This window comes from Streptococcus mitis (genome assembly GCF_009496155.1).
In the GTDB taxonomy this organism is placed as follows: Bacteria; Bacillota; Bacilli; order Lactobacillales; family Streptococcaceae; genus Streptococcus; species Streptococcus mitis_BQ.
On the sequence record NZ_WIJP01000009.1, the window covers coordinates 1 to 57,671 of the forward strand.

Sequence of the window (57,671 nt, forward strand, 5' to 3'; positions counted from 1 at the left end):
GCTACAAAAGCGATGAAATCAAGCATTAGTAAAACCAGTGGAACTTACCCTGAAACGGATTTCCACTGGTTTTTACGATTTTTATCAGACTAACTTCCACTTCTACTAGCGGTGGAACTTAGTTTGGAAATTTACCATAGGAAAGGTACTTGCTTGCTTCCTTGATACTAAGGTCAGCCATTTCTCCAATATCATTTTTGCATATCTGTTAAAACTCCTCCTGCCCTACCAAATGATGCTGAAAGGCATAGACTGCAGCCTGGGTACGATCGCTGACTTCAAGTTTGGCAAGGATATTGGACACATGGGTCTTGACCGTCTTGAGAGAGATAAAAAGTTCATCAGCGATGCGCTGATTTTCGTAACCCTTGGCAATCAGTTGGAGTACATCTCGCTCACGCGCAGTCAAATCCTCATGTAGTTCTATGTGATTGCGGTGGTATTCGACCTTCTTGCTGACCTCCTGCTCAATGGCCAACTCCCCAGCAGCCACCTTACGGACGGCATGGAGTAGTTCGTCTGCACTAGAAGTCTTGAGCATATAGCCCCGAGCACCAGCATTTAAGACAGGCATGATTTTTTCATTGTCCAAGTAAGAAGTCACAATCAAAATCTTAGCTTCAGGCCATTCTTTGAGGATAGCCAAGGTCGCATCAATTCCATTCATCTCAGGCATGACGATATCCATGACAATAACATCTGGACGCAATTCCAATGCCAAGTCAATGCCTTGAGACCCGTTGGACGCTTCCCCTACAACTTCTACATCGTCTTGGAGATTAAAGTAGCTTTTCAAGCCCAATCGAACCATTTCATGATCATCTACTAGTAAAATTCTCATCTTTACTCCTTTATCATTCCTTATCTAGCAAGGGAATACGAATATCAACTGCTAATCCTTGCTTGGGAGCTGTCAATAACTGAACCGTCCCTGCCATATCTTCAACCCGCTCCTTGATATTGCGGAGTCCATAACTCAGGTCATCTAAACTCCCCAACTGGAAACCAATCCCATTGTCCACCACCTTCAGCTGCAATTCAAAATCCGTCTGATAGAGATAGACATCCAAACAGGAGGCTTGGGCATGGCGGAGGGTATTGCTAATCAATTCTTGCAGAATACGGAAGATATGCTCCTCGATTTTCTTAGGCAATTTCGTCACATTTTGCTTGAAACTAACCTTGAGATCACTCTTGTCCTCAAGCTCTTTTAAGAGGATTTGGATTCCCTCAACCAGACTCTTTTGCTCCAGTTCAACTGGTCGCAAATGCAAGAGCAAAACCCGCAAATCCTTCTGGGCGGTTTCTAAAATAGCTGTGACACTCTGCAACTGAATTTGCATCTTTTCTCTATCCAATTTCAAAGCCTGCTGGCTGACACCTGACAAAATCATGTGGGCCGCAAACAACTCCTGACTGACCGTATCGTGCAAATCCCTAGCAAGCCGCTTCCGTTCCTTCTCGATGATTTCCTCTTCCTGATCAAGACTGTGATTTTCAGCTTTTTGAAGAGCTTCTATCAAAAGGTTAAGTTTACCTGATAAGGACTTGAAACTGGCATCCAAGTCTGGATCTGCAAGCTGAACCACTTCTTGCCCCGCCAATAAACGCTTGAGATTAGCCTGCATTTTTCTGAGAGAAAGCTCTTCGACACCTCGCCAAAACAGGGCCAAGAGACAGGTCATGGACATGCTGAATACCAACAACAAAAAGACAAATTTTTCTGTTTTTTCGACATCGTGCAAGAAAATAGACCAGTCAAAGTCAAGAATTTCCAGCAAGCTGTGGGAGAAAAATAAGACAAACAAGATAGAGGTGAGAGTAATGATTACATAAGCTTGTTTTTTCATCCTCTGACCACCTCCACATCCCCAATCATAGTGGTCAAGAAAATCTTGACACTCTTGTTACTCTTGAGATAGTCTTTAGTTTCTTGATGATAGTGTTCATTACGGAGGGCTCGCTTGGGCTGACTGAAAAAAGTCAAATCCCCATATAGACAATTAACGCTGAGACTGACTTCCACATCTACAGGTACAATAATTTTGGTCGTTCCTACCATCTTTCTGAGAATAATGACATTGTCATGATTGGTTAGGATGACCCTCTCCAGATGAATAGTGTCCTTACCCATGAGGCGAAAGAGATTGATAGCATCAAACTGGCAAGTCTGGTAGCTTGAAAAATGATGGAGATTTCCAAACCAACGATTTTTCTCCTTCTTAACCGTCACCACCTCTTCAAAAACCAAATTTGTCTGCTCTTTTTCCTGATTCATCATCGGATAAAGAAGAAAGAGGCTGTAGATGACCGCAACAAAAATAGCTATAATCACAAAAGGATTAAGCATGACGATGAAAAAGAAGAGAATGCTTGCCACGACTAAAAGAAGGTTATTGCCCTCCTTACCAGTGTAATAGCGAATCAAAAGCAAAAAGAGGAATAGAATCAGCAGAAAACGTGAAAAATGCTCTGATACCATCAAAATCAGAGCTCCTGTCAAAAGACAGGCTTCGATAAATAAAAAGATTTTAAATTTTCTCATAGGTTCATCCTCTCTCTTCTATTTTATCACAATTCAAAAAAGTCGCCTCAGTCTGAGGATGGAAAAAAAGGCGGTGGTTACGCCTTTTTCATCTGATCTTTTGCTTCTTTTAATTTTCCATAAAGAAGATAGTCTACTTTTTGCAGATCTGCTATGGTTGCACAATTAAGGGCACACATGATCAAGCGTAGATCTGCTTTCCAGCCTTGGATAATGCCGATCACTTCTTCAATCGTATAGCTTTCAACCAATTCCAGAACTGTTCGAGACAGTCCCACGGCTTTGGCACCAAAGACCAGGCACTTAATCATATCCAGCGGATTGCGAACGCCTCCACTGACCAAGAGTTGGACCTTGTCTTTCCAGTCTTGGGCATTGATAAGGGCTTGCATAGTGGATTGCCCCCATTGATTGAGGTAATCACGCTGGCCACTGCGACGGTTTTCGATATAGGCAAAGCTGGTACCACCACGACCCGATAGGTCAAAGGTTCGAACGCCCAATTCATAGGCTCTCTCAATGGTCTTGGCATCCATTCCAAAGCCGACTTCCTTTAAAACGATTGGAACGGGGATTTGCTTGCTATAGTCTGCCAGATGCGATTGCCAGCTTCTGAACATTCTTTCTCCCTCAGGCATGAGTAATTCCTGCATGACATTGACATGCACCTGTAGAAGAAGAGGATTCATCTCTTCTACAGTCTGAAGACCGAACTCAACAGGCTTGTCCAATCCAATATTGGTTCCAAGGAGGAGATTTGGATGGCTAGACTTGACAGAAAACGAGGCATCTGTTGGATCCTTGAGGGCTGCACTATATGAACCCGTTACAAACAAAATTCCACAGGTTTCCGCCACCTGAGCCAGCTTTTGATTGATTTCTCTTCCCTTATCGCTTCCACCCGTCATAGCATTGATATAAAAAGGAAAGTCCCACTTTCGACCAGCAAATTCTGTAGACAAATCAATCTCATCCAGATCGTAAAGAGGCAAGGAAGAATGAATCAACTCCACCTCATCAAAGCTATTATAGGAACTTTTCTGCTCAAGAGCATAGCGGATGTGCTCATCCTTACGATTTGTCGTCATGTCCTATCCTTTCTTGGTATAAGAGCTCAATCCCCAGATCGGCCCAACGATTTTTTAAGGTTTCAGTTGATTGTACATCAAAACTCAAGGCAATGCCACAGTCACCACCACCCGCACCGCTACTCTTGGCAACGGCCTGCAAATCTTGACTGGCTTCTTTCAGCTGTCTGAGCGAAGGCGTGTAAATATCTGAGCTCAAGCCTTCTAAGAGATTGCTTGCCACTTCTACTTGCTCGATAACTTTTTCGGCTTTCCCCTGCTCCAAAGAAGCTACCAAAGAAGCTACCGTTTCTTTTGAGGAATTTAAAAAACTCTGATTGATATTTTGCTTGATTTGTTGAACCATGTAACTCGATACAGCCACTTCCTTGGTCCATCCCACTAGAAAATCACATTCTAGGGCTGGTTTCACTTGTGAGATAGAAAAGCCCCAATCACGCTCCAAAACTGTTGCCAAGTTTTCTTCTTCCAACCAAGCAGCCACCTTCTGGCGATCAAAAGACTGGTAGACAACCAAATCCTCTGCCACAATACAGGCAAGGTCCCCCATAGAACCATTGTCTCCTCGTTTGAGCAAGACAGCGCTGGCTAACTTGAATAAGAGTTCCTGATCAACCGCAAGATCATAGAGAGCCAGCAGAGCCTTGACAACCAAGACAACGACGCTACCGCTAGAGCCTAGACCAAACTTTTTCCCTTCTCTTTCCATTTTTCCTCGGATTTCCAAAGAAAAAGGTCGCAAGGTCTGCCCACGATAAACGAGAAAATCTTCCACTAAAGCAATCGTTTCTTGAATCAAACTATAGTCAGGATTTGGCGTTAAATCCACTTCGAAATCAAACATATCCGAATAAATAAGGTAACTATCAGAAAAAGCAATCTCAGCCCTCATATAGATGGGAATAGCCTTTATCAAGGCTAACTGCCCTGACTCTAAAATAGCATACTCACCTGCCCAATAGAGTTTTCCGCAAGTTTTAACAGCAATCATCTTGGCTCAAATCCTTTGTTTTTGACACAATCAAACGATAACGTTGACCGAAGATTTCTGATAAATGCTCCAAGTCTTTCTCCTGACAGAGGACCTTGACATTGGGACCAGCATCCATGGTAAAGTAGCAGGCTTCCCCTTGTTCACGAAGCTGGCGGACAAAGTCCATGGCTTCATAAGTCGCATTGGTCAGATAAGAAAAGGCTGGTGATGCTGTTTTGGTCGTAGCGTGCATAGCCAGGGCATTTTTCTCAGTCAATTCCCCAACTTTGGTAAAATCATTTTCCTTGAGATAAACCAGCATATCCTGATAGTCTTTCTCAGACTGACGCACCCAGTCGTCAAAAGTAGTCGAAGTTTCCACACAAAGTTTCATCCCATCACGGCTAGAGATTGGTTTTTTCTTGTCTTCTAGCACCAACATCATCATAGCTAATTTCAAGTCTGTCTCTACAGGGTAAATTTCTCCACTATCCTTATCCCAAGCACCTAGTGGTCCATAAAAACTCCGAGAGGAAGAACCTGAGGCAAACTTAGCCTCCTGTGCTAACTGACTTCTATCCAATCCAAGCTTGAAATAGGCATTGCAAGCCTTAACCAAGGCGGACAAACCACTAGAACTTGAGGACAGGCCCGCTGCAGTCGGCATGTTGTTTTGAGTATCGATACGGACAAAACCCTCACCTTCTGGACGGTAGCGGTCAATAATCTTGCTCATCTTGGCATGCTCCGCCTCATTCTGGAGCTGACCATTGATATAAAAGGCATCAGCTGTCGCATGGTCTGGCAAAGGTGACAAGGTCGTCTCCGTGTACATATTTTCCAAAGTCAGAGAGATGCTGCTAGTTGCAGGTACCATCTCTTTTTCTTGTTTCTTTCCCCAATATTTGATAATAGCAATATTTGCGTAAGAACGTACTGTTACAGGCTCTCTATCCATGTCTGAACAGCTCCTTTCTCTTCTAATCTTTCTGCTAGTTCTTGTGCGTGTGTTAAATTGTCTGCCAAGGCTATGATACAACCTCCTAGCCCACCACCGCTCATCTTGGCACCTAAAGCACCATGGCTAAGAGCCGTTTCAACCAAAGAGTCTGCCTCAGGGCTACTGACACCAATTTCTTTTAAATGTAAATGCGCTTGACTGAGGATTTGTCCCAGTCCTTCAACATCTTTTTGTGAAATCGCATCTTCTGCCCTCTGGGTCAATTCTCCTAAGGCATGCAAAAACGGTAGGGCATCCTTGCCCTTATTTTGAACCACTTGGATGGCTTCACGAGTATGACCATAAACGCCCGTATCCGCAATCACCAAATAGACGGATAAGTCCATCTCAAGCTCTGTAAATCCTACATTTTTAATAAAGCGAATAGGCTGGTCACTAAGACAGGTCTTGGCATCCAAACCACTAGGATTCATATGGGCAATCATCTCAGACCTATTGACCAAGATTTCTAGTACATCATGAGGCAGATCAGCCTCATAGTAGTCAAAAACCGCACGAATAGCCGCTATGCTGATAGCCGCTGACGAACCCATTCCCCGTTTTTCAGGGATAGCCGAGTCAATCTCACAGCGAATGCAAGCTTCTTTGATCTCCAAATACTCCAGTGAAGCATAAACTGCCATGGACAAGGTATCTTCCTCATAGAGGCGCCAAGGACTCTCTGCAGGAACTACCTTACAAATCACCTCCACCTCCAAAAGAGGCAGAGAAATGGCAGGATAACCGTAAACGACCGCATGCTCTCCTATTAAAATAATCTTACTATGTGCCTGACCGACACCAATTTTTTTTGTCATTTTTTCCTTTTACTAGACGAAAAAACCGTCTCATCTTTTCATACAAGTATTTATTCTCTCCTATCTATTTTATTATATTTTCACAAAAAAAGCGATTGTTTCCATTCACAATCGCCTCTTTCATTATTGAACCCATTCACCATTATAGTTGACGTAGTAGCCATCTACAGTGGTATTCACTGCCAAAGCACCTGAGCTGTAAGCATAGTACCATTTGCCATTGACCTGGAACCAGCCTGTCGTCATATCACCATTTTTATTATCTAAGTAATACCATGTTGATCCATCTTGATACCAACCAGTTGTCATAGCTCCTGATGAACGGAGATAGTACCACTTGTTACCAAGGTATTGCCAACCCGTTTTCATATCACCATTTTTATTATCTAAGTAATACCAAGTTGAACCATCTTGATACCAACCAGTTGCCATGGCACCTGATGAACGGAGGTAGTACCAGTTATTACCTAGATATTGCCAGCCTGTTTTCATATCACCATTTTTATTATCTAAGTAATACCAAGTTGAACCATCTTGATACCAACCTGTTGCCATAGCTCCTGATGAACGGAGATAGTACCATTTATTGCCAAGTTGTTTCCAACCAGTTTGCATGATACCAGTTGTTGGATCTAGATAGTACCATGCTGAACCATCATTTATCCAACCTGTACGTATTTCACCACCAATATAGTCTTCTCCAATAATTTCTGTTTTAGCTAGGTAATACCAGTTAGACTGGTCATAAAGCCAACCTGTCTTTAAAGAATGATCTTGATTAAAGTAATAGTTCGTGTAAAAACTCTTCTCTTCTTTATCTTCCGGATTTGTACGTTTTTCCCCATACTTTCTTCCAACGTTGTCTTTAGTTTTAACCTCTAATGCTTCCCAACCAACAAACTCTTGTAGCACTCCATTTTTGTCAAAGTAGTACCATTCTGGCATTGGGGAACCTTCTAATCTTATACCATTAGGGTAAGGACCAATTGTATATCCTTTAACTGGCATTGGAATGTACTGCCAACCAACAACCATTTCGCCATTATAATCAAAATAATAGGTCTTGCCATCAATCACTCGCCAGTCCGTCTCTTTGATGTCACCCTTCTTGTAGTAGGTTCTACCATTTTCTTGGACAAACTGCCATCCTTCAGAATCATCTGCAAATACTACATTTGTAGCTAGAAAACCAAAGAATATTGCTGCTAATCCAACTTGAATAGTTTTTTTCAAAAGTTTCATGTATATACCCTCCAATATTAAATCCACTCACCAGATGAGGCGAAATTATAAACTTTACCATCGATAGTTTGGCTACCTGTAACCATTGCTCCAGAGGAATTAAGATAATACCAGTTTTCTCCTACTTTTATCCAACCTGTTTTCATGTCTCCATTAGTAGGATCTAGATAGTACCATGTTGAACCATCTTTATACCATCCAGTCTTCATATCACCATTTTTATTATCTAAGTAATACCATCTGCCTCGAACATATTTCCAACCTGTTGCCATCAAACCAGAAGATTCAAGGTAATACCATCTTCCGTTTACTTTTTGCCAATCTGTAAGCATCTTACCTGAAACATCTAGATAATACCAAGTATCATTTATTTTCTGCCAACCTGTAAGCATCTTACCTGAAGCATCTAAATAGTACCAAGTATCATTTATTTTCTGCCAACCTGTTTGTTTCGTACTGTTCTTATAATAATACCAAGTACCACTAATCAATTTCCAACCATCAATAGAATGTCCCTCAAGGATGGAATAGATAAAGGATAGGTTTTGTTCATTTAATTTTACTGCACTATTAACTTGATTATCTTCATCCCCCAAAGTATGCACTCCGACTACACGGTGTCTGGCATCATAAACTGCAGATCCACTTGACCCCTCCAAAGTATCAACTTGATAATCCAAAAAAGTACCATCATCACTTAAAACTTGTTTTTTATCTGTATACATTTGATGAATTTTAAAAGCATATGATGGATAACCAGTAATTGTTACAGGTGTTCCCGCCAAATTTTTCTGACTATTTGGAAGCCCCAGTGTTCCCAATTTTGCGCCAACAGGCTCTTCTAGAATTAATAGAGCCAAGTCATATTTCGATGCATCTCTAGAATTTAAAGTTCTAAATTCTTTCAAATAACGAACTTCCTTAACCTTGATCTTTCCAAATGGTTCCTGATCTGGACTAGCTGCTGGAAGTACATAAATAGCATCCGCTTCTTTTCCATATTTATGACTGTAGAAGTTATGAGCTGCTGTAATTAAAACATTATCTTTAATAAAATTCGCGCTTCCTCTTCCTTCTATATTCCTTCCATTAGATACACCATGGTACTCAGACAAAACCATAGCTGAAGTTGAATACGGATATTGTAGAGTATTATCAATTTTAACCAAATCATCATTACCGATAATTACTTCTGATTGTTTTTGGTAGTATGAACCATAAGTCGGTGAAACATCGGGAAGTGAAAAATTATTAGTTCCTGGACTCTCTTGTAATGTTTCACTTACCTCATACTCCTCGCCTGTACTTGAAATAACAGTCAAAGCAGATACTGTCGGTAGCTGACTAGCTAACAAAGTACTAGCAACAATTGAAATAACCAATTTTTTATAAAAGGTTTCTTTCATTATTTTATCCTCCTAAAAAACTTATAACACATTTATTCGTTCCTGTCAATACAAAAAAAACATCCCTTTCTCCATTTGAAAAAAGCAGTTACAAAACTGCAACTGCTTTTCTATTCTTGCATGGTGTAACCGACACCACGAACGGTTTTAATGTAGCTTTTCTGACCTTTTACATCAAGCTTGCTACGTAGATAACGGATATAGACATCCACGATATTGGTCTCTGTCGCACTTTCATACTTCCAGACACTTTCCAACAACTGCTCACGAGTCAGAACTTTCTTGCTTCCCATAAGAGTAGCCAAAAGGTCATACTCACGACGCGTCAGAGCAATCATCTCCTCGCCACGATAAACGGTATGATGTTCTACATCCATACGCAGATTGCGGTAAGACGTTGGAACCTTCATCTGACTACAGTGTTGATCGATAAAGTCCCGACCTCGGAAAATCGCTGAAATACGAGCCACCAGATTCTCAATAATAACTGGCTTATAGATGTAAGAAACGGCAAAGCGTTGGATTGTCTCAATCTGATCTTGCAATTCTTCACGATGATCCAAGACCATGATGACTGAGGCTGGCTTAGTCCGACTCAGCTTATCTGCAAAATCCTGGGCTGTCATATCCCCCAGATGAGCATTCAATAAAATCAAGTCATAGTCTGTTTGAAGAGCCATGGAGAGGGCTTTTTGCCCCTCCTCAACCTGATCAACTCGGTATTGCTCTTTTTGGAGTTCCAAACTTAAAAAATGAGCTAGATTTCGTTCTTTCTCAAGTAATAAAATCCGTTTCCCCATGGCAGACCTACTTATTTTTCGTCATACCAAGAGTAGTGGAATGTTCCTTCTTTGTCTTTACGTTGGTAAGTGTGGGCACCAAAGTAGTCACGTTGCGCTTGGATCAAGTTAGCTGGAAGGTCAGCTGAACGGTAGCTATCAAAGTAAGTAATAGCTGCTGAGAAAGTTGGCACTGGCACACCAGCTTGAACAGCAAGAGCTACGATATCACGCACTGCTTGTTGGTACTTAGCAGTAACATCCAAGAAGTATTCATCCAAAAGAAGGTTGGCAAGATCTGCATCACGGTTGTAAGCATCTGTAATCTTTTGCAAGAAACGAGAACGGATGATACAGCCATCACGCCAGATAGATGCGATGTCTGCAAATGGCAAGTTCCAGTTGTTTTCTTTAGAAGCTACACGCAATTGAGCAAAACCTTGTGCGTATGAAATGATTTTTGAGAAGTAAAGGGCTTGACGAATCTTTTCAATCAACTCAGCCTTGTCTCCCTCAAATTTGAAGGCAGCTGGTTTTGGAAGAACCTTGCTAGCATGCACACGTTCTTCTTTGTAAGTAGAGATGTAACGTGCAAATACTGACTCAGTAATCAGTGACAATGGCACACCAAGGTCAAGTGATGATTGGCTAGTCCATTTACCAGTTCCCTTGTTACCTGCAGCATCAAGAATGTAGTCTACGATTGGTCCATCTTGACCTTCATCGTCTTTACGGCTCAAAATATCAGCTGTGATTTCAATCAAGTAGCTGTCCAATTCACCCTTGTTCCACTCAGTAAAGATTTCAGCCATATCTTCTGCAGAAAGACCTAGCAAGTGTTGCATCAAGTCATAGCTTTCTGCAATCAATTGCATATCCCCATACTCGATACCGTTGTGAACCATTTTCACATAGTGACCAGCTCCATCAGGACCGATGTAAGTCACACATGGCTTGCCATCTTCTGGTGCTTTAGCTGAGATTTCTTCAAGAACATCCGCAACTAATTCGTAGGCTTCTTTTTGTCCACCAGGCATGATAGAAGGACCTTCTAGGGCACCTTTTTCACCACCAGAAACCCCAGTACCGATAAAGTTGATACCTGAGTTTGCCAATTCTTCATTACGACGGATTGTATCTTTGTAGAAAGTATTTCCGCCGTCAATCAAGATATCACCTTTGTCAAGGTGTGGAAGAAGGGCTTGGATAGTAGCATCTGTACCAGGTCCAGCTTGAACCATCAGCATGATACGACGAGGTTTTTCGATTGAGTTTACAAAACTTTCAACGTCATAGCTTGGTACAAAGTTCTTTTCAGGATGGCAAGCAATCACATCTTCCGTTTTTTCTTTACTACGGTTGTAGATAGCAACTGTGTAACCACGAGATTCAATATTAAGGGCAAGGTTACGACCCATTACGGCCATACCTACGACACCAAAGTTAGCTTTTGTCATTTGACACTCCTCTTGTTTGATTTGTTTTATTTTATCATTTTTACTTTTGAAAAGAAAGAATTTTGTAACGACTACTTAGTAGTCCAAGTCATCCGCATGTCCAGAACCATTTCCAACAAAGTATCCTGTCTTACAGTTAAGGGTAAAGAGATAGGTTCCATCTGGCTTATAGAGGTTGTAATAACCATTACCATTAACGATATTGACACGTTCAAGGATGTATTGGTTGCCAGTGATATAACCACGTGAACGTGAAGTCGCTAGAATTTGTTCTAAGACACCATCAGCGAAATCCCAGGCAGAGTTGTTACTATCATCAATAGCTGATTGGTTGTAAGAAACACGACTGGCACTTCTTTGAACAGCAACTCCTGCACTTGATACACCCATATTGACTTCACCACGAGAACTTCTAGTCTCATTTGAAGTCGCATTTGAACTACTTGAGCCTGTCTCACTAGTAGTATTTGAGCTGGCTTGACTTGAGTTTGAACTGCTATTTTGACTTGAACTTGAAGCACTTGTTTGCTGGCTCTTTCCTAGACTGATAGCCTTATCTAGCACTTTATCAAGCTCCGTATTGCCAGTTTTAATATCTGTAAATTTAGCATCAGATTTGGCTTTGGCATTGGTATCCAGAACACCATCAACAATAGCTGGTTTCTCAAATTGAGCATTTACATCTTGAATAGCCTTGATTTGCGTTGCTAGGTTATCATACTTAGATTTGGCAAGAGTATGTTCACGACTACCTTCCAGCTTATCAAGCAGGGTCTTCAGTTGGCTCAGTTTATCAAACTGGCTATTTTTCAAAGCCGTTTTATTGCTATCTGTATAGAAGGCATCATATAAAGTATTAAATTCTTCCACTTCTGCCTGTGAGTTTGTGGTTGATTGAGAAGTCTGAATTTCCTTAGTCGAACGAGCCACTTGACGATAGACATAATAAGCAGTTCCAAGGATAAGAACCGATACGGCTGCTAGAATCCCATAAACCAACCATTTCTTCTTGCTTTTACCATCTTCACTATCCGTAACTCGAGAAAATGTTGGAACTTCTTCCTCTCCAAATAATTGTACTTCTTCTGTCTCAACTTCTTCGACAAGCGGAGCTTCTGGTTCGCGTGTGAATTCTACATCATCAAACTGACTCAATTCATCTTCAGGAGCTGGAGAAGTTACTCCTGTTTCCTCACGAAGCTCTTGAAGTAAATTATCCAGAGTCTGAGTCTCCCCTACCTCTTCTTTTTCAACTAATTCATCTTTGCTAAACTGACGCGTTTCAAACTTATCTGCCTCAATTTCATCTTTATGTTGCTTCACATACTTGTCTAAGATAGAATCTCCAGGCAATACACCTGCTTCCACCTCTTCATTTTTTCGCATAGCTTGTCCAACCGTTAGCTCTTTGGCATCATCAAAATCAAATTGCGGTTCTTGATCTTCATTTTTATGACGATTCCGTCTTTCCTTAGTCATGAGTTTACCTTTCTACTTTACTTCTTGGCGTTTGACACGCTGCCCAAAATATTGATACAGATCCACTTTCAAGGTTCCGTTGTATAACTTACGCTTCTTGTCTGCTTGACTACCGTACTTGGTCTCAAAGGATTCATCACTAGTTAGGATAAACTTGCTCCAAGTTTTCAACGGTGCAAATACTTGCCCCATTTCAGCATAAAGCTTGGCAACCCCTGCATCATCTGACAAACGTTCTCCATAAGGCGGATTAGAGATGATCACTCCATTGATTTTATCGGAACGCAAATCCTGCACGCGCATCTGCTTAAAGGTAATATCTCCTGCAACCCCTGCCAGCTGGGCATTTGCCTTAGCAATTTCCACCATACGTGCATCGATATCACAGCCCATGATATCCAGTTCCAGTTCACGATCCACTTTCTTAGCTGCTTCTGTACGCACTTCTTGAATCAGTCGATCGCTGATCCAGTTCCATTCCTCAAAGGCAAAGGAGCGACGAAGACCAGGAGCCATCTTTCTAGCAATCATAACTGCCTCGATACAGAAGGTTCCTGAACCACAGGTCGGATCAATCAAAGGCTTGTCTGGATACCAATTAGAAAGTTGCAAAATGGCTGCCGCCATGTTTTCCTTGATCGGAGCCCCACCTTTTTCCGTACGATAGCCACGTTTAAAAAGGCTAGACCCTGTCGTATCAATCATGACAGTTGCCGCATCTTTGAGAATAGAGACCTCAATTTTAAACTCTGGCCCATTCTCCATCAGAGGAACACCTTCTGGACGGGCATAGTGTTTCTGCAACTTCTTAACAACAGCCTTCTTTGAAATAGCCTGTACACTGGGCTCATTGTGAAGTTTAGATTTAACACATTTGGCTTTTGAAATCGGGAATCGAGCTCCAAGTGGTAAATAATTTTCCCAATCTAGGGCAAATACTCCCTGAAACAGCTCCTCAAAAGTCTTAGCAGGAAATGTTCCTACAATAATCTTGATACGGTCTGCTGCCCGAAGCCAGAGGTTAGTTTCGATGATAGCTCTTGCATCTCCTTGAAAACAAACACGACCGTTTTCAACCTGACAATCATAGCCCAACTCTCTCACTTCTCGTCCCACAACAGCTTCAAGACCCGCTGCAACAGTAGCGATTAAATTAAATTCTTTTTTCATTTTCAGTCTTATAAGACCTTTCTATATGTCCACTTTAAAAAATGAGGTTGAGAAAGTTTTCTCAGCCCCAACCTATATGCAATTTTCTATAAGCCATGTTTTGTTCCAGAAGTGACTAGGACCACTTCCTTCGATAATCATCTGTCTACCACTAACAGCATAGAGCTGATAGCAGTCAGAGTACTACGTTCGTTTCCGTGCACTCCATGCCCCGACCAAAATTTGGGTTGCTAGCTTGAGGGGTTTACCGCGTTCCACTCTCTCCGTTTCCAGAAAGACTTCGTCACTGTGGCACTTTCAAGCCTACTCTGACCTATCCAAAGACTTAGCCATTTCAACTGCCGTAACGATTTCTCGTCCCTAGGCTTATGGTTTCGCCTAGCACAAACACTACAGGCATCACAGCCTGTGCTAGCATGGACTTTCCTCATGAAAAGAAATTCTCTTCATGCGATTATCCAAAAATTGCATTTTTCAAATAAGCTCTTATAAATCAGAGTTATCCAAAATTTGTTTACCAAATACTTCTTTTTCGAGACGATTCAAGCGTTTCAAAATATCAAAATTCGTCATAGAACTTGTAGTCGCCACTTCAATAGGCTCTGATTGAACTGGTGAGGATTTCGGTTTACGAGCTAATTCTTCTTTCAACTCAGCAATTTCTTGGCGGAGAGACTTGACTAGGGCAGCATAAGTTTCATAGTCCTTGATGACATCGTCCAAAAATTCATCAACTTCAACCTTACTATACCCACGAACTTCACGTCCAAACTCTTGCTCAAAAATATCTTTTGCTGAAAAAATAATACCTGCCATCTCTCTCTCCATTCTCAATTTCTAATAGTATTATTATATAAAAAAAGGCAAACAAAAATCAAGGTCAAAGGCTTACTTTTCAGAAAAATTTTCTACCAGCTCATTTAAGTCTTCAAAGGTTAGCCTTTTTATACGATAGCCTTCCTGATTTGTCATCAGCTTGTCCATAAATTTTAATTTGGTCTCATTTTCTGGGTCATAGAAAAAATAGGCTAAATCAGTATTTTCCAGTAAAAATCGTTGGTAATCACGTAGTTGCCCCTTGTTTTCATACTTGGGATAGGCATATTTAACAAAATCTACTTGCTTGAATTGGCTAAGTTTAAGCTGATTCGCTTCATTCCAATTTTCCCCGTGCGTTTCAAAATCAAAAATAGTCGCTAGGCTGAAATCATACTCATCTTTCATTTCATTTGCGACATCAAGAACCCAGGATTCAAATCCCAAGCTCCCAGTAAAGACCAGCCATTTAAGCCCCTCTTCTGCTAAGTTTTCTAAATCCCTTCGAATCGCTTTCTTTATAACTTTTAATCTGATATCCTTTTCGTTAAACAAACCCAAGTCGAAGTTAGAATAGCCCATAATTAAAGCTGTAGTCATTTTTGCACCTTTCTTTATACTTTTATGGTATAATAGAGTGATGTTATTGTACCAATAAGGAGAAATATGGTCAACTATCCTCATAAAATTTCATCAAAAAAAAGCCAAACATCTATTTCTCAACCAAAAAATTTCGCAAATCGAGGAATGACTTTTGAAAAGATGATTAACGCTACTAACGACTATTATCTAATGCATGGCATGGCCGTTATCCATAAAAAGCCAACGCCTGTTCAGATTGTTCGAGTAGATTATCCTCAACGGAGTCGAGCCAAAATTGTAGAAGCCTATTTTAGACAAGCTTCCACAACGGATTACTCTGGCGTGTATAGAGGACATTACATTGACTTTGAAGCCAAGGAAACACGACAAAAGAATGCTATCCCAATGAAGAACTTTCATCTTCACCAGATTCAACATATGGAACAAGTTCTAGAACAGCAGGGTATTTGCTTCGTACTGCTTCATTTTTCTTCTCAACAAGAAACTTATTTGTTGCCGGCACTTGATTTGATTCGCTTTTATCATCAAGATAAGGGTCAAAAATCAATGCCACTTGGATATATTCGGGAAAACGGATATTTAGTGAAGCCAGGTGCTCTCCCTCAAATTCCCTATCTCGATATTATCAAAGAACATTTACTAGGTGGTAAAACAAGATGAACAAACAAACTATCCTGCGAATAGCTAAGTATGTAAGTATCGGCTTCTTAACTATAGTCATCGCAGCTATTGTCCTAGGCGGAGGGCTTTTTCTCTACTATGTTAGCAAAGCTCCAGCCTTATCTGAAAGTAAATTGGTTACGACAACTTCCAGCAAGATTTATGACAATAAGAACGAACTGATTGCTGACCTTGGATCTGAACGTCGCGTAAATGCTCAAGCCAATGAAATTCCCACTGATTTGGTTAAAGCTATCGTCTCAATCGAAGATCACCGCTTCTTTGATCATAGAGGTGTTGATACTATTCGTATCATGGGAGCTGCATTGAGAAACCTCCAAGGACAGGGGGGACTCCAAGGGGCTTCAACCTTGACCCAGCAATTGATTAAATTAACTTACTTTTCTACTTCAACTGCTGACCAAACCTTGTCACGTAAAGCTCAAGAAGCTTGGCTAGCCATTCAATTAGAACAAAAAGCAACCAAGCAAGAAATCCTGACCTACTACATCAACAAAGTCTACATGTCTAACGGTAACTATGGAATGCAAACCGCAGCCGAAAATTACTATGGAAAAGACTTGAAGGATTTAAGCCTGCCACAGTTAGCACTCCTAGCTGGAATGCCTCAGGCACCAAACCAATACGATCCATATTCCCACCCAGAAGCTGCTCTAGAGCGTCGTAACTTGGTACTTTCAGAAATGAAGGAACAGAAATATATCAGTGCAGAACAGTATGAAAAAGCAATTAATACTCCTATCACTAACGGTCTTCAAAGCTTGAAGTCAGCCAATAGTTACCCAGCCTATATGGACAACTACCTCAAAGAAGTAATCGACCAAGTCGAACAAGAAACGGGCTACAACCTTCTTACCACAGGTATGGAAGTCTATACTAATGTCGACAAAAATGTTCAACATAGACTTTGGGATGTTTATAATACAGATGAGTACGTTGCTTATCCAGATGATGAACTTCAAGTAGCATCCACTATAGTGGATGTAACAAATGGTAAAGTCATTGCTCAATTAGGTGCTCGTCACCAATCAAGTAATGTATCTTTCGGCATCAACCAAGCTGTTGAAACCAACCGTGACTGGGGTTCTACTATGAAACCAATTACTGACTATGCTCCCGCGTTAGAGTATGGAGTTTATGACTCTACTGCAACTATTGTACATGACGTTCCTTATAATTATCCTGGTACTGATATTCCCGTCTACAACTGGGACCATGGCTACTTTGGAAATATTACAATTCAGTATGCACTTCAACAGTCACGTAATGTCACAGCGGTTGAAACTCTTAATAAGGTTGGTTTAGACAGAGCAAAAACCTTCCTCAATGGATTAGGTATTGACTATCCAAGCATACACTATGCCAATGCCATTTCAAGTAATACACCTGAATCCAACAAAAAATATGGTGCAAGTAGTGAAAAAATGGCTGCTGCTTATGCCGCCTTTGCTAATGGTGGTATTTATCACAAACCAATGTATATCAATAAAATCGTCTTTAGTGATGGTAGTGAAAAAGAATTTTCTGATGCTGGTACACGAGCTATGAAAGAAACCACTGCCTATATGATGACCGAAATGATGAAAACAGTCTTGGTCTACGGAACAGGACGTGGAGCCTACCTACCATGGCTTCCACAAGCAGGTAAGACAGGTACTTCTAACTATACTGACAACGAAATTGAAAAGTATATCAAGAACACTGGCTACGTAGCTCCAGATGAAATGTTTGTAGGTTATACTCGCAAGTATTCTATGGCTGTATGGACTGGTTACTCAAATCGTTTAACTCCAATCATTGGAGATGGTTTCCTAGTTGCAGCTAAGGTTTATCGCTCAATGATAAGCTATCTATCAGAAGATGACCACCCTGGAGATTGGACAATGCCAGAGGGCTTATATAGAAGTGGAGAATTTGTCTTCCAAAATGGAGCAAGAAATAGTTGGAATACTCCAGCAACACAACAAACGCAAACAGTAGAGAATTCCTCTACAACAACTGAAAGTTCTACTACACAGACAAGTACGACAGTTGGTCAACAACCCAATAATGCTCCAGCAACTAATCCTAATCAAGGACAAGCTGGGCAGAGTGTCCAACCAGTACAACCAACACCACAAAATCCACAAGTTCAACAGCAACCACAACAGTAAGATGAAGAAAATCCTGAGAGTAGAAACTCAGGATTTTTTCTACAAAAATTAGCTTCATTATCTCTGAAAGTGAAGATAGCCATCAATTCATTTTCGAGAAACCAAAAGAAGTTAGCCAAAACTAACTTCTTATTTGATCTATTTCACATGTTTTGCAAGTTCTTCTTGCGCTTTTTTATTGGATTCTGCTTTTTCTTTCATCCATTTTTCTTGCGCTTTTTGGTATTCATCTGCAGTGACTGCCTTGTCTTGAATTTCAAGGTATTTATACAAGAGTGGCTCACTTGTACCTTTATTTCCTGACAATGCAAATGGTATTGTAAATGGTACCATCTTAGACAAGATTGGACGCCCTGTACGAGATGTAGTTGGAATAATCAAGGCACTGTCTGTCAACCAAGCTTGGGCTGCAGCGTATTTATCATATCGTTTAGCAACATCTGTAGCCTCATCACCAGCTTCAGTAACCAATTTTTCGTAGTCATATAGACCTACTTTTTTAGCGGCTACATTATCTTTCCCTGAGTCAAACCCTAAATATGTTTTAGTACTTTCTCCTACAGAAGGTTTGATAATATCAAGGTAGGTTGATGGATCGGCAAAGTCTGGACCCCAACCGACATTATCTGATAAATCCCAGTCCTCGCCAGCAGCATTTTCAGCAAAATATGTAATATTATTTACTTCGTCTTTTTGCAATTGTTGGATATCAATAATGACATTATCAGTTCCTAAAGTTGCTTCCAAGGATTGTTTCATAGATTGGACACGTTGAACTTTTGTAGTTGCTGTCTGGTCAACTGGCATATCCAAATGAATTGGGAAAGTCACGCCTTCTGCTTGTAAAGCTGATTTAGCTTTGGCAAATTCAGCCTTGGCTTTTTCTGGATTGTAGAGACCATCTTGGGCATCAGCAAGGTTCACATCCTTCCATTCATTACCATAAGTCACCAATTTTTCTTTGACCATATCGCCAAAGTTTTTCCCATCTGCTTGAACAAATGTTGGTGGAACAAAAATATTACGTAAGATTTTGCTTGCTCCAGTTTGTCCATTCAGCTGAGAAGCATAAGCTGTACGGTCAAAGCCAAAGGCAATAGCCTGACGGAAATCCTTGTTCAATAATGCTTTTTTAGTAGAAGTCTTTTGTTCTTCGCTAGTCTTGGATGTGTATTTATAAGATTGACGATCAATATTTGTTCCCACTAGATACGTAGTAGAGTCTTGTTGCGTATAGACAATATTGTCCTTCATCTCTTTCTCAAGTTCTGCGAAACTTGCACTTGTTGGATAGAGACGAGCTGCTGTAAGGCTACCATCTTTAAAGTTTTCTGCAGGTTTACTAGTATCTTGACCATCCCAGAATGACAATTTAACTTTGTCAATATGTACATTGTCTTTATCCCAGTAGTTAGGATTTTTCGCAAATTCGACAGAGGATTTGGTCACAATAGATTTCAACAAATAAGGGCCATTATACAATAGGCTACCTGGATCCGTAGCTTTAGCAAAATCATCCCCTTTTGAATTCAAAAACTCTTCATTGACTGGCGCAAGTACACCCATAGTTGTTTTAGAATTCCAAAAACTTTCAGGTTTGTTCAAGGTGTATTGGACTGTTTGATCGTCAAGCGCTTTAATCCCGACTTGAGCAAAGTCTGTGATTTCACCTTTTGCATATGCATCCAGACCTTTGATTGAATCCTGTACCAAGTAAAGGGCTTCTGCTTTCTTATCTGTTGCATATTTAAGACCCGTAACAAAGTCCTGAGCCTTAACAGGAGCATACTCTTCTCCCTCAGATGTATACCACTTGGCATCCTGACGAATCTTATAAGTATAGGTCAAGCCATCCTTAGAAACTGACCAGTCCTCTGCCATTGAGGGAATAAGGTTCCCATATTTATCATTTTCAAGCAATCCATCAATCACATTACTAGTAATGTCAGCAGTCGCTGCCTTACCAGTTGTCAAATAGTTGAGATTATCTGGGTGTGTCTCGTAGGTAAATGCAAAGGTCTGCTCACCTTTAGCGCCTGAGCCCCCTGAACAAGCAGCTAAGACACCTGCTGCTAATAAAGTTACTCCCGCAAGAGCCAATACTTTTCTTGTTTTCATAGTACTCTCCTTTGTTTTTCTATTCATTATAGACCCTTTTTCAAACCTTGTCAACAGAATTTTCAGAATTTTTGAAAATTATTTTTTAAACAATTTATTTAAAAAATATGAATAATATCAAAAATCCCTCAACTACATTACATAGTCAAGGAATTATTGATCATATTTGTAAATAGCATCTGAGAAACAGTTTTAATTCTTTAATCTAACTCATTTCTTACACACTGTAACGCTGCTCCAATTACTTGGTGCATATCGTAATAACGATAGTGTCCTAAACGACCACCAAAGATAACATTCCCTTGCTCATCAGCCAATTTTTTATACGATTTATACAAATGATTATTACGATCATTATTAACTGGATAATACGGTTCATCACCTTTTTCCCATGTTTTAGAATGTTCTTTAGTAATGATTGTCTTTGCTTGATTTCCAAACTCAAAATGTTTGTGTTCAATAATGCGAGTATATGGAGTTTCAGCATCAGTATAGTTGACAACTGCATTTCCTTGGTAATTCTCCATATCTAAGGTCTCGCTTTCAAAACGAAGACTACGGTACTCTAGTTCACCTAACTTATAGTCAAAGAATTCATCAATCATACCAGTAAAGACAATCTTAGGGTAGTCCTTCATATATTGTTCTTTATTCTCAAAGAAGTCAACATTTGTTTCTACATCAATGTTTTCATGATCCAACATTTTTTCAACTATTTGAGTGTATCCACCAATTGGAATTCCTTGATAGGTATCATTAAAATAGTTATTATCATAGGTCAGGCGTACTGGCAAACGGCGAATGATAAAGGCTGGAAGTTCCGTAGTTGGTTTGCCCCACTGTTTCTCAGTATAATCTTTAATTAATTTTTCGTAGATGTCTGTACCTACAAGAGAAATCGCCTGTTCTTCCAAATTTTCAGGAGTTTTGCCATTTAAAACAGCACGTTGCTCATCAATCTTAGCTTGTGCTTCTGCTGGCGTTACAACTCCCCAGAGTTTATTGAAGGTATTCATATTAAAAGGAAGGTTATAAATCTCTCCCTTATAATTTGCAACAGGAGAATTTGTATAGCGGTTAAACTCTGCAAACTGATTTACATAATCCCAAATCTCCTTGTCAGAAGTATGGAAAATATGGGCACCATACTGATGAACTTGAATTCCTTCCTCTTCACGGGTATAAATATTTCCCGCGATATGATTTCGTTTTTCAATGACTTTTACTTTTTTTCCTTTTAAGGCTGCTTCATGGGCAAAGACTGCACCAAAAAGACCAGCACCAACGATAAGATAATCATACATACGATACTCCTTCAATTCAAAACATACTAAATTTCAATCAAGTTATTCCTAAAATAAAATAATACTAAGTAAAAACCAGCTAGCAAACTAAAGTGATCTCTACAGTCAGCTCAAAAAATACTTTGAACTTCTATACAAAACTAATAAAGTTAATAATAGACTTACAATGACAAGACAATATTTACATAGTTTTTAATAGATTTTCAAACAATATCAGCAAACCTAGAAATACTAATCAATTCTAGCATAAAGCAATGATTTTTTCAGCTACCAATATAATGAATAAGTCAAATCAAAAAGACAAGCATCAAAAAATGATGATTGTCTTCATAGAATAATTTTCTTTTCGGAAAAACTAGTTTATCTTATTTAACATGATTTTCTGCTTCTTTTTGGGCTTTTTCGATTGCTTTTTTGCTTTCTTGCTCCCATTTTGCCTTAGCTTCTTCATACTGTTTGGTTGTAACAGTATCTTTTTGCAGCTTCATGTACTTGTAGTTATAACCATCCCCCTTGATACCGACTAATGAGTATCCTCTTGTAAATGGTGTCACTTTTGTCACAGAAGCAGTTCCACCTCCTGACATAGCAGACATAATAAGAGAGTTATCAATCATCCAAGCCTGCGCTTCAGCATATTTCTCGTAACGTTTAGCTACATCTTTATTTTCGCTATCTGCATCTTTAAGCATCTTAGTATAGGTATCAAGACCCAAGCTAGTAATCTTCGCTTTATCTTCCTGAGCATCTAGACCAAAAATCTTGAGGTAGAATCCATCCTCTGCATTGAAAGGATTGAGATAAGTTGATGGATCTTGGTAGTCACCTACCCAACCATCAAAGCTCAAATCGTAGTCTCGATCAGCTGGTGTTGGTGCTAAGAAGGCTACGTTATTAAAATCGTCTGTTGAAAGTTGCTGAACATCAATGACAATATTATCAGCACCCAAAACTGATTCAAGAGTCTGTTTTACAGAGTTCATACCTGTCACAGCATTCTTATTCGTCTGATCAACTGCCACATCCAAGTGAATAGGGAAGGTCACACCTTGACTTGCCAATTCTTTTTTAGCATCCGCAAATTTTGCTTGGGCTTTTTCTTTATTAAAATAGGCATCTTGAGCATCTGCTAGGTTCATATCTGCCCACTCTGTGCCATAGTTGACCAATTTAGAAGCGACTACTTCTCCAAAGGTCTTGTCTCCAACTTGGACAAATGTAGGAGGCACTAGGGTGTTACGAAGGGTCTTGCTAGCTGCTTCTTCCCCATTTGACTGAGCAGAGTAGGCTGCACGATTCAAGGCAAAGTTTACTGCTTGACGGAAGTTTTTGTTCAAGACAGCTGTCTCAGTTGACTTCTTCTGCTCATCTGTCGTTTTAGCCGTATGGTTGTAGACCTTACGATTGACATTGAAATTGAAATACCAAGAAGTCTTGTCCTGCAAACTATAGACGATATTATCCTTATATTTCTCCTTGGTCTTAGCAAAGTTAGAACTATTTGGATAAACCCCAGCGATTGAATAGGCTCCACTTTCAAAGTTACGGATGATCAATTCTTGGTCTGAGCCATCAAAATAAGCCAATTTCACGTGTTCAATCGATACTTTGTCATGATCATAGTAATGCGGATTTTTCACATACTCGATCGATGATTTTGATGTAAAATCTTTTAACAAATACGGTCCACTGTAGAGAATGCTATTTGGAGATAGAGTCCCAAAATCTTTCCCTTTTGAATTTAGAAACTCTTCATTTACTGGGAAAAGAATACTGTTCGTTGTTTTTGAGTTCCAGTACGGTTCTGGGCGTGTCAAAGTATACTCAATAGTCTGGTCATCAATAGCCTTCACCCCAACCTTAGAAAAGTCAGAATCCGCTCCTGTAATATAATCATTCAAGCCCTTGATCGAATTTTGAATCAAGTCAATGGCCTGTGATTTATTATCCACTGCGTACTTGATACCTGTCACAAAATCCTGTGCCTTGACTGGGGCGTACTCTTCACCGTCAGCTGTGAACCATTTGGCATCTTTTCTCAATTTGTAGGTATAAGTTAGACCGTCGCTCGAAACAGACCAGTCTTCTGCCAAAGATGGAACTAGATTCCCATAATTGTCATTTTCAAGCAAACCATCAACTAGGTTAGTAATAATAGCTGTATTATCAGCGTAGTAGTCTAATAAATAGTTAAATGTAGTTGGATTTCCACTAAAGGTTGATGAGTAAGTTTTTGTATCTGAACCTGATTGACCGCAAGCAGCTAAAAGCAAAGCAGTCGCAAAAGTCAATCCTGTACCAAGGACACGCTTTTTTGTATTCATCTTCTTTCTCCTTTATGTTAGTTTTTATAACATAAGCTTATTTTACCAAATTAGTGAGGGTTTGTAAAGTTAATTGAATTTCTAGAATGGAAGTTTATAAACTCTAGGCATTAAAAAACAAAGGATTTCTGTCTTTCATACAGTCCTCCCTTGTTTTTATGCGATTTAGTAATTAAAAATTATTTGTAAAAACAAGCCTAGACTCATTTTACGTGTTTTTCTAAATCCTTTTGATACTGAGCATTCGATTCTAGTTTTTCCTTTTGCCACTTTTTGAGAGCCGCCTCATACTCTTTCGTTGTGACAATATCATTTTGAAGTTCCATTCCTTTAAAAATAAATGGATCTCCTTTGATACCAACTTGTGAATAAGCTTTAGTAAATGGTACAGCACGACTTACCATAGGAGAACCTCCTGAAGACGCCACTGGAATAAGGAGAGAACTATCCGTTACCCAAGCTTGAGCCTTAGCATATTTCTCATAACGTTTGTCAAGATTAGTGGTCTCAGAGGCAGCTTCATCCAAGAGCTTCTTGTATTCATCCAAGCCAACTTTCGCCATAACTTCAGGATCCTTGCCCTTTGTTATACCTAGATGTTTCAAGGCAGAACCCTTCTTAGCATCTAAAATATTGAGATAGGTTGCTGGATCTTGGTAATCTGGTCCCCAACCTGTTCCGTTCAAATCATAGTCTTTTTGGGTTGGAACTTTCGCTTGAGAAGTGATACTTTCCTTCTCATTGTCTGTCATTTGAAGAACATCTACAATGACATTCTCCGTTCCAAGCGTTTCTTCAATTGATTGTTTTAGCGAATTGGTTTGTTGAACCGCAACTACATCTGTCTGTTCTACTGGTACATCCAAATGAATCGGGAAACTTACTCCCTTAGCTTGCAATTCTGACTTCGCTTTTTCAAATGCAGATTTAGCCTTTGTAGGATTGTAAATTGTATCCTTACCATCTGTGAGAGTCACATCTTTCCACTGTTCTCCATATTTCAGTAGTTCATCCTGAGCCAACTGTCCGAAGGTCTTACCTGCTACTTGAACATAATTATCTGGCACTAGACTATTACGAATAATCTTATCCGCACCTTCTTCACCGTTTAATTGGGCCGTATAGGCGTGGCGATTGAAGGCAAAATTAATTGCTTGACGAAAATTTTTATTCAGCATGGCTTCTTTTGTAGAAAGCTTTTGTCCTTCATCTGTCTTGGCTGTTTTATTATATGATTGACGATTTACGTTAAAAGTAAAGTAATAACTAGTTGCTTCCTGAGGGCTATAAATAATCTGATCTCCATATTTCTCTTTGGTAGAAGCAAAACTTGAACTATTTGGGAAAAGTCTCGCTGTATTGTATGCTCCTGTAGCGAAACTACGGATAAGGGATTCTTGGTCTGATCCGTCATAGAATGTTAATTTTACATTATCAATCTTGACATTTTCCTTATCCCAATAGTTAGGATTTTTTTCATATTCAATCACAGATTTAGAAATCAAAGATTTCAAAAAATATGGACCATTGTAAAGAATACTTGATGGAGTTGGTGCTCCGTAATCCTTGCCTGTTGCATTCAAAAACTCTTCATTTACAGGAAGCATGGTTGCTGTTGTTACTTTCGAGTTCCAAAAACTTTCTGGTTTATTAAGGGTATATTCTACCGTATAATCATCAAGAGCTTTAACACCTACAGTTGAAAAATCATTGGTCTCACCACTAACATAAGCCTCCAAACCTTTGATTGATTTTTCAATCAAAGAAAGACCATCTGACTTAGCATCTGCTGCATGTTTCAGACCTGTAACAAAATCCTGCGCCTTAACTTCTGCATACTCCTCTCCTTCAGAAGTATACCACTTCACCCCCTTACGAAGTTTGTACGTATAGGTCAAACCATCAGCTGAAACAGTCCAATCCTCTGCTAAAGACGGAACAAGATTCCCATATTTATCATTCTCTAAAAGACCATCAACAACATTACCAATCACGTCAGAGGTCGAACTTTTACTCGTAATGCTATAATCCAAGGAAGACGGATCTACTGCATAAACATAAGAAAAGCTCCTCGGGGCATCTGCTTTCTTATCACTTTTCCCACAAGCTACCAAAAGAAGGGCTGCACTCAAGGTTACTCCCGCTCCTAAGAGCCACTTTTTCGATTTCATAGGCAATCTCCTTTAATAATATGTTATTTCCACCATTATACTCTATTTTATTCTAAATGCAAGAGCTTTCGACAGATTTTTTAGAAAATTCTAACAAATGTTTTTAAAAGAGTTTTCTAAAAAATTTTTAGCAAAAAACCTCAAACTCTATAAGCTTGAGGTCCCCACTTTTTAGTCAGTCAATTCCACACAGAAAGCATCCCATGGAGCTAAGATTTGTTTTTCAACCACTTCTTGAGCTGCGGTGTTTTCAATCAAGACAGATTTGACGTTTCCTTCTACTGCCAAGCCTTGCTCTTCATTGGACAAGTTGGCCACAACTAAGAAACGACGGTCGCCATCTTTACGGATATAAGCAAAGACTTTGTCAGCTGTTTCAAGGAGCTCAAAATCAGCTCGAATAAGCCAACTATTCTCCTTACGGATTTGAACCAACTTCTGATAGGTATAGAAAATAGAATCTGGATTTGCCAATGCTTCTTGAACGTTGATTTCTTGATGGTTTGGATTCACTGCCAACCAAGGTTGACCTGTTGAGAAACCAGCGTTTTTGCTCTCATCCCATTGCATTGGAGTACGAGCATTGTCACGTCCAATGACACGGATACTATCTATGATTTCTTCCATCGGAACGCCTTTTTCAAGAGCCTCACGCGCATAGTTGAGGGATTCAATATCTTCTACTTGATCCAGTGTTTCAAACGGATAGTTGGTCATCCCAATTTCCTCACCTTGGTAGATATAAGGAGTCCCTCTCATGAGATGAAGTAAAATTGCAAAGGCTTTGGCAGATTTTTCGCGGTATTCTTTGTCATTTCCCCAGATTGAGACGATACGAGGGAGATCATGATTGTTCCAAAAGAGCGAATTCCAGCCGTCCTCAACGCCTAACTCTGTCTGCCATTTGTTAAAAATCTCTTTCAACTTAGGAATATTCAGCGCTTTTTGATAGTGCCACTTAGGTTGCCCTTCCTGATACTGAAGACAAATGTGTTCAAACTGGAAGACCATAGACAATTCTTGCCCCTTTGGATCAGAGTAGAGTTTAGCGATTTCTGGCGTCGCTCCCCAGGTTTCCCCTACTGTCAAGAGATTCTTATCGCCAAAGGTGACCTGATTCATCTCCTTGAGATAAGGGTGGAGCATAGGTCCATTATTGACTACCTTCTCATCAGGAATTTTGCCAATCATGTCAATAACATCCATACGGAAACCGCCAATACCTTTATCAATCCAGAAGTTCATCATCTCATAAATTTTCTGGCGAAGTTTTTCATTCTCCCAGTTGAGATCAGGCTGTTTCTTGCTGAAAAAGTGAAGATAGTATTGACCTGACTTTTCATCGTATTCCCAAGCAGAACCACTAAAGATAGAATCCAAATCATTGGGTTCATCCCGCCAGATATAGTAGTCACGCTCAGGGCTATCAGGATTTTCACAGGCCTCGACAAACCAAGCATGTTCATCCGAGGTATGATTGACCACCAAGTCCATGATGATGCGAATATCACGCTTCTTGGCTTCCGCGATTAGTTGATTCATATCCTCCATGGTCCCAAAAATAGCTGCAATCGCTTGATAATCAGCAATATCGTAGCCATTATCGTCCATAGGGCTGTCATAAACTGGAGAAAGCCAAATCGCTGTAATCCCTAACTTGGCTAGATAGTCCAACTTACTGGTAATTCCTGGCAAATCGCCAATTCCATCTCCGTTGCTATCCATAAAACTCTTTGGATAGACTTGATAGACTACGGCATTGTGCCACCATTTTTCTTGCATTTTCTTACCTCATTATTTTAATAATCTACAGTCTATGATAGCGCTTTTCAGAGTTTTGTGCAAGCGTTTGCCTAATCTTTTTGATTTCTTTTTTAACTCGATAGTTTCCTAACTTCCAATTTTTTATTATAATAGAGGTCAGAGGTAAAAAAATGAAAAAACAAGCTTTTAGTTCTGAAAACTATTTGAATCTACAACGCGACCACATTTTGGAACGCATTAACCAATTTGACGGCAAGCTCTACTTGGAGTTTGGTGGCAAAATGTTAGAAGATTTCCACGCTGCTCGTGTCCTTCCTGGTTATGAACCTGACAACAAAATCAAGCTCTTGCAGGAGTTAAAAGAGCAAGTCGAAGTTGTGATTGCCATTAATGCTAGCAACATCGAGCATTCCAAAGCACGTGGCGACTTGGGTATTTCTTATGACCAAGAAGTTCTTCGTTTGATTGACAAATTCAATGAATTAGGGATTTTCGTTGGCTCCGTTGTCATTACACAATACGCTGGTCAACCAGCTGCAGATGCCTTCCGAAACCAACTCGAGAAAAACGGAATTGATTCTTATCTTCATTATCCAATCAAAGGATATCCGACGGATATGGATCACATTATTTCTCCTGAAGGTATGGGGAAAAATGATTACATCAAAACCAGTCGCAACTTGATTGTCGTAACCGCTCCTGGACCTGGTTCTGGAAAATTGGCAACTTGTATGTCCAATATGTACCACGACCAAATCAATGACATCAAGTCTGGTTATGCCAAATTTGAAACCTTCCCAGTATGGAACCTTCCACTACATCATCCAGTTAATTTGGCTTATGAGGCAGCCACAGCTGACCTTGACGATGTCAACATGATTGACCCCTTCCATCTCCAAACTTACGAAAAAACAACGGTCAACTACAACCGTGATATAGAGATTTTCCCAGTGCTCAAGCGCATGTTAGAACGTATTCTTGGTGAATCTCCATACGCTTCACCGACAGACATGGGTGTCAACATGGTTGGTTTCGCTATTACAGATGATGAAGCTGCTGTCGAAGCCTCTAAACAAGAAATCATCCGCCGTTACTATCAAACTGTTCTTGATTTTAAAGCCGAAAAAGTTGGCGAATCTGCTGTTAAGAAAATCGAGTTGCTCATGAACGACCTCGGCATCACACCTGCAGACCGTAAGGTTGCTGTCGTTGCGCGTCAAAAAGCAGAAGAAACTGGCGGACCAGCCCTAGCCCTTGAATTACCAACTGGCGAAATCGTGACTGGTAAAAACTCAGAACTCTTTGGCCCTACAGCCGCTGCTCTTATCAACGCTATCAAGAAATCAGCTGATATTGCTAAAGAAGTGAAACTAATCGAACCTGAAGTTGTTAAACCGATCCAAGGTCTTAAAATCGGTCATCTCGGTAGTCGTAATCCACGCCTGCATTCAAATGAAATCCTGATTGCACTTGCTATCACAGCTACAGAAAATCCTGATGCTACTCGTGCTATGGAAGAACTTGGCAACCTCAAAGGAAGCGAAGCCCACTCAACTATCATCTTGACAGATGAAGACAAGAATGTCCTTCGTAAATTGGGTATCAATGTAACCTTTGACCCTTACTACCAATACGACCGCTTGTATCGTAAGTAACGATTTGAACCTCTCCACTCTCGGAGAGGTTTTCTCTCTGTCTCAGGAGCCAGCTTTATGATATAATAAAAAAAGAAAACTGAAAGGATTTACCATGTCAAAAGAAGTTATTGTCGAAAGTTTTGAACTTGACCACACCATTGTTAAAGCACCCTATGTTCGCTTGATTGGAGAAGAAACAGGACCAAAGGGAGATGTCATCTCCAATTATGATATTCGTTTAGTGCAACCCAATGAAGACTCTATCCCTACTGCTGGCCTTCACACCATTGAGCACCTCTTAGCAAAACTCATCCGTACCCGCATTGACGGCATGATTGACTGTTCACCATTTGGTTGCCGTACAGGTTTCCACATGATTATGTGGGGGCGCCACACTAGTGCCGAAATCGCGGCCGTTATCAAGGATTCGCTCAAGGAAATCGCTGAGACTACTACTTGGGAAGATGTTCCTGGAACAACCATCGAATCTTGCGGAAACTACAAGGACCATAGCCTCTTCTCTGCTAAAGAATGGGCAAAACTCATCTTGGAACAAGGGATTTCAGATGATGCCTTTGAGCGTCATGTCATCTAAACGTAAAAAAAGAACCAGTTTTTTTCAGCTGGTTCCTTCTTTTTTTATTCTCAAAATTTTGTCTTATACTCAATGAAAATCAAAGAGCAAACTAGGAAACTAGCCACAGGCTGTACTTGAGTACGGCAAGGCGACGTTGACGTGGTTTGAAGAGATTTTCGAAGAGTATTAGGCTTTCTCACGAATAACTAAACCACCATCTTCCATATCTGCTTCTAGGTGTTTGGCATCTAAATGATCCAAGTGGAAGTCTGTCACCTTATCACGAATTTCTTGTTCAACCACGCGACGGAGAGGACGAACACCCATGACTTCGTCATAGCCTTCTTCAGTGATATAGTCCTTAGCCGCTTGACTGACTACCAAATCAATGTCTTTCTTAGCCAAAGTTTGGTTAACTTCAGCCAACATCAAGTCTACAATCTTAGAAAGGTCTTCCTTCGTCAAGTGTGAGAACTCGATAACTGCATTAAAGCGGTTGAGGAACTCTGGACGGAAGAATGGTTTCAAACGGTCCATCAATTCTGGTTTGTCCGCATCTTCTGTCAAGTTGGCTTCATAGCCAAATCCAGCATTTGAGGTCGCAATAATGACAGTGTTCTTGAAGTTTACTGTATTTCCTTGACCATCGGTTAAACGACCATCATCCAATACTTGGAGGAGAAGGGTAATGACTTGAGGATCAGCCTTTTCAATTTCATCCAAGAGAATGATAGAGTAAGGATTGCGACGAACACGTTCTGTCAAGGTATTGCTATTATCATCATAACCCACATAACCTGCTGTTGTACCAATTAGCTTAGAAACGGCTGTGCGGTCACTGTATTCAGACATATCCAAACGAATGATTGCATCCTTGGTACCAAACATATCGAGTGCCAATTGCTTAGCAAGTTCTGTCTTACCAACCCCAGTTGGTCCTACAAAGAGGAAGCTACCAATTGGGCGATTGCCTTCATCAAAACCGGCACGGTTACGACGGATAGCACGAGCTACTGCTTCTACCGCCTTGTCTTGACCGATTACCTTATCTTGCAAGCGATGAGCCATATCTTTCAAACGTTCGATATCAGATGCTCCCATTTGTGACACTGGAATACCCGTCATTCGTTCTACAGATTCAGCCACATCATTGACAGTCGCAGTCACTTTCATATCTTCTGTGTGGTTTTCGATTCTCTTTTCCAATTCTGCAATGCGTGTTTTATAGTTTAGAGCTGCTTCAAAATCTTCTGCCTCGACTGCTTTTTCTTGCTTGTCTTTTTCTGCTTCAATTTCACGTTCAACAGCATGCACATCTGTTACAGGATGTTGAGCTGCCAAGTGAGCCGCTGTTACATCGACAAGGTCGATAGCCTTATCTGGCAAGCTACGTTGAGGAATATACTGAACAGAATAATCTACTGCTGCTTTCAAGACTTCATCTGGCAAGATGACATTGTGGTGTTGTTGATAAAGGTCACGAATTCCTTGAAGGATTTTAAAAGTATCCTCTGCTGAAGGAGCATTTACCTTGACTTCGTTGAAACGACGAGCAAGAGCTGCATTCTTCAAGATGGTGTTACGGTATTCGTCTTGAGTTGTTGCCCCAATCACTGTCAATTCCCCACGAGAGAGGGCTGGCTTGAGAATGTCTGCAAGCCCTTTAGATCCACTATCTCCACCAGTGCTACCAGCGCCGAGAATTTGGTGAATTTCATCAAAGAAGAGGATAATATTCCCTGCTTCTTTCACTTCATTGACCAAATTTTGAACGTTTTCTTCAAAGCTACCACGGTATTGAGTACCAGCTTCAAGACCTGAGATATCAATGGAAATGATTTCCTTATTCTTAATGGCAGCTGGGACATCTCCGTTCACAATGGCTTGTGCCAAACCTTCGACAACGGCTGTCTTACCAACACCTGCGTCTCCGACTAGAACAGGATTGTTCTTGGTACGGCGTGAAAGAATTTCAGATGTTTCTTGAATTTCCTTGTTTCGTCCGATAACAGGATCCAACTTGCCCTCACGCGCTTCTGCTGTCAAGTTTCGACCTAGTTTAGCAAGGACACCGTCTTGTTTCATACCTGAAGCCTGTTGTGGCATTTGTCCATCAGTTTCTGCATTTCCTGGCAATTGACCAGTTGCACGATAATGAGCAAATTCCTCTGGTGTGACTTCGCGTCCATTAATTAAGTAACGGCGATTTTCAGAACTGTATCCTCGCATACCACCCATCAATTGGTTAAATAAATCATCCATGTTGTTAAAATTATTAAAGTTGTTGTTCATATTCTTTACCTCTTTTTGTTTACTTAGTTATGATTACTGATATTGACTATCTTTGACCTTTGTCTTAAAAAATTTAGACTAGCTAAATCGCTACTCTAGGTACTATTTCTGGTTTTTCTTTTTCAAGTAGGAGTAGACTATCTTTACTTCTGAAGATTTCTAGATTAAACATAGACCCCACCTCTTTCTATTTCACTTTAAATAAGTATTCTAGTAAGGCTTTCATTTACCTTACGTTTATAATATACTACATTAGTCAGAAAAGGTCAAGAGATTTGACTTTAATTGACCAATATTTTTTAAACAGCAAAAACACCCTGAAACATCAGGGTGCCATTCTTACATCAAATATAAAATTGCTAGGATCAGGAGACTTGCTAGAAGTCCCACTCCCCAAAAGAAGAAGTCAACCTTCCACTCACTCCAAGGATTTCCTTTACCAGACAATCCTCCAAGCTCAAAATGGTGATGCACAGGCGTCATACGGAAAATACGTTTGCCACCAGTCATTTTGAAGTATCCAACTTGCATCATAACCGAAGTTGTTTCAAAAACATAAACAATTCCGATAATCAAGAGAGTCCATTCTTGGTGGAGCGCCATAGAGATAGCCGCTAACATTCCACCTAGGGCCAAACTTCCCACATCCCCCATAAAGACCTTGGCAGGCTTATGGTTAAAGACGAAGAAACCGAGCAAACCACCAATCATGGCAAGAATCACTAGAAGAATATCCATCTGACCTTGAACATAGGCAATCACTCCATAGGCAGATAAGCTAATCACAACGGAAATACTAGCTAGACCATCAATTCCGTCTGTCAAGTTGACCGCATTTGAAAAACCGACTAGCCAGAAAAGAGCGAATACAATATAGAAAAATCCCAAATGAACTGGATAACCAAATACAGACAGGATATCGCCCCCACGCTCATAGAAAAGATAGAAGATAACTCCACCTAAAAGCTGAAGAGCCAATTTCTGCTTGGGGTTTAGCCCCTCATTGATCTTACGGAAGACCTTGAGGAAGTCATCTAAAAATCCGACAAGTCCATAAAGGACCAAGATGAACAAAATCATTCCCACATTATTGGTCAATTGTTTTGAAAAAAGAGCGACGAGGAAACTCACCACAACTGCAGCCATGAGGAAAACAAGTCCCCCCATAGTTGGAGTTCCAGCTTTTGCCCGGTGCTGTTTGACATCCTCATGCATCTGCTGGCCTGTAATTTGCGCCTTTCTATAAAATTGGATAAAGGCCGGAATTCCTACCAAAGTTAGTAAAAATGTCACAATTCCAGCACTGATGGAAATAAACATATTAGTCTCCTAAAGTTAATGTAATTTTTTTAATGTTTTTGATAGCTGTATTGGTCCGAACATCTTGCTTCTGAACGACGGAACCTGAACCTTCAAATTCCAACTCAATATCTAACCATTTGGCAAAGGTCTCAGCAGTCACTTTTTTCCAGCCATACATGTCTGGAATTTCTTCTACCTTATCCGATAAAAGGATAACTTGTTGGTTTGGTGCAAGATTGGTCCCTTCTTCCACAGATGATTCTTTAATTTTTGTTCCAGTACCAACAACGATTGGTTGCACAATATTTCGGCGTAAGGATTCCGCCAAATCACCAGGTGAAATATCCTTGATGCTAGGCATTGCATAAGAAGATTCTGTCGTCACTTGATCTAAATTCTTAGCTGATGATTGAAGATTGAGAGAGTCTTTCATAGCTGACGCCCGCTCCAAGATAGGATTGGCAAATTCTCCCAACTGGATTCCTGAATAATGTTCAGGCTGTTGAACCGTTACATACAAGATAAAATCAGGATTTTCAGCAGGGTTCATGGCCACAACTGAGAAAATGTAGTTGGTAGAACCAACCAAGTAGCCTCCATTTTTCTCGTCTGCGATTTGGGCTGTACCAGACTTAAGGGCTACATTTTGACCTGGAACATTGACAGTTGCTTTTCCTGTACTATGATTATACATAGTTCCATATGTAGGATCTGTTCCTACCAAGACCATGTGAGCCCGAGTTTGACTAGCCGCATCTTTCGAAACTGGATTTCCTACAATTTCTTTTTGAGATTTACGAACAGTTTGATCATTTGGATCATACAAGGCCGTAATAAATTTAGGCTCCAGCATAACTCCATCATTAGCAATAGCTGTAAAGGCACGTAGCATCTGGGTCTGCGTTACAGAAATCCCCTGACCAAATGCACTCATGGCAATATTAACAATATTATCTGCAGGCAATTGACCTGAATACTCATCAGTCAGACCAAAACGCGTCGGCACCCCAAATTTAAAGCGGTTTAGATAATCCAACCAAGTAGCATCTCCCATTTTTTGTTCAAGTAGACTCATTCCAACATTACTGGAGTGAGCGAAACCTTGTGAGAAAGTCATCATCCCACCAGTCGTCAAACCATCATTAACATCCCAATCTCGAATCGTCGCATCCGCTATTTTTAATTCACTGCTATTGAAGTATTCTCCACTTGGGAAGGTATTATTATCAATAGAAGCAGCTAACGTCATGACCTTCATGGCTGATCCTGGTTCATAGTTACTTTGATAAAGAATGTCACGCCAAACAAAGTCCTTAGTGATTCCTTCTTTAGTATCTGCATTAAAGGTAGGTCGTTGGGTGGTAGCGAGAATTTCACCGGTCTTTGCACTGACCAAGGTCGCGGTCATATACTTACCTTTTACTTTTTCTAGAAAGGCATCCATCTGAGTTTCCATGAAAGATTGTAGCGGACTAGACAATGTTGTATAAACATCCTTGCCATCTACCGTTTGCTGGGACACTTGTTCCGTTCCGGGGACAATATTACCCAGACGATCTTTTTCATAGGTAATAATACCATCTTTCCCTGCAAGAATACTGTTCAAGGAACTCTCCATCCCAGAAGTTCCCAGCAAACTCTTGCTCCCATCTTCATTTTCATGGAGTTGAGCTAAACCAATAAAACTAGAAGCGAATTGTCCATTTGGATAGCTTCTGTTAGGGCTAGTTGTAAAGTCAATTCCTTCAACACTAGCGTCTTTCAAATCCTTTTTAATAGCCATCATATTGGCATAAGTAATCCCATTTCCTTTTGTACCAAAGGAAACCTGAGTCAGATTTGGTTGAGCCAGTTGCTCTTTCACATAAGCTTCATCCATATCCAAATACTTATGGAAGACTTCAGCTACCTTATTAAACTGCGAATCCTCTACATAAAGAATTTTTCCAGTTGCTGACTTGTATTTTTTATCAATAACAGCATATACGTTATAAGAGGTCGCATCTTCAGCGATGGGTATACCATTACGGTCATAGATAGTCCCACGCTTAGCAGGGACTGTGCGAGTTGTTTGGTGAACCTTCTTAGCTTCTTTTACCAAGTCAGTACCAAATTTACTACCACTCCCGATAATAACAGCAAAATTGACCAAAAAGATAGCGAAAAGTACGACAGCTAACAAACTGATGTACTTGCCGACTATTCTACGGTTTTCTGCTGGAGATTTACGATTTTTTACCGCAAATCGGGTTATTTTTTCTGTCCATTTCATATCTTACTCCGCTGTTCGGATATTTTCATTATTCAATTTCAAATCTTTTTTATCTGCAATTTCTTTCAAGCGCTCTGAACGAATCAATTCATTCACTTCCTGCTTGGCATCGTCCAGCTCTGTCTTCTTCTCCTCTATCTGGGCATTGATTTTTGTCAAATCACTTTGCACTTGCAAGAGTCGTGTCTGCATAAAGATAATGCTCACTGCTAAAACGAGAGCCGTAAAAGCGATGGAAAGATAAAAAGCCTTCTCCACACGTGAGAATTTTTTTATACGATTTTGCAAGAATTGACTGGTTGTTTCTTTCTTATCTACCATTTTTTCCTCTTACTTGTGAATTTTTCTGGCCACGCGCAACTTGGCTGAGTGCGAGCGGTTATTGGCTTCTAATTCTTCTGCACTTGGCAAGATTGGCTTACGGGATACCAATTCCATCTTGGGCTTGAGATCATCTGGGATGAAAGGCAAACCTTTGGGAACTTCCACTGTTGAAGCCTCCTTGAACAATTGCTTGGTCAAGCGGTCTTCTAAGGAATGAAAGGTAATCACTGAAATTCTACCATCTAGAGCCAACATATCCATAGCCTGCTGAATGGACTCATCTGCCGCTCCCAGTTCATCATTGACTTCAATCCGAATAGCCTGGAAAATCTGCTTAGCAGGATGACCCTTTTTCTTGAGTTCCTTAGCAGGTTTAGCTGACTTGATAATCTCTGCCAGCTCAGTCGTTGTCTCGATTGGCTTGACTTCACGTGCTTGTTCAAGCTTACGCGCTATCTGTTTAGAGAATTTGTCCTCACCATACTTGAAGAAAATACGAACCAAGTCATGATAGTCATAGTGATTCACCACTTCATAGGCCGTCAGACTAGCATCCTGATTCATGCGCATGTCCAGTGGCGCATCCTTTTTATAAGAAAAACCACGCTCACGCTGGTCCAATTGAGGACTAGACACTCCCAAGTCATAACAAATTCCATCAATTTCCTGAACACCAGCTTCGAGCAAACGTGCCTGCAAATGACGGAAGTTATCCTTGATAAAAGTTACCATTCCCTTTTCAATGTAGGGTGCCAAGCGTTGTTGTGCTTTATCAATGGCATTCTGGTCCTGGTCAAAGGCATAGAGATGGCCTTTTTCACTTAATTTACTCAATAAATATTCGCTATGGCCTGCTCCACCCAAAGTCGCATCAACGTAGATACCGTCAGGTTTGACGTCAAGCATATCAATCGTTTCGTGGAGTAAGACCGTTACATGATGAAATTCTTTTGTCATATCCTATCTATTTTACCACAAATCTGATTAGCTTGCACTAGTCAGACAAATAGGTCAAAAAAAGTAAGATTTCTTTAAGAAATATGTCAAATATGCTTGACATTCGCTCCATAGAAGAATATAATATAGTCAAATATATACGACATAAATCAGAAAGGAGACCAGATGAATCGTGTGAAAGAATTTCGCAAGGAACTAGGCATTTCCCAACTCGAGCTAGCTAAGGATATCGGTGTCTCGAGACAGACCATCAATATGATTGAGAACGACAAGTACAATCCAACTCTGGAACTCTGTCTCAATCTCGCCCGTAGCCTCCAAACTGACCTCAACAGTCTCTTTTGGGAGGAAGATTTTTAAAAAAGGAGCCAACTTATGAAAAAAGAAACCTTCACTGAAAAACTGATCAAACGCACATACGGTATTTCTGATCCACTTGACGAATACAAACGACGCGAAGCTGATCGTATCGGCAATCAAGTCTTTATCTTCCTCTTTTATCTGATGATTTTCGGAAATCTTATTCCACTCCTTCTGGCCTATAAATATCCTCAAGAAGTGGCTCTAATCTATCCTCCTCTGATTTTAGTGATTGCCCTCATCGCTGCTGGCTATGTCACCTACCAAATGAAAAAAACAGGGATTACAGCTATTGATCCAGATATGCTGAGTGAGAAAGAAAGTAAGCAACTACATTACCCTGGTCTGAAAGCAGGTTTGTTCTTTGGTCTATGGATGTTTTTTATAACTCCTCTTCTCAGTATACTCATAGGTGAAGGTCAGGACTATTTTCATTCTCTTCTCACTATAAGAAATGGTGTATCAAGCATTCTAGGTTCTGTCTTCTTCGGAGTGAGCATACAGTTTCTCATCTCCCGTCGCATTGCAAAAGCCAATAAGGATCAAGATGAGGATTAGGAGGTATCTTATGAAAAAAGAACAGAAACAGTTACGTTATCCTGGTCTGAAAGCAGGTTCGATTTATGGAACAGTAATATTTTTTATAATTCCACTCATTGATACCCTAACAAGTGAAAATCCAAATTTTATCAGTTCTCTTCTAAATACAAAACATATTTTTAAAACTATACTGGGAGCTTTCTTTTTCGGAGTGATGATACATATTGTCGACTCACTTCGTATTGCAAGAGCTAAAAAAGACCAGGATTAGGAGGTACCTTATGAAATCACTAGTAACTTTACTTACCTATCATCTTTTGTTCAGTTCTCTGTTCATCTTCATCATCGTTTCAGGGGACTTGCCAATCAGAGAGATATTCCTCGTGCTAGTCTTTATTCTAGCCCTTAACAAAGGACTGACTTATCTAAAGATTGACTCCCCAAAAACGCGCATACTCAACTTAGCACTGTGCTTTATGATGCTATCTTTACCACAACTGATGGTCATCTCAGGTAATTGGAAGTATTATTTACTATTAACTATCGCTAGCTTATCATCTATCACTTATCTTTATTATCTCTATCAATTCGTAAAAGAAAGTCAGTAAAACCACTCATCTAGGAGGTTACTAACATGAAAAAAGAAGACTTCACCACTCGCCTACTTCGAAATCTCTTTCATATCCAAGGCCCTTTTGATGAATGCCGACAAGAGATTATCTACAAGGCTTGCGCCCGTTCCATGATCCAAATCGTTTATTCTTCCTTCTTCCTCTTCTTGTTTTATCTATTATTTGGACGCTTCATAGAGGCCGTTCGCTATGCCATGCCTTACGTTTACTCTGGACTCATTTTTTTCATTACTTTAAAAACTCAAAGAGCCGTCAAAGAACTCCATCTGGAAAAAGATGACCAGTCAGAAATCATCCTCAAAACCTACAGCAAAGCCCAAATCAAATTTAGGAGTTGGATTGTGTTTATCGGTATTCAGATTGGTCTCTTTACCTTACTCATCTTTCATAAGGTCTTCGTTCAACAGATGTCCCTTTCAGATTTTGTTAAGTTGCTCCTGCAATTCGATAAAAGTGTTCCTTTGCTGATGTATGGCCTGATTATCGGTAGCATTTTTGGAACCCTGACCTACGGCTTTCTATCATTACAGGAGGAAAAAACTCCTAAAAACACCAAACAGAAGGAGAAAAGCAAGCAATGACTTCACTATACGATTTTTCAGTCTTGAACCAAGACCATCAAGAAACTCCACTAGAGACCTATCGTGGTATGGTTCTCTTGGTTGTCAACACTGCTACTGGATGTGGTTTAACGCCCCAGTACCAAGGGCTCCAAGAACTCTATGAACGCTATCAAGCTCAGGGATTTGAAATCTTAGATTTTCCTTGTAATCAGTTTATGGGGCAAGCACCCGGCAGCCCAGAGGAAATCAACAACTTCTGTAGCCTACATTATCAAACTACTTTTCCTCGTTTTGCTAAGATTAAGGTCAACGGTAAGGAGGCAGAGCCTCTCTATGTTTGGTTGAAAGAACAAAAATCTGGCCCACTAGGAAAACGAATCGAATGGAATTTCGCTAAGTTTCTCATCGGTCGAGATGGGCAAGTCTTTGAGCGCTTTTCTTCCAAAACAGACCCAAAACAAATTGAAGAGGCGATACGAAATCTACTCTAAACTTCGTTAAAATCCATCCTTCTATGTTCCACAAAATAGCAGGATGGATTTTCTTACATTTCTCTATTGCATTTCTTGGAATAATTTAGTATATTTGTTATATTAAAGCTTTTAGATCATTTTAAAGCTTAAGGTGGCAATTTAAATTTTTTATCTTGAGATGAAAGCGCTTAAATAGGAGGAAGATTATACTCAAACTATTGCACAAATTAACTATCATTAAAGAAAATCGTTTCCAAGTCATACTTGGGCTCAGACAGTAGCTGACTGTCTTTATTCAAACCAGGAGTACATTATGAATCGATACCTTTTTGAAAAAGGGCAAACTTTTAGCATCAGAAAATTAACCGTTGGAGTTGCTTCGGTTATGGTTGGACTCGCTTTTTTTGCATCTGGAACAGCACTAGCGGACGAAGCAAAAATTGAAGCTACAAGTTCTCAACCAAACGTAGAAAAATTGGCCGAGGCTGAAAAAACTAAACCAGAAATCAAAAATGAAAGTCCTGTAATCTCTACACCTCAAGAATCAGAGCAAACAGAGAAAACTGTTAAACCAGTAGAAGAAAAATCTGTAGCAGATACTAAAACTACTGACTTACTTCCTGAAGAAATCCACGATCAAGCTTACCCTGATACGCCCGTGAAAAACATAGATTCTTCAGCAATCGTAGACAAGAAGGATAGCCCTAAAGTTGAGACAGAAAGCATTCTAAAAAACAAGGAAGAACTTCCAAAAGAAGCTGAAAATGGTAATCGTGCGATTATCAACGGTGGTCTAGATTTGAAGCACGTCCCTTATGAAGGACAACCTGCTACTGCTGCTAGTATGATTTACACTATTTACAATGGTGGTTCCCAACGCTATATCGTGTCTGGTTCTGGTATTTTTGTGGCACCAAATGTCATCTTGACTGTCGCTCACAACTTTTTAGAATCAAACCGTGATACAAAAGAAGGACATATTAGAGGTGGAGATTCTGCTAAGTTTTACTATAACCTCGGTTCCAATTCTGCTGTTCGCAATTCTCAACCTGTAACGGGTAATACTACTCTTTTCAAAGAAGAAGATATTCATTTTTGGAACAAGAAAGAATTTGGAAAAGGATATCAAAATGACTTGGCTGCTGTTGTAGCACCTGTTCCTCTTCAAATCGCTAGTCCAAATAAAGCTGCTACCTTTGTTCCCTTGGCAGAAAACAAAACCTATCAACCAGGAGATCCTGTTAGCACGATTGGATATCCGACTGATTCAAGCTCACCTGAGCTCAAAAAACCAATTGTAGCTGGTCAACTTTACAAGGCTGATGGTATCGTGAAATCTGTTGATAATTATGATGATAAAGGCTCAAAAGGCATAACCTATCATATGACTTCTGTTTCAGGCCTTTCAGGTGCTGGTATTATCAACGGTGATGGTAAAGTAGTCGGTGTTCACCAACATGGCACAATCGAAAACGGCATCCCTGACAAAGACCGCTTCGGTGGCGGAATCGTCCTCTCACCCGAGCAAGTCAAATGGGTAAAAGATATTATCGCTAAATATGGTGTCAAAGGTTGGTACCAAGGTGATAACGGGAAACGATATTACTTTACTCCTGAAGGAGAAATGTTCAGAAATAAAACTGCTGTTATTGGTGAAAATCAATATTCTTTCGATGAAAATGGTGTTGCGACACTCATTAAAGGAATCGATTACGGACGTGTAGTGGTTCAACACGTAGATGAAACTGGTAATCCAATCAAAACTGATGATACTTTTGTTGAAAAGACTGAAGTTGGAACAGCTTTTGACTATGACTTCAAAAAAGAAATCGCTAAGACTGACTTCTATACAAAAAATCAAGAGAAATACCAGATTGTCTCTATTGATGGCGTCGAAATCAACAAACAACTCAAAGATGAGTGGATCTACAAGGTCGTCAGCAAAACAGCTCCAGGAACACGGGTCATCAAGGTGGTTTATAAAGTGAATAAAGGTTCATTTGCCATTCATTATCGTTTGAAAGACTCAGAGCAAGAATTAGCAGATGTTGTTACTGATAATAATGAGGGAAAAGAATACGAGGTTTCCTTTATAAACACTTTTGAAGCAAAAGAAATCGCAGGCTACCGCGCGATCACTCCACGCTTAGAAGCCAGCATCCAGCATAAGGGTGTAAATGATGTCGTCTTTGAATACGAAAAAATCTCTGATAGCTCTAATCCGACTTCAAATGTTTTACCTGCTGCTCATCCAGAAGATAAAGAAACAGAAATCGGAAATCACGGTCCGCTCCCAAGCAAGGCTCAACTTGATTATCACAAGGAAGAATTAGCTGCCTTTATCCACTATGGTATGAATACTTATACTAATTCTGAGTGGGGACATGGAAATGAAGATCCTAAAAACTTCAATCCAACTAACTTAGATACAGACCAATGGATCCGTACTCTAAAGGAAACTGGCTTTAAACGAACTATTATGGTTGTCAAACACCACGATGGTTTCGTTATTTACCCATCTAAATATACAAATCATACCGTAGCTGCAAGCCCATGGAAAGATGGAAAGGGTGACCTTCTAGAAGAAATCTCTAAATCGGCTACTAAATACGATATGAACATGGGTGTTTACCTATCACCATGGGATGTTAATAGCCCTAAATATAAGGTAGCTACTCAAAAAGAATACAACGAATACTACCTCAATCAACTAAAAGAAATCCTTGGTAATCCAAAATACGGTAATAAGGGTAAATTTATCGAAGTCTGGATGGATGGAGCACGCGGTAGCGGTGCCCAAAAAGTAACCTACACTTTTGATGAGTGGTTCAAATACATCAAGGAAGCTGAAGGAGATATCGCTATCTTCTCTGCCGAGCCAACAAGTATCCGTTGGATTGGAAATGAGCGTGGTATAGCCGGAGACCCTGTATGGCACAAGGTCAAGAAAGCAAATATCACCGAAAACGTTAAGAACGAATACCTTAACCACGGTGACCCTGACGGAGATATGTACTCTGTAGGGGAAGCAGATGTTTCTATCCGTTCTGGCTGGTTCTACCACGATAACCAGCAGCCAAAATCTCTCAAAGAATTGATGGATATCTACTTCAAGTCTGTTGGTCGTGGAACGCCACTTCTTCTCAACATTCCACCAAACAAAGAAGGTAAATTCGCAGATGCGGATGTGGCTCGCTTGAAAGAATTCAAAGCGACTCTAGATCAAATGTATGCGACTGACTTTGCCAAAGGAGCAACTGTAACAGCAAGCTCGACTCGTCAGAACCATCTCTACAAAGAAAGCCACCTTACAGACGGTAAAGATGATACTAGCTGGGCACTTTCAAATGATGCTACAACTGGTAGTTTCACAGTTGATTTAGGACAAAAGAGACGTTTTGACGTCGTAGAACTCAAGGAAGATATTGCTAAAGGGCAACGTATTTCTGGATTCAAGATTGAAGTCGAAATCAACGGACGTTGGGTTCCATATGGTGAAGGTTCAACCGTAGGCTATCGTCGTTTAATTCAGGGTCAACCTGTAGAAGCACAAAAAATCCGAGTTACGATTACTGGCTCACAAGCCACACCAATCCTAACCAACTTCTCAGTCTATAAAACTCCAAGCACTATCGAAAAGAATGATGGATATCCTCTTGGACTAGAATACCACTCAAATACAACGGCTGACAAGGAAGGTACAACTTGGTACAATGAATCAGAAGGTATCCGTGGTACTTCTATGTGGACCAACAAGAAAGATGCCAAAGTCACCTACCGTTTCACAGGAACCAAGGCTTATGTTGTATCAACAGTAGATCCAAACCATGGTGAAATGTCTGTATACGTGGATGGTCAAAAAGTCGCAGATGTACAAACCAAGAACAGTAGCCGTAAACGTAGCCAAAAAATTTACGAAACCGGTGATTTAGCGCCTGGAGAACACACTATTACTCTCGTTAACAAAACAGGTGAACCAATCGCTACAGAAGGAATCTACACTCTAAACAATAACAGCAAGGGTATGTTTGAGCTTGAAGCAACTTCTTACGATGTCGAAAAAGGAAAACCTGTTACTGTTACAATTAAGCGTGTTGGTGGAAGCAAGGGAGCTGCTACCGTTCGCTTCATTACGGAACCTGGAACAGGTGTTCACGGTAAGGTTTACCAAGATACAACTCAAGATGTAACCTTTGCAGATGGTGAAACAGAGAAAACTGTTACCATTCCAACTATCGACTTCACCGAACAAGCTGACTCAATCTTTGACTTCAAAGCAAAACTCACTTCTGTGTCTGATGGCGCCCTACTCGGTTTTGCTACCGATGCAACGATTCGAGTAATGAAGGCTGATTTATTGAAGACGAATCAGACAAATTACGACGACCAAGCTAGTCAATTAGATTACAGTCCTGGATGGAGACACGAAACCAACTCTTCTGGCCAATACCAAAACACTGAATCATGGGTATCATTTAGACATCTGACAGAGGAACAGAAGAAAAAGACAACTGTGACAGCTTATTTCTATGGTACAGGCTTAGAAATCAAAGGATTTGTTGACCCAGGTCATGGTGTCTATAAAGTATTCCTTGACGGTAAGGAAGTCACCTATCAAGATGGAATGGGCAATGCATCCACTATTGATGGTAAGAAATACTTTAGCGGTCACGCTGCCCAACGCCAAGGCGACCAGACTCTAGTCAGCCTAAAAGGACTTGATGAAAACTTGCACGCAGTAACTCTCCAACTAGACCCTGACAAGAATGATTTAACCAAAAATATTGGTATGCAAGTGGATCAATTCATTACAAAAGGCGAAGGAAGCGAGCTATACAGCAAAGCAGAAATCCTTCAATCTATCTCTAAATGGAAAGAAGATTTATCTAACTTTAATCCTGCTGGGTTGAAAGATACTGCAACTGCACGCCAAGCGTTCAAGTCTAATCTTGATAAACTCACTGCACAGTTAAGTTCTGATACGGTAAATATACAAGATGTGATGTCAACAGTCACTACTTTGCAAGATATTCTTAGCAAAGATGAAAATTACCAAAAACCTGGAGACGAAACAAGCCCAGAACAACCAGTTGAACCAAAACAGCCTGAACAGCCTGAAATCAATTACGATAAGGCTATGGCTAGCTTGACTGAAGCTATCGAGAAAAAAGTGGCTGAACTTGGTACTAACAACGATGCTAAGAAAAAATTAGTTGAAATTACTGATAAAGCAATCGCAGCTATCCAAGAAGCGAAGACTCAAGAAGACGTCAACAAAGCCCTCAACAACGCTCTTGAACAAATCAAGCAATTGCAACCTAGCCAACCAGAACAACCAGTTGAACCAAAACAGCCTGAAAAACCAATTACTTCTTCAAGTCCTGAAGAAGGGGTTAAAGAGCTTATCTTCCAACTCCCAAGTTTGGATATTGTTAAGAAGGCAGTACCATTCAAGACTATCCGTCGCGAAAATCCACAATTAGACAAAGGGAAAGAACAAGTTCTAGCAGAAGGGAAAGATGGTGCTATAATCGAGTATATCGAAGTAGATGGTATCAATCGTAAGGTAGTTCAAACCGAATCAACTCCAGCTCTAGACCGAGTGATTGAAGTTGGGACTAAACAAAGTTCTGTAGGAACAGATACTCCACCAGTTGTGACTCTTCCTGAGTACCTTCTACCAAAAGAACCTGAAAAACCAATTACTTCTTCAAGTCCTGAAGAAGGGGTTAAAGAGCTTGTCTTCCAGCTCCCAAATTTGGATATTGTCAAGAAGGCGGTACCATTCAAGACTATCCGTCATGAAAATCCAAACTTAGATAAAGGAAAAGAGAAAGTTCTAGCAGAAGGGAAAGATGGTGCTATAATCGAGTATGTCGAAGTAGATGGCAGCAATCGTAAGGTAGTTCAAACTGAATCGACTCCTGCTTTAGACCGAATAATCGAGACTGGAACGAAACAAAGTTCTGTAGGAACAGATGCACCACCAGTTGTGGCTCTCCCTGAGTATGTTCTACCTAGAGAAACTGAAAAATCAGCTCCTGCAGTTGTAACAGAAGATTCACCAAGAAAAGATGAGAAAGCACCTGTTGCCACTACAGTTAAACAAGACAAGAAAAAACAACTTCCAGAGACTGGAGAGCAAGAAGCAAACGCCTTCTTATTCTTAGCGGCTATTACTTCAGTCTTGTCTCTACTCATCTTCCAAAAGAATTTTAAAGACTAATTAAAATCTTTATTTAATTCTTTTAAATGACTCTAGTCCCCCCCAAGAGAAGACCAGCCGGTCTTCTCTTTTTCGGCTACAAATAGAAAAACATCCACAAATTTCTATGGATGTCTTAGTATATATAAAACAGAATGATTATTGAACTGCATCCTAAAAGTTAGACAGAAAAATCTAGCTTTTGAGGTGCAGTTCATTCTATCTTTGATTGGGCAGAAGAACTTGAATATATAGAAGCTAATAAAGTTGCAAAAATATTAAGAAGAATAAAAGCCACTAAAAAGATTCAACTTGCAGAGTCAAAGAGAGAGGAAGATTTATATCTAACTCATGAACAACTCCAAGAATGGTTCTCAGCATTTCAAGAAGATTTAGACAATGATAAAATAACCCTTAAAGATTATGTCCTATTTTATCTTACTTTTTTCTTAGGTGATAGAAAATCTGAAATCTATGCTCTTCAATGGAAACATATCGATTTTTCAAAATCACAGATTCAGCTAATTCAAGCTTTAGATAGATATGGACAAGTAAAATCTACTAAGGGAAATAAGAAAACTATTTTCTCTATTTCTAATGACTTACTTCAGCTTCTTACATCTTGGAAAGAACAACAAAGATATGAACTAGCAAAGTTTGGTATCATCAGTAATCCAGAACAATTTGTTTTTACATATGTCGACACAAGAGGAAACATCAACAAGCCTTTACATGCTGACTATCTAAACAATAAAATGAAAAGCATCAGAAAGCGACATAAAGAGCTGGCATATGCTACACCTCATAAACTGCGACATACAGGAGCCAAGCTTGCTAAACAAGCAGGAATGAGCTTAGAAGCTATCTCTGAGGCTCTAACACACAGTGACACAGGAACAACTCAGATTTATGTCAATACTTCTAATGTAGTTCCTATGACAGTAGGTGAATTTGCTTTAAAGTCTCTAAATCAATGAGGTGAAAATAAGGTAAATTTTGAGGTAAACTTTTCAAAAAAACACGAAAAAAGCACCCATAAGGTAAACTTTTGAGTGCTTTGAAACGTTGATATAATCGTGTTGATTAACGTTTTGAGAATTGTGATGCTTTACAAGCTTTCTTAAGACCTGGTTTTTTCTACATTATGATATTTATGGTAAATTATCACTAAAATCAAGTAATTTTAAGAGATAAATCCTCAATATTTACATATATAATCCTTTTGAAAATCGAGAGGTTATCAAAGGGTTATCACATTTTAGTTTTCGGAGCTTATGTAGTTGAGAAATACGAAATACTGTATCATAAAGATGATGTACAGTTTAGCAACAAATATACAGTTTCTTCGTGCCTGGACAATTTCTTTTTCTATCCTGAAGATATTTAAACAGTTCTATATATTATTTCTTGTGAGTAATTTTCATCAAAAAATTTCATAGAGTAGCTCCCTAGAATCATGGAAAAGTAGTAAAAATAGTTGTTATCCTAGTTGATTAAAAAAATCCCTGATTTCCTCATCTTTTATAAAATAATATATAATTTTCCCCTCTCTTCTAGTGCCCAAGATGTTTTGATTGGCTAGTTTACGAAGATGGTGGGAAGTAGATGCCATACTGAGATTTAGTAAACAGGCTATATCACAGACACAGAGTTCTTCAACAGCAAGAAGATAGAAGATGATATTTATCTGTTTATTATCGGTAAATTTTGTTAAAATGCGAAGTGATTTTTGGACTTTTTCCTTTTCAAGGTAGTTCGTTGCGGTTGTAATATTTTGCTGATTTATAACATTCACTTGGCAGATACTATCTTTTTTCATAATATTTTCTCCTAGCCTAATATAGTCCATAGTATGTCAAAACTGTTATTTTCAATCAGGATATATATCCCCAATCCTAAATAAACAACGGCAATAAACCATCTGCTATATTTTTCCAAAATTTCTCCAACAGAAGAGACTTGTGCCAATTTTTGGGCAGAAAAAACCAAGAGATAAATCATGACTAGAAAGGTAAGTAAAGCTACTATCAAATTTGCTAAATTTAAGGTAGTAAAATATGGAACAAAGACACCAATATTGTCAGCACCACAACTTGCAAAAGTAATCATAGCGACTAGAAATATCAGGTTTTTATTATCTTTGCGCAAACCTTCTTTGGCAATAGCTTCTCCATCAGAATCTCCTAAAAGCAAAACTTTGAGACCTAGGAAAATTGGAATCAAACCGAGTAAACCTAAAATCTCTTTACTAGGAATATAATTTAAGACAAATGCAAAAAGCAAACTTAGCAATATTAGACTAACAGAGCCTAGAAATTGTCCTAAATAGATGTTAATGATGTCTTTTCTGCTTTTTCTTTTGGCAAAAAATAACATTAGGATAATAAGTAAGTCTACGGCTGTCCCAGAATACAGGATTATTGAAGTAACAACATTTTGAATCATAAAATACCTCATTCAAATATATTTTTGAATGTATTCTAACATTAAACTTTGTAGATGTCAACTTAAAATCCACCAAAATATAGATAAGAAGTTAGTGTACCAAATATTAAAAAGCCCTGCCATCGAAATGACAGCAGGGCTTAACTTCAATATCCAGATAATATATTTATCTAAAAAAGGTACAGTTTTTATTGATTTGTAGTGCGATATAATGAGTTTCCAAAAATCAAAAATCGCTTAAAATCAATATTTTGACATCTATTGACGTGTACTGAAACCCTTACTTAACCTCTGTAAGGATATAATTACGGTACCAGTATATCATAAATAATAACAAAATCTTGACTTTCCGAAACATAATGATTTTCCCGAAAGAAAGAGATCAACCTAAAAAATTACTGTCTTACTTATGTAATGTTTCTTTAATATAATATAGAAATAAAAAGTATGTAAATGAAAAGATTTATCACATTACTTTTAGTGTCTCTATCTACAATTTTATTAATTGCATGCTCTAACCAATCAAGCAATTCTTTAGATGGCGAATACCGTTGAATAAACGAGAGTAGAAATGAAGTTGCCTTTACCATTTCAGGTAACAAAGGAAATAGCAACAAAGGAGAGACCGACACCTTTACAATTGATAAAGACAGTGCAACAATCGAACCGACTGGCTCTAATATCATAAACCGAAAAGAGAATTATACCTTCAAGGATGACGTATTCACTGTAGATATTTCAGGAACAAAGCAGGAGTATTACAAAAAGGATAGTGAAGAAATACAGCGACAAGTAAAACCCTCAAACTATTTGATATTCTTTATACAATAAAAACGCTTTTGTACTGACCCCAAAAGTTAGATTTTTTCTGTCTAACTTTTGGGGGTCAGTACACACCCGCATAGCGGGTATTTTTTTGTCTCGCACCTAGCGGAGTGAGACAGGCTAATAGTCACATAATAAAAAATTTACTTAAAGTCAGATTTTAAATACTTTAGAATAGTTCTTTCTAAAACTTACTCCCAAATTTTTTTGCTCGTATAATTCATCAGGGGTTTGGGGATACCCCAAAATTCAAATCATCCCAAAAAGTACATACACTTTGTGTATACAAATTTTAGGATGATTTTGGGAGTGTGTGTATACAGACTCTGAGCTCGCAAAGTCATATTATGTGAAATCTTTCCTTCTCGATAAAATAATCCCAAAAATCAATTTGACTGTCATTTGTGTGTACAAATATTTTAAGAAGATATATAAAAAACGCTGCAAAATTTTTAACAGCGTTTCCTTATTTTAAAATTCTCATATGTCTTTCTTTTTTATGGTTAGCATCATAGTATTCCAGCATCGCATGATACAAACGAGCCTTCGTTTTATCTTGTTGTTTAATTCCATGAAGAAATAATTCTGCTCGCTTTAATTTCAATATGTATTCACATATCTGATCAAAATCCTTATCCATATTACTTTTGAAAATAAACATCTTTTTCCTCCATCACATCAACTATTTTTTGCATCAAAATAGACATATCCATTTTGTTTTCATAGCTTATTCTCCCAACTACAGTTGCAAGACGGGCTATAGAATTGATATTCTTTCCGACTTGTTCCAATTCTTCTGTTAAAGGAACTAAACCTTCAAAAGAGACTTTTTGGATGTTCAAATCTGTTCGTATTAATTTTTGTCTAGCAAACTCAGAAAAATTACGAATATTTTCCTTCCTCATACAATCATTTAATTTTTTATTTTCTTCTTCCGTCAAAAACACCTGTTTCAACACAGATTTTATTCTCATGGTCCTATCACCTCGTTTTCTTATTTAGTCGTTTTACAAGTTCTTTCACTTGTTTACTTGTCTTCTTTTCATATTCTATCATCAGCTCAACGCAGTAGTGAAATATCCTTACATTATCCAAATCTTCACTTTGTTCTGCTATTCTTTCTAACTGACGTAAGTTATTGATAATTCTTCTAACTTGAAATATAAAGTCATGATAAAATTCAAAATCAAATTGAAGATAAATAGGCGAACTCTTAAACAACATTTTCCTAGCATAAGAGGAAAAATTTAGATGGTTTGTCATTTCAATCAAGTTATTCACTATTTCATTCTGCTCTTCAGTGATATAACATTTCTTTAGAACAGTCCTATATCTACTCATTTATCATATACTTCTTTCGGGCATTTTCATGGGCAATAGCTTTGCACTCCAGCATACGTTCCTGCTTTAAATTCTCCATAGACTTAAATAAATACGCTAAAGGAGAAGTCGCATCCTCAGGAATCCGTTCAATCATGTTAATAACTTCATCACTAGTTACATACCCACTAGCCAAATACTCGCCTATCTTCATCTTCTGAGCATGTGTTAAAGTGTAATTGTTAGGATACAAAAATCTATCATTGTACTTATAAGAAATGGATTCTAACAAAGAATAATATTTGGGTGGAATATAAGTTTCAGGCTTTCTAGAACTATTATCCAGTATATTCTCAATCTCTTTCTTATTCTTATTCTTGTTCTTAATCTCTTGCGTTACATTATCATTTTCATCCGTTACTGTAACGTTACAGTCTAAAACGAGTTGTGGCTCGCCTGTAATTAGTGCTTTTTGTTTTTGTCTATGACGAGCAACACGTTCCCTAGTTTGTTTCCTAATCTTTTCTAGTCCATCTATATTCTGATGTTTCTCCCATTTTGGAATGGTAATAGCGCCATCTATGATTTCTATCATGCCAAATTCTTCAAACATACTGAGAGCTAATTTTACAGATGTAGCCTTTCGTCTAAACACTGTTGAAAGCATCTCTTCTGTGTAATAAACCTTGTTCCCTAGACTTAATATGCCACTATTATTTTGCTTTCCTGCAAGCACCAGAATTTTAAACCATATTACAATAAGAGTATCTCCTTCTGGCATTGATTCTATTAGCTGAATTTTTTCATCATCAAATATATCTGTTGTTATCTTGATCCACTGAACACCATTCATACGAGTACCTATCTTTCATATTGCTTCAACCATCGTGTTACTGCTCTTTTATCGTATAAAGTCACTCCATCAATCACCATGGTTGGCATTCCTTCTTTCGTCCATTTTTGGATTGTTGTCGTAGATACATCTAACCACCTAGACAAACCTGACATACGAACCATAGGTTTATAAAGTTCTTTATCTTCAAATACTCTTGCTACAGCATTTGAAATCATCTCATCATAGTGAGCACGTAATTGCTTCTCTAATTCTTTAGGAAGCTGGACAACTAAAGTAGTTTCCGACATAAATTCACACCTCATTTCTAAATTAAATAAGCTCCGAAACCATTTAATTTGTTATTCATTTTGAATTATATATCCTTTTTGAATTTTTGTCAAGCTTTTTTATTCAAAAAGAATAAAATGTGTTATAATGATAAAAAGGAGGTTCTTATGACGAATCATATTACTAAACTGATAGAAAATAGCGGAAAAAAATTGACAGAAATTAGCGAAGCTACAAATATAGCCTATCCTACACTTTCTGGATACAATCAAGGAATCCGCAAACCTAAAAAAGATAATGCTGAAAAATTGGCAAAATACTTTAATGTTTCCGTCGCTTACATTATGGGACTTGATAGCAACCCACACGCTCCATCAAATCTTAAAATTGTTACAGATAGTTTCAAAACATCTAAAATTGGTTCTGTGACACCTTTTAAAAGCGATATGGAGAAGTTAAAGAAGAGTATCGAATTTGGCGAAAGGGCATTAACACTACCACTTGATGATAGTTTTTCAGATGAATTTCGTCATATATTCTCAGAATACCTAGCAGAGAAAAACAAACGTTTTATGTCTGAGTTTATAGACTATATGAATCACCAAAATAAAGATTCTAAAGTTTGGCAGAGCTGGATTAAAACAGACGAATACGCTATCCGCCAAGAAGATAGAAAAAATAGATAGACACTCATTTCTCGATTACATAAGCTCCGAAAACTTAGATACGGAGAAAAAATGTCTATACACAAATACAAAACAAAAAAAGGAATCCTTTACTATGTCAGCTTTTACATTGGCTTAGATGCTTATGGAAAGAAAAAAAGGCACTTAAAGAGAGGGTTCAAAACCAAAAAAGAGGCAAAATTGTACGAAGCTCGTTTAGAAGCTGGTGTCGTTGCCCCCACAGTAAGTACCGACAAACCTAACCCCCAAGTCACTTATAAAGAACTTTATCAAGAATGGTTTAAGGCCTATGTTGGTACCGTTGAAGAAACAACTTCTTCCCAAACTAAGAATATCTATCGAATACATATTCTACCAATATTTGGCGATAAATTTATTGACCAAATCAGTCCTTTAGACTGTCAAAACTTTATTACACAAAAATCTCAGACTTTCAAAAATATCAAACAGATAAAATCCTATACCTCAAAAATTTTTGATTTTGCAATCAACATGAACTACATTGATCGAAATCCAATGAAGAATGTTATCATGCCTAAAATCAAAAAAACTAGATCAGATAATTTTTGGTCTCTGGAGGAATTACATCATTTCCTTGATATAGTGAAAGAAACTGAGCCATTTAAACATTTTGCTTTATTTAGACTGCTTGCATTTAGTGGACTACGAAAAGGGGAGTTATACGCTTTAAAATGGGCTGATATTAACTTTGACAGCAATCTATTGAACATAGATAAAAGTCTAGGAAGAATTGACGGTAAAGCGATTGAAAAGAGCACAAAGAATGAATCTTCAGTTCGTACAATCTATCTTGATGATGAGACAATCGATATTATTAAGCAATGGAGAAATTTCTATCTGAAAGAACAATCTCAGCTTCCTCTTACAAAGCTGAATATTAGTGATGAATATATGTTCTCTTACATATCAAGTAATGACAAAATTGAACCTTTGCATGCTGATTACATTAATAACGTACTGAATCGAATTATTAAAAAGCATAAATTAAAACCAATTAGCCCACATGGGTTTAGACATACACATGCAACACTTATGTCTGAAATTGGAATCGATCCTTCTAATACATCAAAACGTCTCGGTCATGCAAGCAGTCAGGTGACATTAGATGTCTATACTCACACCACAAAAACTGGTGAGAAAAACTCTATTGACAAATTTGCAGACTATCTCAATAAAGCAAAATAAATCATGATTTTAAAAATTTAGAAGAGGTTATCAGAAGGTTATCACAAAGCTATTTGAGCTCAAAAATCGACAAAAAAGCACTTTGCAAAATTTTTGCAAAGTGCTTTGAAACGTTGATATAATCGTATTGATTAACGTTTTGAGAATTGTGATGCTTTACGAGCTTTCTTAAGACCTGGTTTCTTACGCTCAACTTTACGTGAGTCACGTGTAAGAAGTCCTGCGCGTTTCAATGAATCGCGGAAGTCTGGGTCTACTTGAAGAAGGGCACGAGCGATACCGTGACGGATAGCTCCTGATTGACCAGCGTATCCACCACCTACAACGTTAACGAAAACGTCATATGAACCTGCAGTTGAAGTAACTGCGAATGGTTGGTTGATTACAAGACGAAGGTCAGCATGTGGGATGTACTCTTCAACATCTTTTTTGTTAACAGTGATTTTACCAGTTCCTGGAACAAGGCGAACGCGTGCAACAGCGTTTTTACGACGTCCAGTACCTGCATATTGTGCTTGTGACATACTTTATTGTTCCTTTCCTTAGATAAGTCCTGAAATGTCAAGAACTTCTGGTTGTTGTGCAGCGTGAGTGTGCTCAGCTCCAACAAATACTTTCAACTTCATACCTTGAGCGCGTCCAAGAGTATTGTGTGGAAGCATACCTTTAACTGATTTCTCGATCAAACGTACTGCATTTTTAGAACGAAGTTCACCTGCAGAGATTTGTTTCAATCCTCCTGGGTGGTTTGAGTGAGTGTAGTAGATTTTATCAGTTGCTTTTTTACCAGTTAATTTAACTTTTTCAGCATTGATAACAATCACAAAGTCACCTGTATCAGTGTGTGGTGTAAATGTTGGTTTGTTTTTTCCGCGAAGTACGCTAGCAACTACTGCAGAAAGACGTCCAAGTGGTACATCAGTTGCGTCAACTACGTACCATTTACGTTCAACTTGGCCTGGTTTAGCCATAAATGTTGTTTTGTTCATGATTTCTCCTATATATAGTTCGATTTTTGTTTACGGTGATGGGTGTTCCTTCCCATCGAAAAGTATTTGGAAGGTTCCGGGGCCTTTCAAATGGGGTAAACAATACCGCCTACTATAATACCAAATTTCACCCCTAAAAGTCAATAGATATGAAAAATATTTTTCTAAATTCCACTCTTTTTATCTCTAGAAAACCTCGCTTTCGCGAGGCTCTTCTATTTATAAGATAAGGCACGTTTAAAGGTTTTCCAAGGACCTAAATCATCTGTTTGCAAAACGAGACTAGCATACATACGCCCGATAAAGACTGTTGCAGTTACTGCAAAAGCAATCGTAATCGCAAGCGAAATCCAAGCTTCTAAGCCATTTGCATAACCATTTATAGCTCTAAATGGCATGAAGAAGGTCGAAATAAAGGGAATATAAGAACCAATCTTCAAGATGAGATTGTCCCCAGCTGTACCTAGAGCTGTTACTCCAAAAAAACCACCCATAATCAAAATCATCAAAGGCGACAAGGCTTTTCCTGAGTCCTCAGGACGAGAAACCATAGAACCTAGAAAGGCAGCCAAGACTACGTACATGAAAAGACTAACCAAAATAAAGAGCAAGGTATTCAGTGAGAATGCATCTCCCAAGTGATCTAAAACACCAGACTGAGCCAAGAATGGCAAATCTTTAAAGAGCAGAATAGCTGCCAGACCACCTACAACATAAATCCCAATATGCGTTAAAATCACGAGAAACAGAGCCATCATTCGCGCATAGAAATAGTGACTAGCCCTTATGCTAGAAAAGACGACTTCCATAATTTTGGTGCCTTTTTCACTGGCAACTTCCTGAGCTGTCACACCCGCATAGGTAATCAGAATCATATAAAGAAAGAATCCTAAAGCGCCCGCTGCCATTGTTTGAATAAACTTTTTATTTTCCTTGGCTTCATCAATCTTTTCTGTAAATTGAATTGTCTGCGCTAAGCGTTTTTCCTGCTCTTGAGACAAGGAAGCAGTTGAACGATTAAGCTGATTTTGCAGTCCATTGAGTGTACCTGTAACTGCAAATTTAATCCCATTTTCAAGCGATGTTTCGCCATGATAAACTGCCTTTAGAACACTATCTTCTTGATCAATGATCAAATAGCCTTTTAATTTTTCATCTTTAATCGCTTCTTTGGCACTTGCTTCGTCTTTATAATCAAAGTTAACACCATTTACATTCTTCAGTCCTTCTACTACAGACGGCACTGTTGTCACTACTGCCACTTTATCATTTTTAGCCATTGAAGAGCCTTGGAGATAGGCAATTCCTACAGAGATTCCTAAAAAGAGGAACGGCGAAATCACCATAAAGAAGAAACTCCATGACTTGACATGTCGAAGATAGGTTTCCTTGATTACAACCCACATATTTCTCATACTTCCACCCCTGATTCTAGTTTAAAGATTTCATCAATTGTTGGCGCTTGCTGGTCAAAGGTTGCGATGTATTGCCCCTGAGTCAAGATTGGGAAGAGTTCCCTTCCAGCGCTCTCATCCTCCAAGATTAATTTCCAGCTACCTTGTTTGGTCAAGCTCACCTGCTTGACATGAGGAAGATTTTCCAATTCTTCCTTGCTTCGTTCACTTGAAACAAAGAGACGCGTTTTCCCGTATTGATTGCGGACATCCTGAACTGGTCCATGCAAGACCACACGGCCATCTCGGATCATCAGAATATCATCACAAAGTTCCTCGACGTTGGTCATGACATGGTCAGAAAAGATAATGGTTGCCCCGCGCTCTTTTTCTTGAAAAATGACTTGCTTGAGCAATTCTGTATTGACTGGGTCCAATCCACTGAAAGGTTCATCCAGGATAATCAAGTCTGGTTCATGAATCAGAGTAATGATGAGCTGAATCTTCTGCTGATTTCCTTTTGACAGACTCTTAATTTTATCTGTCAGCTTCCCTTTCACTTCCAACCTCTTCATCCATTGAGGGAGTTTTTCCTTGACCTCCTTGGCATCCATACCTTTTAGAGTCGCCAAATAGCGAACTTGTTCAAGGACTGTCAATTTAGGCATGAGACTGCGTTCTTCAGGCAGATAGCCAATCCGAGCGTAGGTCTCTTGACGAATATCCTGACCATCCAGACTGATTTCTCCTTGGTATTCTAAAAACTTCAAAATACTGTGGAAAATCGTTGTTTTTCCGGCACCATTTTTTCCGACTAGTCCTAAAATACGACCTGGTCGTGCTTGAAAGTCAATACCAAACAAAACTTGCTTGGATCCAAAACTTTTCTCTAGACTTCTTACTTCTAGCATCTTTCACCTCCGAAATGTCTTGCACTCATTATACTCCTTTTTGATAGCCTTTACAATGGTTTATGTCCATTTTTATCGTTCTCATTTTAGTAAAAAAATCTTGGAGTACTTTTGGTTATGAGTACATTATACAGTGGTAAACCCAAATTTATCTTCTCTGTTCCTCAACTGTCCATTTTTGATCCTGAATTGTTATTTGAGTAACTCCTTTTTCCTCATAAAGTTTTCTTCCTCTAAGACTTCTGGAAAAAAGCGAATAATTTCTTGACAACATTTTTTATAAGAAACCAGTTCATCTGTCATTTCAAGAAGGAGTAATCCTTTATCTACCAATCGGTAGTCTTTCTGAAGTATTCCCTTATAAACCCAGCAAAAACCAAGATAATCACTTCTATGTGTTAATTGAGCCGTTTTTAAAGCAAGTTTAATAAGTTCCAATGATTTTTCTCTATAGTCATTATACAAGAAAGTTACTGCTAGATTAGAAAGAATGGTAAATCTAGCTTCCTTAATGTTAACGTATGATTCATACCGTTTTAAAGTCGCCAATATCTGGTCAGTCAAAGTTAAGACACTTTCCATAGAGACATAAGGTAAAATTCCTACCAATAAGGTTAAATCTCCTAGATACCACTCTTCGTAACTTTGTAATTCTTTCCAAATTTGCTCAGCCAAAAGTTGATTATTAACTTCTTTATCATCCTGTAAATATAACTGTAATAATTGCATCCTCCTAAAAATAGGTAT

50 protein-coding genes, 1 other RNA gene and 3 pseudogenes (1 of these 54 running past the window's edge) are annotated in these 57,671 nt (G+C 39.1%); 16 read left to right on the forward strand and 38 right to left on the reverse strand.

Translation table 11 applies throughout. From position 1 onward, the window contains the following. Positions 1-208 precede the first annotated feature (208 nt). The 17 genes and pseudogenes from GEZ84_RS06475 to GEZ84_RS06550 form a co-directional block, all read right to left on the reverse strand. A complete protein-coding gene (locus GEZ84_RS06475; RefSeq protein ID WP_153223931.1) occupies positions 209-841 on the reverse strand; it encodes a response regulator in 633 nt (210 codons plus the stop codon). A 13-nt stretch (positions 842-854) separates the two neighbouring features. Further along, positions 855-1,850 carry a sensor histidine kinase gene (locus tag GEZ84_RS06480; RefSeq protein ID WP_153223932.1) on the reverse strand — a complete coding sequence of 332 codons (996 nt, stop codon included), beginning with the start codon at positions 1,848-1,850 and terminating at the stop codon, positions 855-857. After that, positions 1,847-2,545, reverse strand: coding sequence for a cell wall-active antibiotics response protein LiaF (gene liaF / locus GEZ84_RS06485; protein ID WP_153223933.1), 699 nt, complete (start codon positions 2,543-2,545; stop codon positions 1,847-1,849). The genes GEZ84_RS06480 and liaF overlap by 4 nt, the downstream gene beginning before the upstream one ends. A 77-nt stretch (positions 2,546-2,622) precedes the next feature. Continuing rightward, positions 2,623-3,633, reverse strand: a complete 1,011-nt coding sequence (gene fni, locus GEZ84_RS06490; protein ID WP_153223934.1) for a type 2 isopentenyl-diphosphate Delta-isomerase — start codon at positions 3,631-3,633, stop codon at positions 2,623-2,625. Next, positions 3,617-4,624, reverse strand: coding sequence for a phosphomevalonate kinase (locus GEZ84_RS06495; protein ID WP_153223935.1), 1,008 nt, complete (start codon positions 4,622-4,624; stop codon positions 3,617-3,619). The genes fni and GEZ84_RS06495 overlap by 17 nt, the downstream gene beginning before the upstream one ends. After that, entirely contained in the window at positions 4,611-5,564 is a 954-nt protein-coding gene (gene mvaD, locus GEZ84_RS06500; RefSeq protein ID WP_153223936.1) for a diphosphomevalonate decarboxylase, read from the reverse strand. The genes GEZ84_RS06495 and mvaD overlap by 14 nt, the downstream gene beginning before the upstream one ends. Then, positions 5,546-6,424, reverse strand: coding sequence for a mevalonate kinase (gene mvk / locus GEZ84_RS06505; RefSeq protein WP_153223937.1), 879 nt, complete (start codon positions 6,422-6,424; stop codon positions 5,546-5,548). Before mvk ends, mvaD begins: the two co-directional genes overlap by 19 nt. Positions 6,425-6,547: 123 nt before the next feature. Next, complete coding sequence (locus GEZ84_RS06510) at positions 6,548-7,666, reverse strand: N-acetylmuramoyl-L-alanine amidase family protein (RefSeq protein WP_153223938.1); 1,119 nt, start codon at positions 7,664-7,666, stop codon at positions 6,548-6,550. Positions 7,667-7,683: 17 nt separating this feature from the next. Then, entirely contained in the window at positions 7,684-8,271 is a 588-nt protein-coding gene (locus GEZ84_RS11125) for a hypothetical protein (RefSeq protein ID WP_413777003.1), read from the reverse strand. Next, positions 8,248-9,072, reverse strand: a pseudogene (locus GEZ84_RS11130) (trypsin-like serine peptidase); the annotation flags it as partial. The pseudogene GEZ84_RS11130 and the gene GEZ84_RS11125, both read right to left, overlap by 24 nt. 110 nt (positions 9,073-9,182) lie before the next feature. Beyond that, positions 9,183-9,872, reverse strand: coding sequence for a response regulator transcription factor (locus GEZ84_RS06520; protein ID WP_000518028.1), 690 nt, complete (start codon positions 9,870-9,872; stop codon positions 9,183-9,185). Positions 9,873-9,883: 11 nt separating this feature from the next. After that, positions 9,884-11,308, reverse strand: a complete 1,425-nt coding sequence (gene gndA / locus GEZ84_RS06525) for an NADP-dependent phosphogluconate dehydrogenase (RefSeq protein WP_000158778.1) — start codon at positions 11,306-11,308, stop codon at positions 9,884-9,886. Between the two features lie 75 nt (positions 11,309-11,383). Beyond that, positions 11,384-12,787, reverse strand: coding sequence for a cell division site-positioning protein MapZ (gene mapZ, locus GEZ84_RS06530; RefSeq protein ID WP_153223940.1), 1,404 nt, complete (start codon positions 12,785-12,787; stop codon positions 11,384-11,386). Positions 12,788-12,799: 12 nt separating this feature from the next. Further along, positions 12,800-13,957 (reverse strand): THUMP domain-containing class I SAM-dependent RNA methyltransferase, encoded by a 1,158-nt coding sequence (locus tag GEZ84_RS06535; protein WP_153223941.1) that lies wholly within the window; start codon positions 13,955-13,957, stop codon positions 12,800-12,802. Between the two features lie 84 nt (positions 13,958-14,041). Beyond that, positions 14,042-14,423: RNase P RNA component class B (rnpB, locus tag GEZ84_RS06540), an RNA gene on the reverse strand. A gap of 20 nt (positions 14,424-14,443) precedes the next feature. Then, positions 14,444-14,773: a cell division regulator GpsB gene (gene gpsB, locus GEZ84_RS06545; protein WP_000907308.1), complete on the reverse strand. Its 330-nt coding sequence runs from the start codon at positions 14,771-14,773 to the stop codon at positions 14,444-14,446. 72 nt (positions 14,774-14,845) lie between these two features. Further along, positions 14,846-15,373 carry a DUF1273 domain-containing protein gene (locus GEZ84_RS06550; protein WP_153223942.1) on the reverse strand — a complete coding sequence of 176 codons (528 nt, stop codon included), beginning with the start codon at positions 15,371-15,373 and terminating at the stop codon, positions 14,846-14,848. 66 nt (positions 15,374-15,439) lie between these two features. Here GEZ84_RS06550 and recU point away from each other — a divergent pair, with 66 nt between their 5' ends. Continuing rightward, positions 15,440-16,036: a Holliday junction resolvase RecU gene (gene recU, locus GEZ84_RS06555; protein ID WP_153223943.1), complete on the forward strand. Its 597-nt coding sequence runs from the start codon at positions 15,440-15,442 to the stop codon at positions 16,034-16,036. Beyond that, on the forward strand, positions 16,033-18,210 hold the full coding sequence (gene pbp1a, locus GEZ84_RS06560; protein WP_153223944.1) for a penicillin-binding protein PBP1A: 2,178 nt from the start codon (positions 16,033-16,035) through the stop codon (positions 18,208-18,210). The genes recU and pbp1a overlap by 4 nt, the downstream gene beginning before the upstream one ends. A 138-nt stretch (positions 18,211-18,348) precedes the next feature. On the opposite strand, the gene GEZ84_RS06565 is transcribed toward pbp1a, so the two are convergent. From GEZ84_RS06565 to GEZ84_RS06585, 5 genes are all read right to left on the reverse strand, one after another. Beyond that, entirely contained in the window at positions 18,349-20,328 is a 1,980-nt protein-coding gene (locus GEZ84_RS06565) for a peptide ABC transporter substrate-binding protein (RefSeq protein WP_153223945.1), read from the reverse strand. Positions 20,329-20,528: 200 nt separating this feature from the next. Continuing rightward, positions 20,529-21,632, reverse strand: coding sequence for a UDP-galactopyranose mutase (gene glf / locus GEZ84_RS06570; RefSeq protein ID WP_153223946.1), 1,104 nt, complete (start codon positions 21,630-21,632; stop codon positions 20,529-20,531). A gap of 365 nt (positions 21,633-21,997) precedes the next feature. Next, entirely contained in the window at positions 21,998-23,956 is a 1,959-nt protein-coding gene (locus GEZ84_RS06575) for a peptide ABC transporter substrate-binding protein (RefSeq protein WP_153223947.1), read from the reverse strand. Positions 23,957-24,159: 203 nt separating this feature from the next. After that, positions 24,160-26,127 (reverse strand): peptide ABC transporter substrate-binding protein, encoded by a 1,968-nt coding sequence (locus GEZ84_RS06580; protein ID WP_153223948.1) that lies wholly within the window; start codon positions 26,125-26,127, stop codon positions 24,160-24,162. Positions 26,128-26,298: 171 nt separating this feature from the next. Then, positions 26,299-27,909, reverse strand: coding sequence for a glycoside hydrolase family 13 protein (locus GEZ84_RS06585; RefSeq protein WP_153223949.1), 1,611 nt, complete (start codon positions 27,907-27,909; stop codon positions 26,299-26,301). 152 nt (positions 27,910-28,061) lie between these two features. On the opposite strand from GEZ84_RS06585, the gene GEZ84_RS06590 reads away from it, so the two are divergent. After that, entirely contained in the window at positions 28,062-29,546 is a 1,485-nt protein-coding gene (locus GEZ84_RS06590; protein ID WP_153223950.1) for a DUF1846 domain-containing protein, read from the forward strand. 94 nt (positions 29,547-29,640) lie between these two features. Further along, positions 29,641-30,123, forward strand: a complete 483-nt coding sequence (locus tag GEZ84_RS06595) for an S-ribosylhomocysteine lyase (protein ID WP_000032562.1) — start codon at positions 29,641-29,643, stop codon at positions 30,121-30,123. Between the two features lie 168 nt (positions 30,124-30,291). On the opposite strand, the gene GEZ84_RS06600 is transcribed toward GEZ84_RS06595, so the two are convergent. The 5 genes from GEZ84_RS06600 to rsmH form a co-directional block, all read right to left on the reverse strand. After that, positions 30,292-32,397, reverse strand: a complete 2,106-nt coding sequence (locus GEZ84_RS06600) for an ATP-dependent Clp protease ATP-binding subunit (RefSeq protein ID WP_153223951.1) — start codon at positions 32,395-32,397, stop codon at positions 30,292-30,294. Between the two features lie 339 nt (positions 32,398-32,736). Next, positions 32,737-33,717: a phospho-N-acetylmuramoyl-pentapeptide-transferase gene (mraY, locus tag GEZ84_RS06605; protein ID WP_153223952.1), complete on the reverse strand. Its 981-nt coding sequence runs from the start codon at positions 33,715-33,717 to the stop codon at positions 32,737-32,739. 1 nt (position 33,718) lies between these two features. Further along, positions 33,719-35,971, reverse strand: coding sequence for a penicillin-binding protein PBP2X (pbp2X, locus tag GEZ84_RS06610; RefSeq protein WP_153223953.1), 2,253 nt, complete (start codon positions 35,969-35,971; stop codon positions 33,719-33,721). A 3-nt stretch (positions 35,972-35,974) separates the two neighbouring features. Next, positions 35,975-36,292 carry a cell division protein FtsL gene (gene ftsL / locus GEZ84_RS06615; protein WP_000227824.1) on the reverse strand — a complete coding sequence of 106 codons (318 nt, stop codon included), beginning with the start codon at positions 36,290-36,292 and terminating at the stop codon, positions 35,975-35,977. Between the two features lie 9 nt (positions 36,293-36,301). Continuing rightward, positions 36,302-37,252: a 16S rRNA (cytosine(1402)-N(4))-methyltransferase RsmH gene (rsmH, locus tag GEZ84_RS06620; protein WP_153223954.1), complete on the reverse strand. Its 951-nt coding sequence runs from the start codon at positions 37,250-37,252 to the stop codon at positions 36,302-36,304. 165 nt (positions 37,253-37,417) lie between these two features. On the opposite strand from rsmH, the gene GEZ84_RS06625 reads away from it, so the two are divergent. The 8 genes and pseudogenes from GEZ84_RS06625 to GEZ84_RS06660 all read left to right on the forward strand — a co-directional run. Further along, a complete protein-coding gene (locus GEZ84_RS06625; RefSeq protein WP_001082472.1) occupies positions 37,418-37,612 on the forward strand; it encodes a helix-turn-helix transcriptional regulator in 195 nt (64 codons plus the stop codon). Between the two features lie 15 nt (positions 37,613-37,627). Then, positions 37,628-38,170, forward strand: a complete 543-nt coding sequence (locus GEZ84_RS06630) for a DUF3278 domain-containing protein (RefSeq protein WP_153223955.1) — start codon at positions 37,628-37,630, stop codon at positions 38,168-38,170. 10 nt (positions 38,171-38,180) lie between these two features. Further along, the gene (locus GEZ84_RS06635; protein WP_000712156.1) at positions 38,181-38,423 is read left to right on the forward strand and encodes a hypothetical protein; all 243 of its coding nucleotides are present in this window, start codon (positions 38,181-38,183) and stop codon (positions 38,421-38,423) included. Between the two features lie 10 nt (positions 38,424-38,433). Further along, complete coding sequence (locus GEZ84_RS06640) at positions 38,434-38,760, forward strand: hypothetical protein (RefSeq protein ID WP_153223956.1); 327 nt, start codon at positions 38,434-38,436, stop codon at positions 38,758-38,760. 26 nt (positions 38,761-38,786) lie between these two features. Continuing rightward, a complete protein-coding gene (locus tag GEZ84_RS06645) occupies positions 38,787-39,365 on the forward strand; it encodes a DUF3278 domain-containing protein (RefSeq protein ID WP_153223957.1) in 579 nt (192 codons plus the stop codon). Then, entirely contained in the window at positions 39,362-39,838 is a 477-nt protein-coding gene (locus GEZ84_RS06650) for a glutathione peroxidase (RefSeq protein WP_153223958.1), read from the forward strand. Before GEZ84_RS06645 ends, GEZ84_RS06650 begins: the two co-directional genes overlap by 4 nt. Positions 39,839-40,133: 295 nt before the next feature. Beyond that, positions 40,134-46,046: an alpha-L-fucosidase gene (locus GEZ84_RS06655; RefSeq protein ID WP_153223959.1), complete on the forward strand. Its 5,913-nt coding sequence runs from the start codon at positions 40,134-40,136 to the stop codon at positions 46,044-46,046. Positions 46,047-46,237: 191 nt separating this feature from the next. Next, positions 46,238-47,002: pseudogene (locus GEZ84_RS06660) on the forward strand (tyrosine-type recombinase/integrase); the annotation flags it as partial. Positions 47,003-47,505: 503 nt separating this feature from the next. Here the strand turns inward: GEZ84_RS06660 and cadX are convergent. Continuing rightward, positions 47,506-47,844 carry a Cd(II)/Zn(II)-sensing metalloregulatory transcriptional regulator CadX gene (gene cadX, locus GEZ84_RS06665; protein WP_000711088.1) on the reverse strand — a complete coding sequence of 113 codons (339 nt, stop codon included), beginning with the start codon at positions 47,842-47,844 and terminating at the stop codon, positions 47,506-47,508. Positions 47,845-47,855: 11 nt separating this feature from the next. Next, positions 47,856-48,470, reverse strand: a complete 615-nt coding sequence (locus GEZ84_RS06670; RefSeq protein ID WP_000615750.1) for a CadD family cadmium resistance transporter — start codon at positions 48,468-48,470, stop codon at positions 47,856-47,858. A 28-nt stretch (positions 48,471-48,498) separates the two neighbouring features. Between GEZ84_RS06670 and GEZ84_RS10880 the strand changes: the two genes are divergently transcribed. Further along, complete coding sequence (locus GEZ84_RS10880) at positions 48,499-48,672, forward strand: FanG protein (protein WP_071788300.1); 174 nt, start codon at positions 48,499-48,501, stop codon at positions 48,670-48,672. Positions 48,673-48,923: 251 nt separating this feature from the next. Then, positions 48,924-49,301 (forward strand): annotated as a pseudogene (locus GEZ84_RS11135) (hypothetical protein). 460 nt (positions 49,302-49,761) lie between these two features. On the opposite strand, the gene GEZ84_RS06680 reads toward GEZ84_RS11135, so the two are convergent. The 4 genes from GEZ84_RS06680 to GEZ84_RS06695 form a co-directional block, all read right to left on the reverse strand. After that, complete coding sequence (locus GEZ84_RS06680; protein WP_000469564.1) at positions 49,762-49,956, reverse strand: hypothetical protein; 195 nt, start codon at positions 49,954-49,956, stop codon at positions 49,762-49,764. Next, positions 49,937-50,269 (reverse strand): hypothetical protein, encoded by a 333-nt coding sequence (locus GEZ84_RS06685; RefSeq protein WP_001220782.1) that lies wholly within the window; start codon positions 50,267-50,269, stop codon positions 49,937-49,939. Before GEZ84_RS06685 ends, GEZ84_RS06680 begins: the two co-directional genes overlap by 20 nt. A gap of 359 nt (positions 50,270-50,628) precedes the next feature. Continuing rightward, positions 50,629-51,468: a phage replisome organizer N-terminal domain-containing protein gene (locus GEZ84_RS06690; protein ID WP_153223960.1), complete on the reverse strand. Its 840-nt coding sequence runs from the start codon at positions 51,466-51,468 to the stop codon at positions 50,629-50,631. A gap of 8 nt (positions 51,469-51,476) precedes the next feature. After that, a complete protein-coding gene (locus GEZ84_RS06695) occupies positions 51,477-51,758 on the reverse strand; it encodes a hypothetical protein (protein WP_000005472.1) in 282 nt (93 codons plus the stop codon). A 147-nt stretch (positions 51,759-51,905) separates the two neighbouring features. Between GEZ84_RS06695 and GEZ84_RS06700 the strand changes: the two genes are divergently transcribed. Both GEZ84_RS06700 and GEZ84_RS06705 read left to right on the forward strand, forming a co-directional pair. Next, on the forward strand, positions 51,906-52,424 hold the full coding sequence (locus GEZ84_RS06700) for a helix-turn-helix domain-containing protein (RefSeq protein WP_000181350.1): 519 nt from the start codon (positions 51,906-51,908) through the stop codon (positions 52,422-52,424). Positions 52,425-52,475: 51 nt separating this feature from the next. Continuing rightward, positions 52,476-53,630: a site-specific integrase gene (locus tag GEZ84_RS06705; protein ID WP_153223961.1), complete on the forward strand. Its 1,155-nt coding sequence runs from the start codon at positions 52,476-52,478 to the stop codon at positions 53,628-53,630. Positions 53,631-53,761: 131 nt separating this feature from the next. On the opposite strand, the gene rpsI is transcribed toward GEZ84_RS06705, so the two are convergent. The 5 genes from rpsI to GEZ84_RS06730 form a co-directional block, all read right to left on the reverse strand. Then, a complete protein-coding gene (rpsI, locus tag GEZ84_RS06710) occupies positions 53,762-54,154 on the reverse strand; it encodes a 30S ribosomal protein S9 (protein ID WP_000075964.1) in 393 nt (130 codons plus the stop codon). Positions 54,155-54,172: 18 nt separating this feature from the next. Further along, positions 54,173-54,619 carry a 50S ribosomal protein L13 gene (gene rplM, locus GEZ84_RS06715; protein WP_001044624.1) on the reverse strand — a complete coding sequence of 149 codons (447 nt, stop codon included), beginning with the start codon at positions 54,617-54,619 and terminating at the stop codon, positions 54,173-54,175. A 215-nt stretch (positions 54,620-54,834) separates the two neighbouring features. Further along, the gene (locus GEZ84_RS06720; protein WP_153223962.1) at positions 54,835-56,034 is read right to left on the reverse strand and encodes an ABC transporter permease; all 1,200 of its coding nucleotides are present in this window, start codon (positions 56,032-56,034) and stop codon (positions 54,835-54,837) included. Continuing rightward, complete coding sequence (locus GEZ84_RS06725) at positions 56,031-56,924, reverse strand: ABC transporter ATP-binding protein (protein WP_000895303.1); 894 nt, start codon at positions 56,922-56,924, stop codon at positions 56,031-56,033. Before GEZ84_RS06725 ends, GEZ84_RS06720 begins: the two co-directional genes overlap by 4 nt. A gap of 192 nt (positions 56,925-57,116) precedes the next feature. Beyond that, on the reverse strand, positions 57,117-57,671 hold the 3' portion of the coding sequence (locus tag GEZ84_RS06730; protein ID WP_153223963.1) for a helix-turn-helix domain-containing protein. 327 nt of this gene lie beyond the right edge of the window; 555 of the gene's 882 nt are visible here — the last part of the coding sequence; its start codon lies beyond the right edge, outside the window; it ends in the stop codon at positions 57,117-57,119.

Coding starts and splice junctions, on each gene's coding strand:
- ftsL (WP_000227824.1), bottom strand. CDS start 36,292: ATGGTAGATAAGAAAGAAACAACCAGTCAATTCTTGCAAAATCGTATA.
- GEZ84_RS06700 (WP_000181350.1), top strand. CDS start 51,906: ATGACGAATCATATTACTAAACTGATAGAAAATAGCGGAAAAAAATTG.
- GEZ84_RS06680 (WP_000469564.1), bottom strand. CDS start 49,956: ATGTTTATTTTCAAAAGTAATATGGATAAGGATTTTGATCAGATATGT.
- pbp1a (WP_153223944.1), top strand. CDS start 16,033: ATGAACAAACAAACTATCCTGCGAATAGCTAAGTATGTAAGTATCGGC.
- GEZ84_RS06650 (WP_153223958.1), top strand. CDS start 39,362: ATGACTTCACTATACGATTTTTCAGTCTTGAACCAAGACCATCAAGAA.
- GEZ84_RS06705 (WP_153223961.1), top strand. CDS start 52,476: ATGTCTATACACAAATACAAAACAAAAAAAGGAATCCTTTACTATGTC.
- GEZ84_RS06695 (WP_000005472.1), bottom strand. CDS start 51,758: ATGTCGGAAACTACTTTAGTTGTCCAGCTTCCTAAAGAATTAGAGAAG.
- GEZ84_RS06585 (WP_153223949.1), bottom strand. CDS start 27,909: ATGCAAGAAAAATGGTGGCACAATGCCGTAGTCTATCAAGTCTATCCA.
- GEZ84_RS06645 (WP_153223957.1), top strand. CDS start 38,787: ATGAAAAAAGAAGACTTCACCACTCGCCTACTTCGAAATCTCTTTCAT.
- gndA (WP_000158778.1), bottom strand. CDS start 11,308: ATGACAAAAGCTAACTTTGGTGTCGTAGGTATGGCCGTAATGGGTCGT.
- GEZ84_RS06600 (WP_153223951.1), bottom strand. CDS start 32,397: ATGAACAACAACTTTAATAATTTTAACAACATGGATGATTTATTTAAC.
- GEZ84_RS06670 (WP_000615750.1), bottom strand. CDS start 48,470: ATGATTCAAAATGTTGTTACTTCAATAATCCTGTATTCTGGGACAGCC.
- GEZ84_RS06635 (WP_000712156.1), top strand. CDS start 38,181: ATGAAAAAAGAACAGAAACAGTTACGTTATCCTGGTCTGAAAGCAGGT.
- mapZ (WP_153223940.1), bottom strand. CDS start 12,787: ATGACTAAGGAAAGACGGAATCGTCATAAAAATGAAGATCAAGAACCG.
- GEZ84_RS06725 (WP_000895303.1), bottom strand. CDS start 56,924: ATGCTAGAAGTAAGAAGTCTAGAGAAAAGTTTTGGATCCAAGCAAGTT.
- GEZ84_RS06580 (WP_153223948.1), bottom strand. CDS start 26,127: ATGAAATCGAAAAAGTGGCTCTTAGGAGCGGGAGTAACCTTGAGTGCA.
- GEZ84_RS06575 (WP_153223947.1), bottom strand. CDS start 23,956: ATGAATACAAAAAAGCGTGTCCTTGGTACAGGATTGACTTTTGCGACT.
- pbp2X (WP_153223953.1), bottom strand. CDS start 35,971: ATGAAATGGACAGAAAAAATAACCCGATTTGCGGTAAAAAATCGTAAA.
- cadX (WP_000711088.1), bottom strand. CDS start 47,844: ATGAAAAAAGATAGTATCTGCCAAGTGAATGTTATAAATCAGCAAAAT.
- recU (WP_153223943.1), top strand. CDS start 15,440: ATGGTCAACTATCCTCATAAAATTTCATCAAAAAAAAGCCAAACATCT.
- GEZ84_RS06510 (WP_153223938.1), bottom strand. CDS start 7,666: ATGAAACTTTTGAAAAAAACTATTCAAGTTGGATTAGCAGCAATATTC.
- GEZ84_RS06535 (WP_153223941.1), bottom strand. CDS start 13,957: ATGAAAAAAGAATTTAATTTAATCGCTACTGTTGCAGCGGGTCTTGAA.
- GEZ84_RS06480 (WP_153223932.1), bottom strand. CDS start 1,850: ATGAAAAAACAAGCTTATGTAATCATTACTCTCACCTCTATCTTGTTT.
- rsmH (WP_153223954.1), bottom strand. CDS start 37,252: ATGACAAAAGAATTTCATCATGTAACGGTCTTACTCCACGAAACGATT.
- rpsI (WP_000075964.1), bottom strand. CDS start 54,154: ATGTCACAAGCACAATATGCAGGTACTGGACGTCGTAAAAACGCTGTT.
- liaF (WP_153223933.1), bottom strand. CDS start 2,545: ATGAGAAAATTTAAAATCTTTTTATTTATCGAAGCCTGTCTTTTGACA.
- mvaD (WP_153223936.1), bottom strand. CDS start 5,564: ATGGATAGAGAGCCTGTAACAGTACGTTCTTACGCAAATATTGCTATT.
- GEZ84_RS06520 (WP_000518028.1), bottom strand. CDS start 9,872: ATGGGGAAACGGATTTTATTACTTGAGAAAGAACGAAATCTAGCTCAT.
- GEZ84_RS06550 (WP_153223942.1), bottom strand. CDS start 15,373: ATGACTACAGCTTTAATTATGGGCTATTCTAACTTCGACTTGGGTTTG.
- GEZ84_RS06720 (WP_153223962.1), bottom strand. CDS start 56,034: ATGAGAAATATGTGGGTTGTAATCAAGGAAACCTATCTTCGACATGTC.
- GEZ84_RS06595 (WP_000032562.1), top strand. CDS start 29,641: ATGTCAAAAGAAGTTATTGTCGAAAGTTTTGAACTTGACCACACCATT.
- GEZ84_RS06630 (WP_153223955.1), top strand. CDS start 37,628: ATGAAAAAAGAAACCTTCACTGAAAAACTGATCAAACGCACATACGGT.
- mraY (WP_153223952.1), bottom strand. CDS start 33,717: ATGTTTATTTCCATCAGTGCTGGAATTGTGACATTTTTACTAACTTTG.
- GEZ84_RS06685 (WP_001220782.1), bottom strand. CDS start 50,269: ATGAGAATAAAATCTGTGTTGAAACAGGTGTTTTTGACGGAAGAAGAA.
- glf (WP_153223946.1), bottom strand. CDS start 21,632: ATGTATGATTATCTTATCGTTGGTGCTGGTCTTTTTGGTGCAGTCTTT.
- GEZ84_RS06655 (WP_153223959.1), top strand. CDS start 40,134: ATGAATCGATACCTTTTTGAAAAAGGGCAAACTTTTAGCATCAGAAAA.
- GEZ84_RS06590 (WP_153223950.1), top strand. CDS start 28,062: ATGAAAAAACAAGCTTTTAGTTCTGAAAACTATTTGAATCTACAACGC.
- GEZ84_RS06640 (WP_153223956.1), top strand. CDS start 38,434: ATGAAATCACTAGTAACTTTACTTACCTATCATCTTTTGTTCAGTTCT.
- GEZ84_RS10880 (WP_071788300.1), top strand. CDS start 48,499: ATGTATTCTAACATTAAACTTTGTAGATGTCAACTTAAAATCCACCAA.
- GEZ84_RS06475 (WP_153223931.1), bottom strand. CDS start 841: ATGAGAATTTTACTAGTAGATGATCATGAAATGGTTCGATTGGGCTTG.
- GEZ84_RS06565 (WP_153223945.1), bottom strand. CDS start 20,328: ATGAAAACAAGAAAAGTATTGGCTCTTGCGGGAGTAACTTTATTAGCA.
- mvk (WP_153223937.1), bottom strand. CDS start 6,424: ATGACAAAAAAAATTGGTGTCGGTCAGGCACATAGTAAGATTATTTTA.
- rplM (WP_001044624.1), bottom strand. CDS start 54,619: ATGAACAAAACAACATTTATGGCTAAACCAGGCCAAGTTGAACGTAAA.
- GEZ84_RS06625 (WP_001082472.1), top strand. CDS start 37,418: ATGAATCGTGTGAAAGAATTTCGCAAGGAACTAGGCATTTCCCAACTC.
- GEZ84_RS06690 (WP_153223960.1), bottom strand. CDS start 51,468: ATGAATGGTGTTCAGTGGATCAAGATAACAACAGATATATTTGATGAT.
- fni (WP_153223934.1), bottom strand. CDS start 3,633: ATGACGACAAATCGTAAGGATGAGCACATCCGCTATGCTCTTGAGCAG.
- GEZ84_RS06495 (WP_153223935.1), bottom strand. CDS start 4,624: ATGATTGCTGTTAAAACTTGCGGAAAACTCTATTGGGCAGGTGAGTAT.
- gpsB (WP_000907308.1), bottom strand. CDS start 14,773: ATGGCAGGTATTATTTTTTCAGCAAAAGATATTTTTGAGCAAGAGTTT.